This window comes from Pseudarthrobacter oxydans (genome assembly GCF_030812335.1).
Classification (GTDB): Bacteria; Actinomycetota; Actinomycetes; order Actinomycetales; family Micrococcaceae; genus Arthrobacter; species Arthrobacter oxydans_B.
In genome coordinates this window covers 1-57671 of record NZ_JAUSSN010000010.1, presented here as the reverse complement: position 1 = coordinate 57671, position 57671 = coordinate 1, and the positions used below count along the sequence as shown (strand labels likewise).

The following is a 57671-nucleotide window of genomic DNA, read 5'->3' as shown; positions in this document are numbered from 1 at the left end:
CGCCGGGCGGATCTGGGCCGGCTGCGCCCTGATCCTGCTGGCGGTGCTGGTGCTCCGGCCGGTGTGGGTTTTCCCGGCGACGTACCTGCCCCGCCTGATTCCGGCCGTGCGGCGGAATGACCCGGCGCCGCCGTGGCAATACGCGGCGATTGTCTCCTGGGCGGGGATGCGAGGAGTGGTCACCCTGGCGGCGGTGCTGGTGCTGCCCACAGACCTGGAGCACCGTTCGGTGCTGATCCTGGCCGCCCTGGTGGTGGTGGGCGGCACGCTGACGCTGCAGGGGTTCACTCTTCCGTGGCTGGTCCGGCTCCTGAAGGTGCAAGGCCCAGACCCGCGCGAAGACGCGCTGAACCAGGCTTCGCTGGTGCAGCTGGCCACGGTTGCGGGCGTGGCACGCCTGCAGGAGCTGCGGACAGAGAACGATCCGCCGGAGGTGGTGGCCATGCTGAAACGGCGCACCCAGGAGCGCGGGCTGGCTGCTTGGGAACGGCTCGGCCGCCCGTTGGCGGAAACGGCGACCCCCAGCGCGCGTTACGCCTGGCTGCGGCTGGCCATGCTGGAAGCGGAAAGGGCCAAAGTACTGGAACTGAGGCGAAGCGGCGAATACGCGCACGAGGTCATCAGTGGTGTGCTGGACCAGCTGGATGTTGAGGAATCCATGCTGGACATGGCGCTGGACGAGGTGGACACGTCCGGCGAGGGGGGCGGGGAAGGGATCGCGAGGCCGGGCGGGGTATGTGCCCACCTCGAGTCGGCCCGGTCTCCGGAGGTGCCCGGGGACCCCTTCTGCGCGAACTGCCGGAGGGAAGGCACGACGACGGTGCACCTGCGGATGTGCCTGGCGTGCGGCAAAGTGGGGTGCTGTGATTCCTCACCCGGAAGCCACGCCTCGAGGCACTTCGAAGCCACCGGGCACCCGGTCATGCGGAGCATCGAGCCGGGCGAAGACTGGCGCTGGTGCTATCAGGACGATCTGCTGGGATGACGGCAGGTGCTGGAGTCCGCGCAGACCGACGACTCCCGTGCCCGGACGGGGCAACGTCCCGCACTCCCAACGTCGATGCTTCCCATGGTTTTTCTCCGTGGCGCACAACTGCCCGGTTCAGAGCTCTCGGTAGTAGTACAGCATCGGGTCTGTCTGGTTGGGTTCGGTGTTGGTGAACCCGTGCGCTTCGTAGAAGCGGCGCGCATCGGTGTCCTCGCCATCGACGTTGATCTCCATGAGTGCACCGCCCCGGTCGCGTACCAGGTCGAGTGCCGCGTCCAGGAGTGCACTGCCGAGGCGGTGACCGCGCAGCTCCGGACGGACGTAGAGTTCGTCGAGGATCGCGACCGGCCCTCGATACCAGACGTTGGGCCGGAAACTCAGCACAGCAACACCGCTCGCCGGTTCGCCGATCAGCAGGACCACCACGTCATCCCCCGCCAGGAGCTGCGTCAACCGCGATTGAAGCTCGTGAACGTCCGGGGTCGGCGTCGAGAACTCGGTGTTGAAATCATGAAGCATTTGGGCAACGACGGCGGCCTCGGCCGTCGTGGCCCGCCGGGGCGTCAGGTCGCCCGCCGCATCATCGGAAGTCATGGTTTCCCCAAATCCGTCCGGATGGAAATGAGTTCGTAGACGACGACCGAGCCCGTAGCCGGACCTCGGCAGGTCAGCTGACCAGGCGGCGTCCGGCTGGACTGCAGTTCGACGTCGATATGCGCAGGGTGAGGCGCGCGGCCGGTGAGGTGGATCCGCCACTGGTCACCGTCACGCAAGGTCTCGGCGATCTGATAATCATGCCGGCCGGCGGGGCCGAATAGTTTGAGCGCGGCCGCGACGGCGGTCTGTTGTGGCGGGAAGAGGTCCGTATATCCGCGCAGATAATCTGCGCGGATACGGCCGGCGAGGTGGTCCTCGATCGTTGTGACAGCGGACTGGGCGTCGAGTCCGCCGTAGTACACGCCGTCGGGGGCAACGACGGCGTTGGCTGCGAATCTGTCCCCGCCGACGTGGCTGCACTCCCAGACCAGCTCAGGCCAGTGCTGACTCAGTGCACGTCCCACGGGCCGTCCCCACACGGCGCAGCAAGGGTCGTGCGGACCATGAGTGCAGACCAGGATGACTGGTGGAAGGCCTGGCTTTCCGGGGGAGGTAAGAGCGGTGGCAATTTCCGCGAGGTCCTTATCATGGCTCCATGTTCCCCATTGTTGAAGATAGGCACCGGACTTTTGATGGCTCAGTACGGCCCAACTGCTGGGGCCCTCGCGCCGGCGGCGGCCGGGCCGCTCCACCAGCAGCACCCGCGCGCGGGCGGTTTGCGCGGCCGAGAGAACCAAGGCTTTGGTCTCAGGGTCAACATCAAGGCCGTCGAAGCCGTTGGGCGGCCACCCTCCCCGGTACTCGATGAGGACCCAAACCAAGCCGTGCGAGGCTGTCCCTGCCATCGAGTCGCCGCGAAGCTGGGCGCGTTCTGCGCAGAAGAAACGTTCCGTGGCGGCCATGGCGGCGAGGTTACTGGTCAACGGGAACGAGAACCCCGGCGCGCATCAGTCTGTCGACGAGTTCGACGCCGAGATCGGTCGCGGTGTGAACAGCTCCGCCGAGCAGGCGCGTTACAGAGGGTAAATCTGTTTCGGGGAAGTCGAGCCAACCCACGCGAGTGATCAGGCGCGAGCCATCGAGCCGTGCGTCCAGTGCACCCCGAAGTTTCACCAGCGACCGGGGTCCGAGACCATCGACGGCCGCGAGCTGGGCCACCGGCCCCAGCGGTGCCGGGCGTCCCTGTCCCCGCGCGGCGCGGCGGAACACGGACGTGGGGTCACTCTCCGAGACGGCGGCGGCGAGACGCTCGCGGATGGTGGCGATTTCCCCATCCAGTCCGTCTACGCCCAGTGGCAGGGTGCGGCGCATCTCGGGGTCGTCGCAGAGCTTTGCCAGCGCGGTCTGCGCGAGGTGTTCGGCCAACGCGTAGCGGGTCCAGTTGTGGATGCCAAGCGTGAGGTGAATGGAGACTTTGCCCTGGGCTTCAGCGGCGTGCAACCAGCCACGCGGCAGGTAGAGGGCATCACCTGGCTCGAGCACAGTGTCGATGTAGGCCTTGTCCTTCGCGGCCTCGGCGACGGCGGAGCGACGGTCCGTCCAGGGCTGAGTGCGCAGCGGGTCGACAAGGACGGGCTCGTGGATGATCCAGCGCTTGGTCCCCTCGATCTGCAGCACGAAGACGTCGTGGACATCATAGTGATCATCGAATCCACGGTTCTGGGGCGGAGTGATGTACGCGTTGGCCTGCACCGGATGTCCCAGCTCGGTGCTGAGCCTGGTGCTGAAGTCCGAAATCGGCTCCCACGTGCGGTGCAGCGCTTGCAGGACCAGCGTGGCCCCGTCAGCGAATTGCCGCCAGAGCGCGGTGTCGTCGAGCTGGTCCGGGATACTGGCGCCCGCGCCGGCCGGGGAGGTGAAGGAAGAGTCGGGCAATGTGGAGCCGCCCTTGGCGACGCGCAGGAAGGGTGTGCGCAGTCCGCGGCGCGAGATCAGTTCGTCGACCGCCTCAGCTGAGAACAGATCAGAGAAGTTGCTAACACCGCGTGTGAGCAGCGCTGTGGACCCCCAGACGTCACTGGCGAACCTTTCACGGCCAATGTCAATCAGGCGCGTTTCCAGAACCCCGGTGCCATCAACGGCATCGGGGCCCTGAAAGTCGTTCCTAGAAGTGCTCAAACTTAGCTGCTTCGCTGCTCGGCACCGCCGTCAGCGCCGCCATCAGCACCGCCGTCAGCGCCGCCATCAGCACCGCCATCGGCACCGCCATCAGCCCCGCCATCGGCACCGCCATCGGCGCCACCATCGGCACCCCCGTCAGCGCCACCATCGGCACCGCCATCGGCGCCCCCGTCGGCACCGCCATCCTGGGCGCCGGGGATGCCGGCCGCACCACCGTCCGCCGGGCCTTCCTGGCTTGGTTCCTGCTCTGGATTAGTCGTCATGTTTCCTCCCGAGAATCGAATGGCATGATCAGACCCCTTTGTCGGCGCCTGATCCCAAACCGGGCGAGTTTTTCATGACACCGCCCGTGATCACCCTATCGAGATGGGTCAGCGCTGGGAACAGCCTCCGTTCGACCGGCGCAGGGTCCGGCCCGGATACGGGAGAGCCCGATCGGCACCCGTGTCAGCAAAGTCCAAACCCGGCGCGACCCGGTACGGTTCACACCGCCGTCGAGCGGGTGGTTAGGCTGGGTGGATGGCGACAGTTATTCTCGTGCGGCACGGCCGCACCACAGCCAATGCCACTGGACTGCTGGCCGGCCGGGCCGTTGGCGTCGGACTGGACCAGATCGGGCGCGACCAGGCGGCTCTGACCGGAGACCGGCTCGCGGCCGTGCCCGTAGTCGGGGTGGTGGCGAGCCCTCTTGAGCGTTGTCAGCAGACCGCCCAGCTCATCCTCGATCGCCAGGCGGGCACGCCGTACGCGCCGGTCGAGCTCGATCTCACCGAGTGCGATTACGGCCAGTGGCAGGGCCGCGCGCTCAGTGATCTCGCGACCGAGGATTTGTGGCCGGTTGTGCAGTCGCAACCGTCCGCCGTCGTCTTTCCCGGCGGTGAATCCATGGCCGGGATGCAGGCCCGGTCGGTGGCAGCGATTCGGCGCCACGATGCAGCCTTCGAAGCCGAGTACGGGCCAGGGGCCGTGTGGGTGGCGGTGAGTCACGGTGACATCATCAAGTCAATCCTCGCCGACGCGCTCGGCATGCACCTTGACCTGTTCCAGCGAATTAACGTGGGCCCCGCCTCCGTATCGATCGTGCGCTACGGCGCCAGTCGGCCGAGCGTCTACGCGACCAACACCGACGCGGGTGATCTGTCGTGGCTGTCGAACGGCATCCACTCTGGCGATGCGCCGGTGGGCGGCGGCGCAGGGCAAAAGGCGCCATGAACCTCATGTGCCTAAAATACTGACATGCCTACACGTGTTCATGAGTTTGCCTGGCCGGATCGGATCGTCGTTGGCACCATTGGCCTTCCGGGGGCGCGCACGTTTTACCTGCAGGTGCGCGCAGGGACGCAGATCGTCAGTATTGCCCTGGAGAAGCAGCAGTCGGCTCTGCTCGCGGAGAAGATCGATGAAATTCTCGACCAGCTCATCACCGTCGAGGGCAACCCCTTCAGCGTTCCCACGAGTACTCCCATTGAACTTGTCGACAATGACCAGCTCGAGGCCGTTCAGGAGCAGTTTCGCACCGGCGCCATGAGCTTAGGCTGGGACCCAACCACGGCCCAGGTCGTACTGGAGGCCCACCCCATCACCGAGGCCGATGCCGATGACAACGACGAATCGCTTGATGAGGACGGCGCTAACGAGCCGGAAATGCTGCTGGTGCGAATGCCGGTCGGCACCGCCCGCGCCTTCGCCAAGCGCACCCGGGAGATCGTGGGCGCCGGGCGTCCGACGTGCCCGCTCTGCGGTTACCCCATAGACGCTGACGGGCACATCTGCACCCTTCCCGAGGTCTGATGCCAGCGCCGGACCTGGCGACCGCCGAGCTGACACTCACCGGCCGCATCACAACGGCTTCAAACGCCACGTTTCTGGGCAGCATCGGCGACGTGGTGGTCGTCTACAAGCCGATAGCAGGCGAAAGTCCGCTGTGGGATTTTCCCCACGGCACCCTGGCTCACCGGGAGGTGGCCGCCTACCTGGTCTCGCAGGTCTTGGGCTGGGACGTCGTGCCGCAGACCTGGCTGCGCGATGGTCCGATGGGCGAAGGAATGGTGCAGCGCTGGCAGGAGCAAGACCCCGCCCAAAGTGCCGTGGACCTGGTCGCGACGGACCACATGCCGGAGACGGGCTGGAAACACGTTCTCAAGGGACGAGATGAGAACGGACGGATGGTCGCCCTCGTTCACGAAGACTCCCCAGCGCTCAGACGCATGGCGGTGTTCGACATAGTCGTCAACAACGCCGACCGCAAAGGCGACCACATTCTTGCCATGACGGACGGACACCGGCACGGCGTGGACCACGGGCTCACCTTTCACCGTGACCACAAGCTGCGCACGGTGCTGTGGGGATGGCTGGGAGACGCTCTGACCGCCGAGGAACGCGACGGCATCGATCGTGTCAGCGACGGACTGCACGGGGGGCTGGGCAGAAACCTGGCGGACTTGCTCAGCGCCGAAGAAATCGCATCGCTCGCCGCGCGCTGCGCCCGGTTGCGCTTGGCAGGGCGGTTTCCGGCTCCGAGCGGTGAGATGTCGGCGGTGCCCTGGCCGCTGTTCTAAGGGACTTACGGCTACGGGCTCCACAGGCTTCCACCTTCATGCGTAAACTCAACTTCATGGAACAAACCGGGACGCTTTTCGGATGGGCCTTTGGCGACGCCGCCCGCGCGGATGAACCCGGATACATGGACGAGCTCCGCCGCGAGGCTCTGAAGAACGCAACCCAGGACGCCGCCAGACGAGGTTTCAAGGTGCAAGACGGCGAGGAAAGCTATGCGGTCCTCCAGGCAGGAGAAACGCTGGTTGACGTCGAAAACGCCCCGGACCGGCTCGTTGTCCGGTGCACTGTCAAGCTCACGGGTCCGGGGTCGGAAAACGTTCACGCCGTGGGACCTATGAACGGCTAGAGCATCAGCGGTTAACGGGCACGAAGCTACCGACGCTGTCTCCAATGCCAAGGTGTTCGACCATAAAGAGCCTGCGGGTAGCGACGTTGGCCACCTCGAGACCTAACGTCACACAACGCGACGGCCTCCGCATCCGGATCAGCAACGCCCTACCCTTGACACGTGACTTTGACTAAGATCCGCACCGCCGCCGCGAGCTCCCTCGCCGCCGCCGGTCTCCTGCTTACCCTCGCCGGCTGTTCCACGCCTGCCGCCACCCAGCCAACCACCGCTGCCCCGGCGTCTACGGCAGCATCTTCATCCAGTGCCGCCTCCGAGCCCTGCGCCGGTGTGAAGGTCATCGTCGATTCGGGCTCCCTGAAGCAGGCCGCCGCTGATACCTCCGTTTGCGTGACCGTGGACGGGCCGTCGCCCGCTTCCAAGGTGCTCGACGAGGCAAAGGTGAAAACCGAAGGCACTGCCGAATATCCCAACGAACTGGTGTGCCGTGTGAACGGTGTGCCCGCCGCAGACCTCGACATCGCCCACAAGGGAGGCACGTACCGGGAAGAATGCAGCAAGATGCCCGCCGCCTTTGCCTACTGGGCGCTCTGGGTTAAGCCGGCCTCCGGTGACTGGGCGTACGCGCAGGAAGGCCTAGCCACCTTGCAGGTGAGCCCGGGCGAGAGCCTGGAACTGCTCTACACGGTCGACGGCGAACCGGCCGCCCCCGCGGCATGACCTTTCGACCCGCGCCGTTACGCGCGGCGGCGGTCCTCGCCGTCGTCTTCATCGCGGCGCGGGTCATCTACCGCATCCTCTTCAACGGGGCGGGCATCGGCGAACCGGTGCTGCTCGACCTGCCGGCGATCCGGCTGCCTGCCCCGTACGCCCACGTGGTCCTCCTCGGTCCCGTTACGGCGCCCGGGCTGTGGGCGGCTGTCCTGTCCGCCCTGCCGATTGCCGGGATGTTCCTCGCCTTCGGCCTGCTCAACGCCTGGGTGGACGTGGCCCGCGGCTTCGTGCACCTGGCCCGCGGCGGCCCCATGCAGGGCCTGGCCCGGACGCTTGTGGTGGCGTGGGCGGCGCTTCCGGCGCTTGCCGACGCCGTGACCTCCGTCCGCCTGGCGTTCCGGCTGCGGGGCGAACGCTTCGGACCCCGCGCCCTGGTGCCGGTGCTCGAGCGCACCCTTGAACACGCGGGCCGGGTCGCCGCGGCCCTGGAGCTGCGCGGCTTCGGGAGCCCGGCGACACACCAGCACGGCCAAGGCACCGAACCACCGGTCCTCGTCCGGGACGCACACTTCCGCATCGGCGACGCGCAGCTCCGCGTCACAGATTTCACGCCGCCGAGCGGGTCCATAACTGTCATAACCGGGCCAACGGGCTCCGGCAAATCCACCATCCTGCGGGGCATCGCCGGCCTCCTCTCCCACGTAGACGGTGGAGAAATTTCCGGCACCGTCCGCGTCGCCGGCACGGACCGTGCCACCACGCCGCCCCGCGACACCGCCCGCCTCGTCGGCGTCGTACTGCAGAATCCCCGCGCAGCATTCGCCAGCACCCGGGTCCGGGACGAAATCTCCCTCGCACTTGAGCTGCGCGGCATGGCATCCGGGACCGCCAAGGTCCGGGTGCTGGAGGTCGCGGAGCGTATCGGAGTGTCGGCGCTGCTGGACCGGAATGTCAGCACCCTCTCGGCGGGTGAGGCAACGCTCGTGGCCATCGCCGCCGCGGTGGTGGAGCATCCGGCACTGCTCCTGGTGGATGAGCCCCTGGCGGACCTCGACACAGCAGCTCGGCGGCACGTCATCGCTGTCCTCAACGATCTCGCCCGCGATGGCGGTGTCTGCGTCATCGTGGCGGAGCACCGGGCTGCGCAGCTCATACCGGTGGCCGATTCGTGGTGGACCATCGACGACGGCGCCCTGGTGCCGGGTGCCGCGCCATCCGCGCCTTCATCCCCTGCCTTTGCCCGTCCAACGACGGCGGAGCCAGCGAAGCGGGCGCCCGTGCTGACTGCGGCAAATCTCGCGGTGCACCGCAAGGGCAAGCCACTCGTGCGCGAGGCATCCCTGACCCTGCACCGCGGTGAGGTGGTGGCCCTCGTGGGTCCGAACGGCGCCGGAAAGTCGTCCCTCCTGGTGGCGCTCGCCCTCGGTGAAGGAACCGTCAACGGCCGCACGGTTGACGGCGGACGGGTCGCCCTCGTGCCGGACGCCTCGGACGACCTCTTCACGAGGGATACGGTGGCGGGAGAGCTCCGCGCAGCAGAGCGGCGCCAGGCTCGTGCTGCACGTCAGGCTCGCGCCGGGCGTCACCAGGACCGGCGCAATGACCAGATTCCCCCGAGGCCCGCGGCGGCACACCTGGCCCGCCTGCGGGGAGAGGTCCGCATTCCCATCGGGCACGAGCATCCTCGGGATCTCTCGGCAGGAGAACGCAGGATCCTTGCCATCGCGCTGCAGACCATGGACGACCCCCAGGTACTCCTGATCGATGAGCCCACCCGAGGACTCGATCCTGCTGCGCGCGCAGCAGTGTCGGCGGCGTTGCGGGCGGCAGCGGACTCCGGCGCGGCGGTCCTGATCGCCACGCATGACCTCGACTTTGCCCACGGACTCGGTGCCCGGATCCTCCCGATGCGTGACGGCGTCGCGCCTTCCTCCGCGGCGGCCCATACGCCGGAGTCAGAACTCCCTCCTGCCCGGCAGGCAAATGCCGGACCGAGGCCACGGCTCATCGAACAAACACACACCCAGAGCCCGGCAAGGCAGCGCCGCATCCGGATGCCGCGGAGCGTCGAGCTCGCAGTTCTCGCAGCGGCAAACGTGTTGGCCCTCGCAGCGTTCTGCTGGCCGCTGCTCGCCGCGGCCTTCCCGGAGGATGCCGCCGCGGCCCTCCCCTACGCCGCGCTGGCCATCGCGCCGCTCGCCGCCATCGCCGTCGTCGTGTCAATGGACGGCTCGGTCCGCTCCGCACACACGGTGGCGTTGCTCGGCGTTCTGGCCGCAGTGGGTTCCGCGGTGCGGGTGGCGAGCACCGGCGTCGGGGGCGTGGAGGCAGTGTTTATCCTGCTGATCCTGGCCGGCCGGGCCTTCGGTCCCCGTTTCGGCATGCTCCTCGGCGCCGCCACCATCGCCCTCTCAAGTGCCTTGTGGGGTGGCATCGGGCCGTGGACGCCGTTCCAGATCTTCGCCTGTGCGTGGGTGGGTGCGGGGGCCGGCCTGCTCCCCCGCGGGGTGCGGGGCAAGGCCGAGCTGTGGATGCTGGGCGGCTACGGCGTCCTGGCGTCCTACCTGTTCGGCCTGCTGACGAACCTGTGGTTCTGGCCCTTCGCGGTGGGCGCCGGCACCGGCATCTCTTACCTGCCCGGCGCGCCGCTGGCCACCAACCTCAGCAGCTTCCTGCTCTACTCGCTGGTGACTTCGACGGCGGGCTGGGACACCCTGCGTGCCGTCACCACGGTCATCGGAATCGCTGTGGTGGGGCGGGCCATCCTCGCCGCACTCCGGCGGGTAAAGCCGGTCTCCAGCGTAGGCGGGCAGGGTTTACAGGCCCAACCCGCCCAGTCCAGGGACCAACTTCGAATCGGGGTTTGAGGTTACCCGACACCCGGGCCTCATACCGTCCCTGATCCATCGACGGAACCTCTAGGCGCTACTCGCGAACTTCGATCTCGGGGGGGCTGCGACCCACCTTGGCCAACTGATGCCGCCGTCGAGCGCTGAAATCCGGTACTGCCTCACGGTTAGTACTTGACTCCTTCGCGGGAAAGGTGGCGGAATGCGGCGGTGGGCTAGGCCGTTTTCCTGGCGGCTGTGCAGCAGCCCGGCCGCGTGGGCCCGGGGCAGGCGGTAGTGAAGGTCATACTGGGAGGATCCCTAGGATTTTTTATAGTCTGGGACAGGAAATCACCCTACGCGAGGGTCAGTGAGAATGTGATCGAAGCAGTTGCTGCGGTAATCGGCCGGAACAATGTCACCATACTCGGCCGGGATGATGGGCCTGTGATGATATTCGCCCACGGTTTTGGCTGCGATCAGGCTATGTGGCGGAAGCTGCTGCCCTATTTCGTTGATGATTACCGGCTGGTGCTTTTTGATCATGTTGGTGCAGGGCACTCCGACATCAGCGCCTATGACTGGGAGAAATACGGGTCCCTAAATGGGTACGCGTCGGATCTGCTGGAGATTTGCGCCGCCCTTGAACTTCAGGACGTCATCCTGGTGGGCCACAGTGTCAGCACGATGATCGCCGTGATCGCCGCAGTGCAGGACCCCAACCGTTTCTCCCACCTGGTCCTGCTTGCTCCTTCGCCCCGACATACGGATGACCCGTACGACGGCTACGTGGGCGGGTTTTCACGGGAAGACATCGAGGGCCTGCTGGCAGCTCTGGACAGCAACTATTTCGCTTGGGCCGCGGCCGTGGCGCCCATGGTTATGGGCAATCCGCAGGAGCCGGAATTAGCGGAGGACCTGCGCGTCAGCTTCTGCCGGACAAATCCGACCATCGCACGGCACTTCGCCGGAGTAACTTTCTTTTCCGACACCCGCCCTGAACTGAAAAAGTTGCGCACCGGCTGCCTGATTCTGCAGTGCTCCGACGATCGGCTCGCCCCGCCGGAAGTGGGCGCCTACCTGCACAAGAATCTGGAACACAGCACCCTGGTGCAGCTTCAGGCCACCGGGCACTGCCCCCACGTCAGCGCTCCGGAGGAAACGGCCGGGGCGATTCTGGCCTACCTCGACAACCGCTCGTGACAGGCGCCGCCGGCACGGGTGTTCCAAAAGCCCTCGTTACCCGTGAATAACGGCCACGCCGTCGTCGTCGGCGGTGATGAGATCGCCTTGATTGACAACGACTCCCCCGCAGGCGATGGGGCCAGCGACCGCCCTGCCGCGTGTCATTCCGCCCAGGGCGTTTAAACCTGACGCGTGGCAGCATTACGTTCGCCCAGAATTTGGGCGTCAAGACATTGGCCGATTCAGACTGCAACTCACACCTTGAAGTACTTCGCCTCCGGGTGGTGGAACACGAACGCGTCGGTGGACTGCTCGGGGTGCAGCATCAGCTCATCGCTCAGGACCACGCCCATCCGCTCGGGCTTCAGCAGTTCGGTGACCTTGCGGCGGTCCTCCATGTCCGGGCACGCGGGGTATCCGAGCGAGAACCGCGCACCGCGGTAGTCGAGCTTGAACAGGCCGGCCTTGTCCTTCGGCTCCTCGGAAGCGAAGCCCAGCTCCGAGCGGATGCGGGCATGCCAGAATTCCGCGAGTGCTTCGGTGAGCTGCATGACCAGGCCGTTGAGTTCGTAGTAGTCGCGGTAGTGGTTGCCGGCGAAGAGCTCGGACGTCACCTCGTCTATCTTCGAGCCGGCGGTGACCAGCTGCACCGGAAGCACGTCGATCTGTCCCGATTCGCGCGAGCGGACGAAGTCGGCGAGGCACAGGTGCCGATCGCGGCGCTGGCGCGGGAAGTTGAAGCGCAGCCGCTCGGTGCCGATCGGGCCGCCTGAGCCGCCATCGGGGGCGAGCAGTCCCGCGGTGCCGAGGACGCCGTCGCGGTCCTCCCCGTGGTGCAGCACCACCACCTGTTCCCCCTCGGAGACCACCGGGAAGTAGCCGTACGCGACGGACGCGTCGAGCATTCCCTCGCCGAGGATGCGGTCCAGCCAGTACCGCAGGCGCGGCCGGCCCTCGCGTTCCACCAGTTCCTCATAGGAGGCGCCGTCCTCGCCGCGGCCGGGCTTGAGCCCCCACTGCCCCATGAAGGTGGCGCGTTCGTCGAGGAACGTGGCGTAGTCGTGGAGCGCGACGCCGCGCACAATGCGTGTGCCCCAGAACGGCGGCGACGGCACGTGGTTGTCGGAGGCGACGTCGGACCGGCCGGGCATCGCCTCCGGCTCGGTCACCGTGAACTTCGGGCCGCCTTTATGGATCCGCTTCTTCAGCGGCGGAAGGCCGACGGTGGCCGGGTCGGCGCCGCGGGCCACCTGCACCAGCGGTTCCATCAGTGCCAGGCCCTCGAAGGCGTCCTTGGCGTACCTGACGGTTCCTTCAAACTGCTCCGCCAGGTCCTGCTCCACGTAGGCGCGGGTCAGGGCTGCGCCGCCGAGGATGATGGGCCACTTTTTCGCGAGCCCGCGGGACTGCAGTTCGGCGAGGTTCTCCTTCATCACAACGGTGGACTTCACGAGCAGCCCGGACATGCCGATCACGTCCGCGTCGTGCTCCTCGGCCGCGGCCATGATCTCGGCGATCCCCTGCTTGATGCCGATGTTGATGACTTTGTAGCCGTTGTTGGTGAGGATGATGTCCACCAGGTTCTTGCCGATGTCGTGCACGTCGCCGCGCACCGTGGCGATCACCATGGTGCCCTTGCCCGAGGAATCCGATTTCTCCATGTGCGGCTCAAGCAAAGCCACCGCGGTCTTCATCACCTCGGCGGACTGCAGCACGAACGGCAGCTGCATCTCGCCGGCGCCGAAGCGCTCGCCCACCACCTTCATGCCCTCGAGCAGCTGGTCGTTGATGATGGCGAGCGGGGTCATGCCCTCGCTGCGCGCGAGGTCGAGGTCCTCTTCAAGGCCCTTGCCCTCGCCGTCGATGATGCGCCGGGCCAGGCGTTCGCCGGTGGGCAGCGCCGCAAGTTCCGCCGCGCGCTGGTCCTTCAGCGCTGCGGTGTCGACGCCGGCGAACAGGTCCAGCATGCTGTTCAGGGGGTCGTACGTAACGTTGCCGTCGGCGTCGTATTCGCGGCGGTCCCAGACCAGGTCCAGGGCCACCTTGCGCTGCTCCTCCGGCAATGACGCGAGCGGCACGATCTTGGCCGCGTCGATAATGCCGCTGGACAGGCCCGCCTGCACTGCCTCGTGCAGGAACACCGAGTTCAGGGCCATGCGCGCTGCCGGATTCAGGCCGAAGGACACATTCGAGACGCCGAGCGTGGTGTGGATGCCGGGGTACTTCGCGGTGATCTGGCGGATGGCCTCGATCGTTTCGATGCCGTCCCGGCGGGTTTCTTCCTGGCCGGTGGCGATGGGGAAGGTCAGGGCGTCGACGATGATGTCCTCCACGCGCATCCCCCATTCACCCACCAGGGAATCGATGAGGCGCGAGGCGATGGCCACCTTGCCCTCGGTGGTGCGTGCCTGGCCCTGTTCGTCGATGGTCAGGGCGATGACGGCGGTGCCGTGTTCCTTCACGAGCGGCATGATGCGCCCGAAGCGGCTGTCCGGGCCGTCGCCGTCCTCGTAGTTGACGGAGTTGATCACGGGGCGCCCGCCGATGTGTTCGAGCCCGGCCTGCAGCACCTGCGGTTCGGTGGAGTCGATGACGAGCGGGAGCGTGGAGGCCGAAGCGAACCGCGAGACGATCTCCTTCATGTCCGCCACGCCGTCGCGCCCCACGTAGTCAATGCAGACGTCGAGCAGGTGCGCGCCGACGCGGACCTGCGCGCGGGCGATGTCGACGCAATCGTCCCAGCGCTCCTCGAGCATCGCCTGGCGGAACGCCTTCGAACCGTTCGCGTTGGTCCGCTCGCCAATGGCGAGGTACGCCGACTCCTGGTCGAAATTCACATGATGGTAGAGGGAAGCGATGCCGGCTTCACGCTCGGTGGGAACGCGGCTGCCGTCGGCGCCCCTCCCGCCGCTGGTGACCGCGGCGCTGGCGCGCAAGGGCGCAAGACGCTCGACGACGGCGGCCATGTGCGCCGGCGTCGTACCGCAACAGCCGCCCACCAGGCCCAGGCCGAATTCGCGGACGAACTGCTCGTGCGCGGTGGCGAGTTGGCTGGGCGAGAGCGGGTAGTGCGCGCCGTTGGCACCAAGGACGGGGAGGCCGGCGTTGGGCATGCAGGCGATTGCCACCGAGGACTGCTTGGCCAGGTGGCGCAGGTGCTCGCTCATCTCATCCGGCCCGGTGGCGCAGTTCAGGCCGATGGCGTCGACGCCGAGCGGCTCGAGCGCGGTGAGCGCCGCGCCTATTTCGGAGCCCATAAGCATGGTTCCGGTGGTCTCGACGGTCACCTCGACGAAGATGGGGAGCCGGATACCACGGGCCACTATGGCCTGCTTACAGCCGTTGACCGCGGCTTTGGTCTGCAGGAGGTCCTGGCTGGTTTCGATGAGGAAGGCATCCGCTCCCCCGTCGATGAGGCCCCCGGCCTGCAGGGCGAAGGTCTGCTTGAGGTAGTCATAGCTGGTGTGCCCAAGGCTGGGGAGCTTAGTGCCCGGACCCATCGAGCCCAGGACCCAGCGCATCCGTCCGTCTGTTTTCTCTGCCGCCTCAGCTCGCTCGCGGGCGATCTCCGCGCCCTTCCGGGCGAGCTCTTCAATCCGGTCGTCGATGCCGTAGTCGGAGAGGTTTGACCAGTTCGCACCGAAGGTATTGGTTTCGACCGCGTCGACTCCCACAGCGAAGTACGCGTCGTGAATGTCCGCGAGGACATCGGGCCGCGTGGCGTTGAGGATCTCGTTGCAACCCTCCAGGCCCAGGAAATCGTCCTCGAGCGACAGTTCCCGGTCCTGCAGCATGGTGCCCATCGCCCCGTCGGCAATCACGACCCGATGGTTCACCGCATCCAGCAGTTCCTGCGAACGGACGGGGCGGGGGACGGAGTCAATATCGAGCGCAAAACGAGGCATCTAAACAGACTACGGGCGGGGCCCTGTGCGGTGCGCTGTGTGTCCATGTACTACGACGGCGGGTGGTCGCCGGCGGTGGGCCCTACGCGTCACTCATTGCCCGGGTCTTCAACTACTAGTCGAAGGAAGCGTCCCTAACCAAACAACGAGCCCAGACGTTGATGTCCGGGAACTCGACGCTCAGGTCATCGGCGAGCCTACCGATGACTCCGAGAGGCTAGTTGGCCGAGGCAACCACTGGGTTAGCCAAGCGCGCATCCCCGTTACTTGAATCGAGGATCCCTACGGTCATGGCGTTCCACGGAAACTTCACAGGGCCGTTGATGGCGGATATCAAGAAGTTCAGCTAGCTCCCCATTTCTTTTGGCTTGAACCTGCCGGTCTTTGGTTCAACAACGACGCCCGTTAACCGCGCTAACACCCTCATCGCTCGGCCTAAACCCCATGGAATGCACAATCAGCGGCCAACGTCCTTGACGCAGAGCTGACTGAAGCGTCAACCAATAAAGAGGACGACGGTTCTCAGATGTCGCCGCTCGAGCGGGTGCCTGTCGGCCAAAGTGCTATTCCTGCTGCGCCTCGATTTCCCACAAACATTCCCTAGGAACGCGCCAATACGCCGAGCGTGATTGAGACGCTCCCACCGACCAGTGTGACAGCTATGACCAGACGGAACAGTTCCGCTGACCACCCGCGTGAGGTAGTCCCCAACCGGGCCTCCAGCCAAGATGGCCGCGAAAGCTGCAACCCACTTTTGGGGCTGAAGATCGGCGGGGCTAGCGCATGAACAACGCCATGCTGTTCGCCTGGTCGCTCTCGAGGCCTCATGATCCAGTAATACAAGCGTGTCGCTTGGGCTGACTACTTGTCCGCAGATATGGTGTGTTTCGTCACTCGCGTGTTCAGGGTGATACACCGGGGGAAACGAGCGCTGCAACAGCAGCTGTGAGAACAAGCAATACAGAGCACCCCGCTGGAGTCGACGTCGTTGATAGAAGGGGTGGCTGTGGCCGACGAAGTAATTGAGCAGAAGAAGTTTCCCTACATGTCTTTGACTGCGTGGGCTAAACTGCGGCGGACTTACCAGAAAGTCGCCTGGCCATCGAAAGTCACAAACAACAGCCTCGCATCCGCACTCGACTGGTCGGAAAAGGCTGTGCAGAACATAATGCCCCAATTGCGCAACATCGGTCTCATCGATGTTGCGGGGGTGCCAACCGACCTCGCGCATGACTTTAGGTTCGAAGATTCATATCCTGCTGTATGCGAAAAGATCATCGCTGATACCTATCCTCTGGAGCTTAGAGAGGTATTCAGTGACCCGAATTCGGATCCCGTCAAGGTAGCGCAGTGGTTCATGCGCCACTCAAAATCCGGCGAAGCCTCAGCCAAGGCACAAGCAAAGTTTTATCTTAATCTTCTCGCTGCCGAACCCCTTAAAGACGAAGAAAAACCAAAGCCATCAGCCCCGCGAAAGCCCAGGGCCAAAGTAGCGCCCGGATCTGATGCTAAGCCAGCGAAGGCGAGCACAACTGCTATTGATTCACCGGTCCTAAGCCAGACAGAACATGCATCGACCGAGGCCCACCCAACACACGCACCCGCTAAACCTAGGCACCAGGATGGGCCGAGCTTGCACATCGACATGCAGGTTCATATTGATCCCGCCGCAACTCCGGAGCAAATCGACTCCATTTTTGCGAGCATGGCAAAGCACCTCTATGGACGGTAAAGACGCCTTCAAGAACGTGCTGCAGGCAGTTCAACTCATTCAGACAGATTTGTCGAACATGTCTGAACCGAAGATCACCACGACTCTTGAACCCATCACAGCGCCCCCCACTGTTTCTGAGGCTCCTTCTTTCGTACGCAACGTCCAACACGACGAAGGGGTCGAAGGTCGTGCCCGTTCAGAAAAAGAGCCATCGCTGACAACCACAGCCGTATCCAAATCCTTGAAAGTACTTGTGAGCTGGGCACACAAAGACGAAAGCTGGAACACGAAAGAGACTGCCGCTTGGGAAACCGAAGTAATGGACTTCGCCCTGGTGCTCCGCCATAACGGGATTGATGCCGACGTCGACCTGTTCTATTCGCATGACAAGTTGGCGGACTGGACCCGATTTGGTCAAAAGGCGGTAGAGGAATCAGAGTACGTCCTAGTTGCCATGACGAAGGCATGGGCCGAACGATGGAGCGGGACGAACAAGCCCAACGTTGGTGCCGGCGTGGCCGTTGAAGCAGACACACTCAAGGGCATCTTCAATACGAATCAGGATTCCCTGCAGAACAAGCTAAAGATTGTCGTCCTAGCCAGCAAGGGTGCGAGCGACATTCCACATGACATGGCTCGTTTTCAAAGGTTTCACGTTGACGTCAACAAGCCGGAAACATTCACTGATCTTCTCCGGACGCTGACAAACCAGCCCTACTACGTGAAACCTCCACTTGGCAACGTGCCAGTGCTCTCGCCCGCAGTCCGGAGAGCCCCGCGCCAGCTCGCAAGCGACGCCCTCTCCCCCTCCCGGGCCATGTCGCCTCGACTGGTGTCGCCACACGAACCACCTGCTGACCCGGAGAACCTCAAGCAGGAGTACGACTTCCTGTCCGCTGAGCTCAAGCTAGGTCATGCAGACACCACGAAGGTCCTTAAGAAGATGTCCAAAATACGGCAGCAGCTGCAGGAGCTGGAAGGATAGGCGAGCCACTCCGCAACGTGATTCCAGCGTCGTCTGCACCAGCACCTCGGTCCAGGCGTCCGGAGAGCTGCAGTTATGATTTTCGCAAGTTTAACCAATACTTCAGCGCCTTTCGAGGCTGCCGATAGGAACCCTAATGTTTCGTTTGCTTACATATCAAGATGGCAATCTCTCGTTCTCCCTGCCAGACGAACCTACGGACAAAACGACGTCTAAGCATCGATTCACCGTAATAATAGGCGCTAATGGAACTGGGAAAAGTCAGATCCTCAGAAGCATTGTAAGCCATTATCAAAAACAAATTGCGAACAAATATTTCAAGGATTCAAACGAAAAATTTTTCATTGATGGAACAACAGTCATCGGCGCCCCTTCAACGGTTCTCGCATTATCCAATATGGCCATTGATGTCTTTCCCTACAGCTTGAAGCGGGATCAAACGTACAGGTATTTAGGGCTCAAACAGAATAACAACAGCATGTCCACCGGGTCCCTTCGTGATTCGACCGTGGCGTCGATAATCCTATGCATGAGCGACCCGGAACGTACGGCAATGCTTGCCCCGACACTGGAAACCCTAGGCTTCAATAATTGTCAAGCCGCCTTTTCCAGGCCCTTGCCCGCGTCCGTTAGAAATAGAAAATTCGATAGAGCGTCAATTGTTCGAACGTTCCTTGGAAATCTGCCGCATCTGCGAAAAGATGAGAACCTTTCTCGTACCGCAGGTGAGTTGACGGCTAGACTCGACGAGTTCGGTGCCGCGTTGCCAGAAAATGCCGCGACTGGAGGTCCTCAACGAAACTACATACAAGAACTGTCGGAAATTTCAACTTCTTTTGGCATTGACCTGACTGATCTCAGTCGTTTGCTAAAAAGGGCAAGAATCGCAGATGTGGACGTACACCTATCGCGAGGCGATTCCTATTTCGGCTTGGATGATCTCAGTGCCGGTCAACTTCTCCTTCTGTCTACCTTCTCTCGATTGGCAGCAAACATAGGTCCGGACACTTTGATACTTATAGACGAGCCCGAGACCGGACTGCATCCGAATTGGCAATCTGCCTACATTCCGCTTCTTGAGGATACTGTTCCGGCCGCCTGGAGCTGCCATTTCTTTCTTGGGACGCACTCCCCCCATATAGTTTCAGATGGTTCTGACGTGCTCGTTCCAGGTGCCCAATGGGGTGAGTTTGTGGAATTCATGGACCCATTCAATGGCCGTGCAGTTGAAAATATTCTCTATAGAGTCTTCGGCGCGAAGGTCTCCGGAAACAGTCTTGTAGACGACGACCTGACGACTCTCATTGAATACCTCGCTTCCCCAGACTCTGAAGGCCTCGACTCGGAGGAAGTGCAAAGGGCCGTCTCTCGCCTGCGCAAAATTTCTGGACCGGACACTGAGGTCCTCAACTCTGTCCTCAACGATCTCCCCCAAGTCATGGGAGGACAACTTTGAGACAGCTCAAAAGACCCCCGCTTGAGCTCCGCGTTTCCCCTTCTGAGCTGAAAACAGATGAAGGAGAATGGCGCGGGTGGTCATCAGGGGCCACTGCAACCCTGGAGTTCAAGGAAGCGTTCTTAGAGTGGGCCGTGCAGAATCAGGCGGGCCGATGCGCTTACTGCACGCTGCCCGTGGGCACTGTCGCACATCGGCGAACACCATCCATCGATCATTTTGCCCCAAAGAGTCGAAAACTGGCCAAAGACGGATCTAGTTTAGGGTATCCCAGGTGGACTTTCGAACCATTGAACTTAGTAGTCGCTTGCTTCAGTTGCAATTCTTCAATGAAAGACGTCTTTAACCCGGTTCTTCAGCCGGCTAGGGATTCATATACGGCTTGCCGGTTCAGCGTAGTGCACCCATACTTAGACACCGTCAGTCAACACATCATCGGCGGGTATCATGCAAAAGGAATGAAACCAGCCCCAATAATTGGAATCACCGATGAGGGAAGGAGAACGATTGAGCATTTTGAACTTGCCAATGCGGGTCTTTTTCAAACTTGGTTTGCGGATTACAGAAATGAACGCCGGACAGCGATACTGAATCGCCTGCCAATTAGGCTCAGAGAACTATATCTTCGTATATCCAAGGAAGTTACGCCAAGCTGACTAGCAATCCGAACAAGAATTTGGTCTACCAAACGTCGACTCTTGACCAGGTCTCGGGCAACATTGGAGTTTGGCGGAGGGAGCCCCCGTCTAGGAATGCCGTGATCTGAGACCCCCTCAAACTTCCGCCACCGGCGCGGCGAACTGCGCCGCATACAGCGCCGCGTACGCGCCGCCGGCAGCCAACAATGAAGCGTGTGTCCCCTGCTCCACGATCTGGCCGGCATCCATCACTAGGATGAGGTCGGCGTCGCGGATGGTGGAGAGCCGGTGCGCGATCACAAAGCTCGTCCGGTCCGACCGCAGTGCGCTCATGGCCTTCTGCACCAGCACCTCGGTCCGGGTGTCCACGGAAGAAGTCGCCTCGTCCAGGATCAGCACGGACGGGCGGGCCAGGAACGCGCGGGCAATCGTCAGCAGCTGCTTCTCGCCAGCGGAGACGTTGGAGCCCTCGTCGTCGAGCACGGTGTCGTACCCCTCCGGCAGGGACCGGACGAACCGGTCCACGTACGTCGCCCGCGCCGCCTCCAGAATCTCGTCTTCAGTAGCGCCGGGCCGGCCGTAGGCGATGTTGTCCCGGATGGTCCCGCCGAACAGCCAGGTGTCCTGCAGCACCATGCCCATCCGCGAGCGCAGCTCATCCCTTGTCATCGCGGTGACGTCCACGCCGTCGAGCGTGATCCGCCCGGCGTCGAGCTCGTAGAAGCGCATCATCAGATTCACCAGCGTCGTCTTCCCGGCCCCGGTGGGCCCGACGATCGCCACGGTCTGACCCGGCTCGGCCACCAGGCTCAGGTCCGCGATCAGCGGCTTGTCCGGTGTGTACGCGAAGGAGACGTTCTCGAACACCAGCTTCCCGCGCGTCGCGGCGGGGGCCACCCCGGGGACGGGGTCCGGCGACTGTTCCTCGGTGTCCAGCAGCTCGAAGACCCGCTCGGCCGAGGCCACCCCGGACTGCAGCAGGTTCGCCATCGACCCGAGCTGGGCCAGCGGCTGGGTGAACTGCCGCGAGTACTGGATGAAGGCCTGCACGTCCCCCAGCTGCATCGCGCCGGCGGCCACCTGCAGCCCGCCCACCACGGCGATCCCCACGTAGACCAGGTTCCCGATGAACGTCATGGCCGGCATGATCAGGCCGGACACGAACTGCGCGCCGAAGCTGGCCTCATACAGCTCCGCGTTCTTCTGCCGGAACCGCTCCTCCACCTCCCGCTGCCGGCCGAACACCTTCACCAGCGCGTGGCCGGTGTACGTCTCCTCGATCTGCCCGTTCAGCTCCCCGGTGTGCTTCCACTGCGCCACAAACAGCTTCTGCGATCTCTTGGCGATCAGCGCCGTCGTCACCAGCGTCAGCGGCACGGTGACCAGCGCAATCAGCGCCAGCGTGGGCGAGAGGATGAACATCATCACCAGCACGCCCAGCACGGTCAGCAGCGAGGTGACCGCCTGGCTGATGGACTGCTGCAGACTCTGCGAGATATTGTCCACGTCGTTGGTGACCCGGCTGAGCAGCTCGCCGCGCTGGACCGTGTCGAAGTAGCGCAGCGGCAGCCGGTTGATCTTGGCCTCGATCCGCTCGCGCAGCCGGAACATCGTGCGCTGCACGACGCCGTTGAGGATATATGCCTGCATCCACATAAAGCCCGAGGCCAGCACGTACAGCACCAGCGCCCAGAGCAGCACGCTGGCCAGCGCCGCGAAGTCGATCCCCTCACCGGGGGTCAGCGTCATGGCGCTGAGCATGTCCGCCTGCTGGGTTTCGCCCGCGGCGCGCAGCTGGGCAATCAGCTGCTCCTGGCTCACCCCGGCCGGCAGCTGTTTGGACACGACGCCGGCGAAGATCAGGTTGGTGCCCTCCCCCAGCAGCCGCGGCCCGATCACGGAGAACGCCACACTCACCACGGCGAGCATCAGGACCAGCGCCAGCCAGAGCCGCTCCGGGCGCAGCTGGCCGAGCAGCCGCTTGGCGGAGGGGCCGAAGTTCATCGCCTTCTCCGCCGGCACGTTCATCCCGGCGAACGGTCCGCCGTGGCCGGGGCCGCCGCGCGGTCGGGGGATGCGTTCGACGGCGGGGGCGGCGCCGGGTGTCCCGGCTCCCCCGCCGTGCCCTGGCCCGCCGGTGGACGTCGCCGGCCCGGTGCGGTTGGTGGCGCTCATGCCGCCTCCTCCGCCGCGAGCTGGGAGTTCACGATCTCCTGGTACGTCTCCGAGGTCGCCAGCAGCTCCTCGTGCGTGCCGTGCGCGACGAGCCGGCCGCCGTCGAGCACCAGGATCTGGTCCGCGTCGATGATGCTGGAGACCCGCTGGGCGATGATCACCAGGGTGGCGCCAGCGGTGTGCTGCCGGAGCGCCTGCCGCAGCCGGGCGTCGGTGGCGGTGTCCAGGGAGGAGAACGAATCGTCAAAGATGTAGAGTTCGGGCCGTTTCACCAGAGCCCGGGCGATCGCGATCCGCTGCCGCTGCCCGCCGGAGACGTTGGTGCCGCCCTGCGAGATGGGCGCATCCAGCCCGCCCTCCATCTCCCGGACGAAGTCCTCGGCCTGCGCAATGGACAGCGCCTGCCAGAGTTCGTCCTCGGTGGCGTCGGGTTTGCCATAGAGCAGGTTGCTGCGCACCGTGCCGGAGAACAGGTACGGCTTCTGCGGGACCAGGCCGATGTGCCCCCAGAGCAGGTCCGGGTGAAGCTCGCGGACGTCCACGCCGTCGATCCGCACCGAGCCGGCGGTGGCGTCGAAGAGCCGCGGCATCAGGTTCACCAGGGTGGTCTTGCCGGAGCCGGTGGCGCCGATGATCGCCGTCGTCTGACCCGCCCGGGCGGTGAAGCTGATCCCGGACAAGACTGGCTGCTCGGCACCCGGGTAGGCGAACCCGACGTCGCGCATCTGAAGCTCGCCGCGGCCGGTGCGGCCGGAGAAGTCCAGCGGGTGCTCCGGCGGCCGCACGCTCGACTCGGTGCCCAGCACCTGCCCGATCCGGTCCGCGGAGACAGCCGCGCGCGGGATCATGATCGCCATGAACGTGGCCATCATGACGGACATCAGGATCTGCATGAGGTAGCTCAGGAACGCGATCATGGTGCCCACCTGCATGGAGCCGTCCTGGATCCGGAACGCGCCGAACCAGATCACGGCCACGGACGAAACGTTCAGCACCAGCATCACGGTGGGGAACGCGAGCGCCATCAGCCGGCCGGCGCGCAGTGCGGTGTCCGTGACGTCCTCGTTGGCCCGGGCGAAGCGGGCGGTCTCCACGTCCTCGCGGACGAAGGCGCGGACCACCCGGATGCCGGTGAGCTGTTCGCGCAGCACCCGGTTCACGGTGTCGATCCGGGTCTGCATGAGCCGGAACAGCGGCACCATCCGGGTGATGATCAGCCCCACCGCGCCGAGTAGCACCGGCACGCTGACCGCGATCAGCCAGGACAGCTGCACGTCCTGCCGGATCGCCATGATCACCCCGCCGATGCTGAGCATGGGCGCGGCCACCATCAGCGTGGCGGAGACCAGCACCAGCTGCTGGACCTGCTGGACGTCGTTGGTGGAGCGGGTGATCAGGCTCGGCGCGCCGAAGCGGGTGACCTCCTGTTCGGAGAAGGCCGCCACGCGGCCGAAGATCGCCCCGCGCACGTCCCGGCCCATCGCCATCGCCGCCTTCGCCCCGAAGTACACCGCGGCGATGGCGCAGGCGATCTGCAGCAGGGTCACCAGCAGCATCACCCCGCCGACGCGCAGGATGTAGTCCGTGTCGCCCTTCGCCACGCCCTGGTCGATGATGTCCGCGTTCAGGGTGGGCAGGTACAGCGAGGCGATGGACTGCGCCAGCTGGAAGACGACGACGGCGAGCAGCAGCCTGCGTTGCGGTGCCAGGTATTCAACGAGCAGTTTCCAGAGCATCCGTACTCCCAGCCGTGCGTTCCGCCGAGTGATCCGAAGGTCAGTTTACGTCCGGGGGCCGGGAGCGGAACGGGTTCCTCTGAGGGCGGACCCGCTGTGACTGCTGCGACGCTGCGCGCTTGCGGGCCGGTTTTGCCGGGGTGTGGATTTTGGCCGCTATTTGGCGGCGTTCCCTGACCGTCTGGCGTCACCTTCCGGGAGCACGAGACAGCCGCGGACGACCCACGCCATTCCGCGGGAACCGGAGCATTGCCGCAGCAACGGTCGTCGCCGTTCCTCGCCGCGGGCTGTATTAGGCTGGCCGGCATGGGGAATGGTTTTGGGGGTACGCCACGCGGCGCAGCGACGGCGGCAGCGGCAGCGGCAGCGGCAGCAGGAATCGGCTGGCTCATCAGCGCGGCATTGTTCGCGGCACTGAGCTGGTTCAGCGTCTTTCCGGTTTCGCTAACCCGGCTGGTGGTCCCGGAAACGGTGGCTGCTTCCAGCTGGCATGCGGTCGCACCTTGGCCGATCCTCATTCCCGCCCTCTCGGTTTTGACGCTGCTGGGCATGCTGCTGCTCCTGCTGCGCTTGCTGGTTTCCCGCCCGGCGGACCGCATCGACAACCGGACGGCCATGATGAGCGTCTGGCTGTGCGTGGTGCTCGCGTCCTTCTTCACCAGCGTGCTCTGGTCCGCCGGGAGCATCTCGGCGCAGTGGCCGCCACCTCGCATGGCGATGGTGTTCGACGGTGCGGGCCCCTCCCTGCTGGCCGCCGGCTACTGGGGCATTGTCTGGGGCTGGATTCCTGCCTTGGTCTGGATCCGTGTGGCGGCCGCCCGCAGCAGGAACGGCGACGACGGTGACAACGCCGTCTCGGGCGGCGGCCCGGATGGTCTGCACCTTCCGCGGACAGCAGCCACTGGCCCGCAGCGGCCACGGGCGCGGCTCGGGATCCTCCTCGCTGCCACGGCCGTCTGCGGCGTCCTGCTGGTGGCCGCCGCGCCGCTGTCCGGAGCGGCAACCCGCGCCGCCGCCAACGCTGCCCAGGTCCGGCCAGCGCCCTCGCCGTCGCCCACCGAGCAGCCGGTCGTCTACGGCTCGCCAACCGTGGGCCCGCTGCAGCAAACTCCGGATCCGAGCTGGTGCAGCAGCGAGCAGGTGGCGATTTCCCTCGGCGAACCGGACGCCGCCACCGGCCACCGCGGCATGCCCATCCGGCTCGTCAATTCCGGCACAGTTCCGTGCGTGCTCAACGCCTATCCCGACGTCGCTTTCGACGACACCGGCGGGTGGGCCATGGACATTCTGACGGTCCGCGGCGGCTCGTTTATGACCACGGACCCCGGCCCGCGCGCTATCACCGTCGCCCCGGGTGCCGCCGCCCAGGCGGCCCTGGGCTGGAACGCCATGGCCGGTGCCGGCGATACCAGGGTGGGTGCGATCCTGGTCGCGCCCTTTTCCGGCGCCGCCCGGACCCGTCTTCCGGCCGACCTGGACATGATCAGCGGCGGGTATGTGGCCGTGACCGGTTGGAGCCTGGTCCAGCCGACGGGGTAGGCCACAGCACTCAATTGGCCGATCCGGCTGTCAGTCTTTCTTGAGTTTCTCGGCGAGCATCACAATGATTCCGCTGGGACCGCGGAGGTAGGTGAGTTTGTATTCGTCGCGGTACGTCGCCACGCCGCGCAGCGGATGGCATCCGTGCTTGGCAGCTATCTCAAGGGCTTTGTCGATGTCGTCGACCGAGAAGGCCACGCGGTGCATGCCGATGTCGTTGGGACGAGTTGGGTTCGACTCGTTCGCTTGGGGGTGGATGTATTCGAAGAGCTCAAGCTGACCATGACCGTCCGGGGTCTGGAGCATCGCAATCTTGGCGTGGTTGCCGTCAAGTCCGACGGCGGTGTCGGTCCACTCGCCGCTGACCGTGTCACGGCCGACGACCGTGAGCCCGAGGTCGGTGAAGAAGGCGATTGTTGCTTCGAGGTCGCGAACGGCGATACCGACGTTCTCAAATTTGATGGCCATGCTTGAAGCTACCAAGGCGGACCGATTAGCTCCAGTGGCAAGCCGGGACTCGACTGAACAAGCCCCGGGACCCATGGGGAGCTGCGGCACGGCGCGCAGCCAATCGAGCACCTCGGCTACGCCGGCGCCTAGCCGTTCAGCACCACGTTCACCGGCGGTTCGCCCGCCAGCATGAGCTCGATCTGCCGCTGGACCAGCTTTCCCATCCGCGGGCGCATCGCCGAGCTCGCCCCGCCCACATGCGGGCTGATGATGACGCCGGGGGTCCGCCACAGGGGGTGGTCCTGCGGCAGCGGTTCGGGATCGGTGACGTCCAGGGCGGCGCGGATCCGGCCGGAGGCGGTGTGCCGGACCAGGGCGTCCGTGTCCGCGACCGGGCCGCGGGCCACGTTGACGACCAGGGCCCCGTCGGGCATGGCCGAGAGGAAGGCGTCGTCGATGAGGTGGCGGGTGGCGTCGCTGAGCGGGACGCCCACGATCACGATGTCGTGCTCCGGCAGCAGGGTGTGCAGCTCGTCGATGCCGTGGACGTGGCCGCGCGGGTCCGTCCGTTCCCGGCTGGCCACCTTGGTGACCGTGGTTTCGAAGGGCAGGAGGCGGTCCTCGATCGCCTTCCCCACGCCGCCGTAGCCGACGATCAGCACCCGCCGGTCCGCGAGGCTGGCGGTGGGCCGGGTCTCCCAGCGGCCCTCCTGCTGGTTCTGCAGCAGCCGCGGGAACTCGCGCTGGCTGGCCAGGATCAGGGCCAGGGTCAGTTCGGCGGTGGAGGTCTCGTGGACGCCGGCGGCGTTGGCGAACACCCGGCCCGCGGGCAGTGACTCCGCGACGCCGTCGTACCCGATCGACGTGCTCTGCACGAGCCCGGTGTCCACCGCTTCCAGGCCGCGCAGGGCCTCCGCGCTGCCCATGTAGGGCTGGACCACGATGTCGAGGCGCGGCCGGGGCGGCTCCCCGGTCAGGTCCCACTCCAGGACGGTGACGTCGGGGTGGGGATTGAGGTACTCGCGCAGGGTCGGGTCCGGCAGGCTCACGGTTATTTTCCTCGGCATAGCTGCCAGCCTAATGGTGCCAGGGCCCCCGGACGGTGCTTCCGCCGTGGGCCGTGTCACACAACCGGCCCCGGCCCGGACGGGAGTTTGCCCTCACCTTCGCGCCGCCCCGCGCGGCATTTGGACATGCCCATTCCCCGGGCATACATTGCAGGAAACCCCTCTCCCTTACTGACCTGGAAGGTCCTGCACCATGAACACCTCGGGACCCTCCCGTCCGGCCGCCAAGTCCCTCACTGCCCGGGCAAAGCTGCTCCTGGTCTGGGCGGCCACGGCCCTGCTGCTGGTGGGCATGGTGACCCTGGGTGCCGTCCGCACCGGGCCGGTTCCCGGGACGGACTTCGTCGCCGGCCCCGAGGACCTGTGGCAGGAACAGTGGGAGGAACAGCCCGCGGCCGCGGCCCCGCCGGCGGAAGCCCCGCAGGCCGCCGTCGACCTCGATGCCCTCGACGCCGAGGTGCGGCGGGTCCTGGCCGAAAACCCCGGCTACCGGATCGGCGTCGTCCTCGCGGACACCCACGGCGGGGAGCCGCGCGGCTACGGCGACGGGACCGAGTTTGTGGCCGCCAGCACCGCCAAGATCATCACGGCGGCCGCCTACTACCATCTGGTGGAGACCGGCGAGAAGTCACTGGACGTGCCGCTGGGGAGCTACGACGCCGCGTTCCAGATCCAGGCGATGGTCAACGCGAGCAGCAACGACGCCTGGCTGCTGCTGATGCAGGACATCGGCTACCCCCGGCTGATCGAGTACGCCGCATCGATCGGGATCAGCTACGACCCGGAGCAGAACCTGCTGACCCCGGCCGAGATGGCGGACCTGCTCAAACAGCTGTCCACGGGCAAGCTGATCAACGCGGAACACACGCAGGAACTGCTCGGCTACATGCAGAAGACGAACAACGAACGGCTCATTCCGGCCGCGGTCGGCCCGGGCATCACGGTGCAGCACAAGTACGGCGCGCTGGGGGGCTACCTCCACGACGCGGCGATCCTGAGCTCCGGCGACCGGTCCTACGCGCTGACCATCTACAGCTGGGGCGAGGACGGCGGGAGCGAGAAGCGCCTGGCCATGATCCATGATCTGACGGGTGTGGTGACGAAGGCGCTGCTGGAGTAGGGCGGCGGCGGGCGCGGGCGTTTGCGCGGAGGGCGTTAGCCCAGGCCGTTAACGTGCGGAGCCCCGCCGCACGGTGTGCAACGGGGCCCTGCATTCCAGCTGGAGAAACGGTTAGCGGCCGAAGAGCTTGGCGAAGAAGCCGGTCTTGGTGCTGACTTCACCCTCGTGACCCTTACAGCGGTCGGCGCTCTTGACGCCCCGCATGACCGAGTCAACGTGCTGGCCGCAGCCGGCCCAAGTGGTCTTACCGCACTTCTTGCATGCAACCTGTCGGCACATCTGGTTCTCCTTGTTGGTGGGTCTGTTGTCACCAATATACCCCATGGGGTATTTGACTCAAAATGAACGCTGCCAAAATCCTGTGGGAACACCCTGTCGCCTGCCGGCGTTGGTTCCGTACAGTGGCACCAGCGCTGCGCCGCTCCTGCACGAACTGACTTCCGAACCGTACCGAGAGGACCGCTGACATGGCTTACATCAAGGTTGGAACCGAGAACAGCACCGACATCGAGCTCTACTACGAGGACCACGGCAGCGGGCAGCCGGTGGTCCTGATCCACGGCTACCCGCTGGACGGATCCTCCTGGGAGAAGCAGACCACGGCCCTGCTGGGCGCCGGCTACCGGGTCATCACCTATGACCGCCGCGGCTTCGGCCAGTCCAGCAAGCCCACCGACGGCTACGACTACGACACCTTCGCCGCCGACCTCAACACCCTGCTCGCCGACCTGGACCTGAACGACGTCGTGCTGGCGGGCTTCTCGATGGGAACCGGCGAAGTGGGCCGGTACCTCGGCACGTACGGTTCGGCCCGGGTGGCGAAGGCCGTGTTCCTCAGCTCGCTGGAGCCCTACCTCCTGCAGGCAGAGGACAATCCTGACGGCGTCCCGCAGTCCGTGTTCGACGGCCTGATGGCAGCTGTCACCACCGACCGCTACGCCTACTTCACCGAGTTCTTCAAGAACTTCTACAACAGCGACACCTTCCTCGGCACGCCCCGGCTCAGCGAGGAGGTCATGCGGGCGGGCTGGAACCTGGCGACCTCGGGCGGGCCCACCGCCTCCGCAGCCGCGCAGCCCACCTGGCTCACGGACTTCCGCGCCGACATCCCCAAGATCGACGTCCCCACACTGATCGTCCACGGCACCGCGGACAGGATTCTGCCGATCGACGCCACGGGCCGGCTATTCACCAAGGCCCTGCCCAGCGCCGAGTATGTGGAGATCGACGGCGCCCCGCACGGCATGCTCTGGACCCATGCCGCCGAGGTCAACGAGGTGCTGCTAGGGTTCCTGGCGAAGCCGCAGGCGTAGCCTGAAGCGGCCCGTGGCGCTCGGGGCTCAATCCCGAGCGGGCTTGCGCAGTCCCTGTGAGCAGTCCGGGGCGCGGGCCTTAGCTAGCACCTGCCGTCCGGGGGCACTTTCACACGACGCACAGGGCCGGCGTCGTCCATTTGGACGCCGGCCCACTCCAAAGTGCCCCCGGACCGCCGGGGGGCCGCGGGTCCGCCCGCGAGTGCGCCTATTGATCGTGGGCCGCGAAAATGATCCGCATTCAGGGTTGTGCAGCTACCTACATAGTGACACTATCTATTCGTGGATGACATCGACTTTGATCAGGAGCTGACGCGTGCGGCGCTGCCGCAGGCAGTGCTCGCGGCGCTCAGCCACGGTGAAAGTCATGGCTATGCCATCGCCGAGGTCCTCCGGCAGCACGGCTTCACACGCATCAAGGGCGGAACACTTTACCCCCTGCTGAAGAGGCTGGAGGACCAGGGCCTCGTCGAGCACACCTGGCAGCACGACCAGGCAGGTCCGGGCCGCAAGCAGTTCACACTCACCGAGCAGGGCTGGCATGCACTGGAGCGCTCGGAGACAGCCTGGCGCAGGATGGGCCAGACTCTCACAAATATCCGGACGACCCGACAGGAACAGCCATGAGCTACGAGCGCAAACTGACTTTCAACCTGAGGCTGCGCGGGCTGTCCGAAGCCGAGATCGCCGAAGCACTGGATGAGGTGCGCTCACACGAAGCCGCTGCCGGGACTCCCGCGGAAGCCGAATTCGGCACGGCCGAGGAGTACGCGAGGCAGTTCCCCAAGAAGAAGAGACGGACACGGGGGAAGACGATCACAGCGATCGGAACAGTATTGGCTGTGTCCTATGTTCTCCTCGCGGTCATCCTGATTCTCCTCTTCAGAGTGGACATCCGCGACTTCGTCGGGCCGGTCACCCTCCTGCCGGCGCTCGTCCTAGTCCTGGTCAGTAACCTGGCGGGATTCCTGACTGACTACTTTCAGCCGGCGCAGCGCTCCAGAGCCCTCCTCTGAGGTCCCGTTCAGACCCCAGGCCCGGGACCAAAGTGCCCCGGACCGCCCGGGAAAATCCGCTGGTCAGCCCGGAAATGCGCCTCTTGATCATGGGCCTCAGCGGGCGGAGGATTAATGCACCGGGTCACTCATCCTACGAGCGGACGCCGGCTCGCCTCCCCGCCGATCACGGGCGAGCTAATTGAAATTGGAACGGAAGGCCGCCGCCTGATTACAGCGCCACCGCGGTGTGATGATGGCGGGCAGACGCCGTCCATAGCTACAGATTCGCATCATCAGGCAGAAGAACTAAGACAATGTCCATCACCAACTCACCAAGAAAGACCCGCTCCCGGGCGGCAAGGATCGCACTGATCCCGGCCGTCGCCCTGGGGCTCATCGGGGGACCTGTTGCAGCAGCCGGGCCGGCCGTCGCATCAACCTCCGAACGCGGTTGCACAGTCGATCCGCTCAAGCCCGTCAAGCACGACAACAAAGACACAAGCAAAGTCAGAGTGGACTTCCGGATCTATGTGGACTGCAATGGCAACAAGAAAGTGGAGATCCGCCAGCTGCGCTTCGAAGACGACCGCGGCCGGCATGACGATTTCCTGGGGAAGTCCACGTTCTGGAAGTCCTTCGATCGCCGTGACGACGCCGTTACGATTCACAGCTACGACCGCGTGCCGAACCTGGACCGCCGGGGCAGCGAGGAAGTCTACCAACTCGTTTCCTTCCGCGTCCGCAGCGGCAACAGCGATCATTGGTCTGACTGGACCCGCTGGGAAAAGAGCGACGTAGCCAGGCTCCACCGCTGATCGCCCAGCAGCCCACGCGTCTGCGTACCGAGAGCCAGGGGACCCGTCCCCTGGCTCTCCTTTTGCCCGAAATTCTGGCCTGATACCCGCCGCGGGGGTGCCGTCCGGCGTCGTCCTCTGCCGTCCGGGGGCACTTTGATACGAGGCTCCGTGCCGCCGTCGGCCAGTTCGACGACGGCGGGCCGCAAAGTGCCCCCGGAGCGCCGGGCGACCCCGACGCCGCCGGGCGACAGTGCTGCCGGGAGGGTAACTGGGCTGCTGTGGCGTGGGCTCTTCCATAGCTGCCCAAGCTAGCCGCGCGAGCTATGGAAGAGCTGTCACCGCACCGGGGCGGCTACGTCTGCTCGTCCCACATGCCGGTGTCCGCGGCGTCCTCCGGTTTGTCCTCCGCCTCCGGGTCACCCGACCCGACGTATGCGGCGGGCACCGTTCCCGCGGCCTGGGTCAGCTGTTCCTCGCGGATGTTGCCGGCCTGGCCGGGTTCGGCGTGCGGCTGGCGGACCTCGACGGCCTCTCGGGACTCGACGGCGTCCGGGTCGCCGGGGCCGCGCAGGCCGGCCGGATCGGTGCCGGGTTCATTGGGATCACTCACAACACTGCCTTTCATCCGCGGAATGGATCCTTCCCAGACTAACGTGGAGAGCGGATGGGCGGCCGGACCGCTCCGCCTGAAACCCCATGGCGCTCCGGAAGCTCTCCGCCGTCAACCGCCGACCCGGAAGTTGACACTGGCAGCCGGGTGCGGTTCACTTTTTGCATATGCTGAAATAACAGTTCCATGATGCGGAATGCATTGTCCGCATAGCCCTACACCGTGGATGCCAGCATCACAACGCGAGGACTTGCCTCATGCACCTTGATCAGTTCAACGCGGCCAGCCGCACGCAGGCCGCCGATGCCCTGCGGCCTTGCCTGGACATCCAGCGCTGGATCGACGATCTGGCCGACGCGCGGCCTTACTCCGCCCTCGAAGCACTTCTTGCGGCAGGCCGCGCCGCGGCCGACCCGTTCACCCCGGCCGAGATCGAAGCAGCACTCGCCCACCACCCGCGGATCGGCGAGCGGGCCCGGGGAAACAGCACTGAGGCCAGGCTCTCCCAGTCGGAGCAGGCCGGACTCGGCGAGGCCGACGCCGCGGTCGCGGAAGCCCTGGCGGAAGGCAACCGGGCCTACGAGGAGAAGTTCGGGCAGGTGTTCCTGATCCGCGCGGCCGGCCGCAGCCGGGAGGAGATCCTGGCCGCACTCAACATCAGGCTCGGCCACACCCCCGGAGAAGAACAGGCAATTATTGGCGAGCAGCTGCGGGAAATCGCGGTGCTCCGGCTCGAAGGACTGATGGAATAATGAGCATGTCTCACGTCACCACCCACGTACTCGACACCGGTTCCGGCAAGCCTGCGGCGGACGTCCCGGTCACCCTCCACATGCTCGACGGCGAACGCTGGGTCCAGATCGCCGAGGGCGCCACCGACGCGGACGGGCGCGTCAAACAACTCGGGCCGGACCGGCTGCCGACGGGGACCTACCGCTTGGCCTTCGATACGGGCAAGTACTTTGCCGCCAGCGGTACCGAAACGTTCTTCCCCGAAGTGACCCTCACCTTTGGGGTTGTGGAGTCAGAGGCGCACTACCACGTGCCGCTCTTGCTGAGCCCGTTCGCGTATTCCACCTACCGGGGCAGCTGAGCAGCCGGAACCTGCAGCACCTGCCTCGGCAGGAAAGGCCCCCGGCGGCGCTGCGGGCCTTTCCTGTGCGTCCGCCGCGGTGGTCCTCGGTCCTTTCACCCGATTGTGACTGCCGGACCCGCGGCGCCCCGCCGCCGATGTTGACGCGCCCGCACTGGCGTCGATAATCTCGAATTGCAAGAAAGTTTTCTCACAGAATGAAAACTTGAGCCGACCATTCAATGACGAAAAGAGGTTGGACGTGGCTGCAGGAGAAGAGACCTCCCATATCCTCAGCGGGTTGACTAACCAGCTGCCTGATCATGATCCGGAAGAGACCGCCGAATGGCTGGAGTCCCTGGACACGCTGATTCAGGAACAGGGCACCGAGCGTGCCCAGTACATAATGCGCAGCCTGCTCCAGCGGGCCGGCGCGCAGTCCGTGGGTGTTCCGATGGTCACGACCACGGACTACGTCAACACGATCCCGGTGGACCAGGAAGCGGAGTTCCCCGGGGACGAGGAGATCGAGCGGAAGTACCGGGCGTGGCTGCGGTGGAACGCCGCGGTCATGGTGCACCGGGCGCAGCGGGCCGATATCGGCGTCGGCGGGCACATCTCGACCTATGCCGGGGCCGCGACCCTCTACGAGGTCGGGTTCAACCACTTCTTCCGCGGCAAGGACCACCCCGGCGGCGGGGACCAGGTCTTCTTCCAGGGCCACGCCTCCCCCGGCATGTACGCCCGGGCCTTCATGGAGGGCCGGCTCTCCGAGGAGGACCTGGACGGGTTCCGGCAGGAGAAGTCCAAGGAAGGCCATGCCCTCTCCTCCTACCCGCACCCGCGGCTGATGCCGGAGTTCTGGGAGTTCCCCACGGTCTCGATGGGCATCGGGCCGATGAACGCGATCTACCAGGCCCAGTCCAACCGGTACCTGCAGAACCGCGGGATCAAGGACACCTCGGACCAGCAGGTCTGGGCGTTCCTGGGTGACGGGGAAATGGACGAGCCCGAGTCCCGCGGCCTGCTCCAGCTCGCCGCGAACGACAAGCTGGACAACCTGAACTTCGTGATCAACTGCAACCTCCAGCGCCTCGACGGCCCGGTGCGCGGCAACGGCAAGATCATGCAGGAACTCGAGGCGTTCTTCCGCGGCGCGGGCTGGAATGTCATTAAGGTCGTCTGGGGCCGGGAATGGGATGACCTGCTGGCCAAGGACGAGGACGGCTCGCTCGTGAAGATCATGAACGAAACCGTCGACGGGGACTACCAGACCTACAAGGCCGAGTCCGGCGCGTTCGTCCGCGAGCACTTCTTCGGACAGACCCCGCAGACCAAGGAAATGGTCCAGGACCTCACGGACGACCAGATCTGGAACCTCAAGCGCGGCGGCCACGACTACAACAAGGTCTACGCCGCGTACAAGGCCGCCACCGAGTTCAAGGGCAAACCCACCGTCATCCTGGCCCACACGGTCAAGGGCTACGGCCTGGGCACCCACTTCGAGGGCCGCAACGCCACGCACCAGATGAAGAAGCTCACCCTCGCGGACCTGAAGGCCTTCCGCGACCACCTGCGCATCCCCATCACCGACGACCAGCTCGAAACGGACCTCTACCGGCCCCCGTACTACCACCCCGGCATGGACTCCCCCGAGATCCAGTACCTCATGGAACGCCGCCGCGCCCTCGGCGGCTTCGTCCCCGAACGCCGGCCGGACCACGCGCCCATAGAACTCCCAGACCCGAAAACCTATGAGGTGTCCAAGCGCGGGTCCGGGAAACAGCGGGCCGCCACCACCATGACGTTCGTACGCCTGCTCAAGGACCTGCTCCGGGACAAGAAGTTCGGGCACCGCATTGTCCCGATCGTTCCGGATGAATCCCGCACCTTCGGCATGGACGCGTTCTTCCCCTCCGCGAAGATCTACAACCCGGACGGCCAGGGTTATCTCTCCGTGGACCGCGACCTGGTCCTCGCCTATAAGGAATCGGCCCAGGGCCAGCTGATCCACCCGGGCATCAACGAGGCCGGCGCGGTGGCGGCGTTCACCGCCGCGGGCACGTCCTACTCAACCCACGGCGAACCGCTGATCCCGATCTACGTCTTCTACTCGATGTTCGGCTTCCAGCGCACGGGCGATTCCTTCTGGGCCGCCGCGGACCAGATGACCCGCGGGTTCATCATCGGCGCCACCGCCGGCCGCACCACCCTGACCGGCGAGGGCCTGCAGCACGCCGACGGGCACTCGCCCATCCTGGCCTCGACCAACCCGGCCGTCCTGACCTACGATCCCGCGTTCGGGTACGAAATGGGCCACATCATCCGGGACGGCCTGGAACGGATGTACGGCGACGCCGCCGCGGGCAGCAAAAATGACCGGAACCTGATGTACTACCTCACGGTCTACAACGAGCCGACCTTCCAGCCCGCCGAACCCGAGAACCTCGATGTCAACGGTGTGCTGAAAGGCATCCACCGAGTGTCGGCGTCGGACCTGGAAGGGCCCAAGAGCCAGATCCTGGCCTCCGGCGTGTCCGTCCCGTGGGCCCTGGAGGCCCAGCGGCTCCTCGCCGAGGACTGGGGTGTCTCCGCCGACGTCTGGTCCGTGACGTCCTGGAATGAGCTGCGCCGCGACGGGCTCGCGGCCGAGGAAGAGGCGTTCCTCAACCCCGGCCAGCCGGCCCGCGTCCCGTTCGTGGCCCAGCAGCTTGCCGGCGCGACCGGTCCGATTGTGGCCGTCACCGACTACATGAAGGCTGTCCCGGACCAGATCCGCCAGTTCCTGCCGCACCAGTTCGCCTCGCTCGGCGCCGACGGCTTCGGCTTCTCCGACACCCGCGCCGCCGCCCGCCGCTTCTTCAAGAACGACACCCACTCGATTGTGGTGAAGACCCTGCAGCTGCTGGCCGCGCGCGGGGAGGTCGACGGCGGCGTGCCGGCCTACGCGATGGACCGCTACAAGCTCCTGGACGTCACCGCCGGGACCACCGGCGGAACCGGGGGCGAGGCCTGACCAGCGGCGTTAGGGTGGGCAGATGAGCGACAGCGGAGCACCGGGCCACAGCCGGGCAGCAGGCACGACGGCGGTGCTGCTGGCCGCCGGCGCCGGGACGCGGCTGGGGCTCGGGCCGAAAGCGCTGCTCCCGTCCCGCGGCCGCACGCTCGTGGAAGTGCTGGCCGACGTGCTGCTCGCGGGCGGCTGCCGGGAAGTCGTGGCGGTGCTCGGCGCGGATGCGGCAGCGGTCCGGGCCGGCACCGACCTGAGCCGGCACCGGGTCATCGACAACCCGGACTGGGCCGGCGGGATGGGCAGCTCCTTCCGGCTCGGCGTCACCGCGGCCGCCCCGGAGGACCACGTGCTCATCGCGCTGGTGGACCAGCCCGGGCTGACGGCTGCGGCCGTGGCCCGGCTGCTGGCATCCCACCGGCCCGGCCGGGTGACGGCGGCCGGCTACCGCTCTGCGGAGGGGAAGCTGCGGCGGGGACATCCGCTGCTCCTCGATGCCGGCCTCCGGGCGGAGGCTGCGGAAACGGCAGCGGGGGACGCCGGGGCACGCTTTTTCCTCCAGGCCCACCCGGAGCTGATCGACCTTGTGGACTGCAGCGACCTCTCCGGCGGCGAGGACCTCGACACCCCCGGCCAGCTGCACCTCCTCGACTAGGGTCCACCGCAGCCGGGCCCGCGGCGCCGCGCAACCACCACCACAACGCGGGGTCACCTACGGCCCAAGAAACGCCCCACCATGGGCCGGATCTGACCCCGCGTTGGTTTAGCGGGCGGGGACGAACAGCTCTTCCAGCCCCCGTTTGAATCCGGACCGGCCGCCGTGGGCGGGATGCCTGATTTTCGGCACCTCCAGACCGCTCCGCTGCAGGCTGCGGTGCGCCACGTTCCCCACGGCCACCACCGTTTCGATAGGAAAAATCTCGGTCAGTCCCTGCCAGAACGGGGTTCCCCGTGCCGCCTCGGCGGCCGCCGGGGTGCGGTTGGACAGCGGCTGCCCCGGCACGTGGGTATGCCACGGGCAGGCACTCCAGAGCAGGGGCAGGAATTCCAGCTCGGCCAGCACCTCCCACATCACCGTGGCCGTCGGCTCCGCCGCCACTGCCGCAGCTTCCGCCGGCAGCACGTAGCCCTTTCCGGGCCCGAACAGCCCAAACGCGTTGGCGGGACCCTCGAACATGGTGCGGTTGGTGAAGGGGACTCCGGTGATCCTCATGCCCCTGAAGCCGGGCGCTTCCCCGACCAGCAGCACCTTCGGGGAGCGGTCCTGCATTTCCCGCAGGTAGATCGCCAGGTTCCGGCGGCGCTGGGCATTTCCCGGCACGGTGTGGTCGAAGAAGTTGTTGCACCCCGGCCCTGTCGGCACGGCCGCGAGCCGGTCAACGAAGCCGTCGATGGAGGATGAAGTCATTCCGGGCCCGTTCCCTTGGCAGCTTGTCGGGTCATCAGACTATCCCGGCCGCTCCGCCGCCGGTACGGGCTTCCAGGCCGTTCTAGCATGGGGGCATGACGGACATGACCATCTTCACGGTGGGGCACTCCACGCACCCCATCGACGAATTCATCGGCCTCCTGACGGCCCACGGCGTCAGGATCGATGTGCGCACCGTCCCGAAGTCGCGGCACAACCCGCAGTTCAACGCGGACGCCCTCGCGGCCAGCGTGCGGGCGTCGGGGATCACCTACCGGCGGATGGATTCCCTCGGCGGCCTGCGGCATCCCCGCAAGGACAGCCCCAACGGCGCCTGGCGGAACGCGTCGTTCCGGGGGTACGCGGACTACATGCAGACCGAGGAATTTTCCACCGCCATCGGCCAGCTGCTGGAACGCGGGCGGACCAACAATCTGGCGGTCATGTGCGCGGAAGCCGTCCCGTGGCGCTGCCACCGCTCGCTGATCGGTGACGCGCTCCTGGTCCGCAATGTTGACGTGCTGGACATCATGTCGGAGAAGTCCGCCAAACCCCACACCCTGACCTCCTTCGCACGCGTGGACGGAGAACGGGTCTGGTATCCGGCGGACTAACCGGATATCCCGGCGCCGGCTGCTACCAGCGCGGGTGGATCGATTCGCGGAAGTACTTGTCGTAGATTTCCCGGACGCCGACGTCGAACGTGGCGTCGATCCCGCTGACCCCGGCCGCTTCGGCGTTGGAGCGGGCCTGGTCCACGTTCCGCGCGCCGGGGATTACGGTGCTGACGCCGTCCTGCGCCGCGATCCAGGCGATGGCCGCCTGGGCGGTGCTCACGCCGTCGGGCACCAGTTCCTCGAACTCGGCCACCGCCTTCAGGCCCTGCCCGAAGTCCACACCGGAGAAGGTCTCCCCGACGTCGAACGCGGAACCGGTGCGGTTGTAGTTCCGGTGGTCATCCGCCGCGAAGGACGTGTCCGAGGTGTATTTGCCCGAGAGCAGCCCCGAGGCGAGCGGCACGCGGGCGATGATGCCAACGCCGGCCGCCTCCGCCGCGGGCAGCACCTCGTCCAGCGGCTTGAGCCGGAAGGCATTGAGGATGATCTGCACGGTGGCCGTGCCCTCGTGCCGGATGGCCTCGAGGGCCTCGTCGGTCCGCTCCACGCTGACGCCGTAGTTCCGGATGGCACCCTCGGCGACCAGGGTGTCCAGCGCGTCGTAGACCTCGGCGTTGCTGTACACGGCGGTGGGCGGGCAGTGCAGCTGGACCAGGTCCAGCTGCTCCATGCCCAGGTTCCGCCGGGACCGGTCCGTCCACTCCCGGAAGTTGGCGAGGTTGTAGTTCTCGGGCAGCTGCTCCGCCCGGCGGCCCATCTTGGTGGCCACCGTGATGTCCAGGCCCGGGTTGTCGGCCAGGAATTTGCCGATGGCCTGCTCGCTGCGGCCGTCGCCGTACACGTCCGCGGTGTCGAAGAACGTGACCCCGGCTTCCGCAGAGGCGGCCAGGATCGCCTGCGCCTGCGCGGGGTCCACGTTCCCCCAGTCCGCGCCAAGCTGCCAGGTCCCCAGTCCAACAATCGAGACGTTCCGTCCGGTCTTGCCCAAGATTCGCTTTTCCATCATCCGACTATAGGCCGTCGGCACTCTCCAAACGCGTTGCCAGCCCCGCTTCCTTCAGGCCGAGGTAGATTTTGTCCCGGGCGATCGGCAGCTCCGCGAACCTGACCCCAGTGGCGTTCCGGATGGCGTTGGCCAGCGCCGGCGCCACGGGGTTGAACGGGCTCTCGCTCATGGATTTTGCGCCCAGCGGGCCCAGCTTGTCGGTCGTGTCGGCGAAGTACACCTCGCTGCGCGGCACGTCGGCGAACGACGGGATGTGGTACTGCCGGAGGATGTCCGTGGTGACCCGCCCGGCGCCGTCCACCCTGACCTCCTCGTACAGCGCGGCGCCGAGGGCCTGCGCGATGCCGCCCTCGATCTGCCCGCGGCACTGCCGCGGGTTGACCACGACGCCGGCGTCGGCGGCCTGGACGCTCTGCAGGATCCGCAGCTCCCCGGTCCCGGTGTTCACGGCCACCCGGAACCCGTGGACATTGAACGCCACCGACCGCGGCGTCCCGCCCCAGTGCCCCTCGCCGGAGAGTTCGACACCGGCCGCTGCGGCGGCGTCGAATAGTTCCGTCAGCGGCACCCGGGTTCCCCCGCAGAGGACCGCGTCCCCCTCCAGCACGCACCCGGAGGCCTGGACCTGCCGGAGGCCGGCGGCGAAGGCGCGGATCCGCACCGCCAGTTCCTCGGCCGCGGCGAGGGTGGCCTTCCCGGCCACGACCGTCCCGGCCGAGCCGAAGGCGCCGGAATCGTGGTCGACCAGGTCGGTGTCCGACTGCCGGACCGTGATCCGGCCCGCGGTGGTGGACAGGGCGGTGGCGGCGAGCTGGGCGTGCACGGTCGTGGTGCCGTTGCCGAACTCCGCGGTCCCCACGTCCACCTGATAGCTCCCGTCAGGCAGCAGCCGGATCCGGGAGTGCGCGAAGTGGCCCCGCGGCGGGACGGTGTCGATCATGGACAGCGCCGAGCCCTCCCCGGTGACCCAGTCCGGGCCGAGGTCCTCGAGCCCGGCCTCCCGGTAGCGTTCCCGGCCGCGGTCCAGGGCGTCCTGCACCAGCCGGGTGCACTGGTCCAGCCCGTAGCTGCCGTAGAGGACGTCCTCTTCCGGGTCGGGGTGGGTGGAGAGCATGTCGTCGCCCTCGCGGACCATGTTGCGGCGGCGGAACTCCATCGGGTCCATGCCGATCCCGGCGGCGAGCTCGTCGACCGCGGATTCGATCGCGAAGGCCGTCTGGCTCAGCCCGTAGCCGCGGAACGCGCCGGAGGGCACGGTGTTGGTGTACACCGCCTGCGCGTCGACCTTCTTGTTGGCGCAGTTGTACACGGCCAGGGATTCGCCGCAGCCGTGGAACATCACGCCCACCGAATGGTTGCCGTAGGCGCCGGCGTTGGTCAGCACGTCCAGCTGCAGGGCGGTCAGTTTCCCCCCGGCGCTGGCGGCGGCCTTGAGCCGGATGGTGAACGGGTGCCGGGTGGTGGCTGCCGTGAACTGCTCGGTGCGGGTGAACTCGAGCTGCACCGGGCGCTGCAGTTTCAGCGCGGCGAGCGCCACGATGTCCTCGGTGAGGACCTCCTGCTTGCCGCCGAAGCCGCCGCCGACCCGCCCCGCGACCACCCGGATCCGGTCCTCCGGCAGGCCGAAGACCCGGCCCAGGGTGCGCCGGACCAGGAACGGCACCTGGCTGGACGTGCGGACCTGGAGCCGGCCGTCGTCGTCGACCGAGGCGATGGCGGCGTGGGTCTCCAGCGCGGTGTGCTGCACCCGCTGGGTCCGGTAGGTCTGCTCGTGGACGAAGTCCGCCGCGGCGAAGGCCGCCGCGACGTCGCCCAGTTCGGAGTGCAGCTCGGCGACGACGTTCCGCTCCGGCCGCCCGATGCGGGCCGTGGCGGCGTCCTTATCCCCGTGGACCAGCGGGGCGCCGGGGAGCAGCGCCTCCTGCGGGGTAAACACCGCGTCCAGCACCTGGTACTCCACCTTCAGCGCCCGGACGCCGGCTTCCGCCGCGGCCACGGTCTCGGCGACGACGGCGGCGATCCGCTGCCCGACGAACCGGACCACGTCATCGAGCACCCGCGTGTCGTCCGGATCGTCGGTGTACAGCTCGTGCTGCGCGGTGGAAAACAGCTGCGCGGGCGCGTCCTCGTGGGTGAGGACCGCCTCGACGCCGGGGATCCGCAGCGCGTCCGTGGCGTCGATGGACAGCACGCGGGCGTGGGCGTGCGGCGAGCGCAGGAGCTTCACGTGCAGCAGCCCCGGAAGCTCCGACGCCGGCACGTCCAGGGTGTAGCGCGCGGTGCCGGTGACGACCGCCCGGCCGGCGGGGGCCGGGACGTCGTCGCCGAGCTGGCCCGGATGCGGCTCGGGCTGGCTCTCGCCGGCGGTCCCGGATCCGGGTCCCGCGGGGTGGCTCGATGCGCCGTGCGCGGCCTCGCCGCAGACGGCGTCGCCGATGGCCCGGTAGCCGGTGCAGCGGCACAGGTTCCCCTTGAGGTTCCGCGGCAGGTCGGCCTTCTGTTCGTCGTCGAAGGTGGCCGCCGTCATCACCATGCCGGCGGTGCAGAACCCGCACTGGAAGCCCTGCCGTTCCAGGAACTGCTGCTGCATCGGGTGCAGGGCGTCGGAGGACGCAGTCCCGGTCGTGGCGCCCGCGCCACCGGCATCCGACGCTGTCCCGGTCGTGGCGCCCGCGCCGGACGCAGTCCCGGCCGTCTCGGGCCCCTCGAAGGGTCCGCAGGTGCGGGCGAGCCCCTCGATGGTGGTGACGGCGCGGCCCTCGGCGCGGACGGCCGGGTAGATGCAGCTGTGCACGGGGGTGCCGTCCACGTGGACCGTGCAGGCGCCGCAGTCGCCGCCGTCGCAGCCCTTTTTGACGCCGAAGTTGCCCTGCTCGCGCAGGAACGTCCGCAGGCACTGCCCGGGACGGGGTTCGGCCTGCGCCGGGGTCCCGTTGATCTCGATAGCCATGCTCAGGCCCTTTCCTGCTGCGGCGAAACTGTGTGCTGTGAAGAAACTGTGTGCGGTGAAGGGGGCGCGTCGCCCTGCGGCGGCCAGAAGTCCCCGGAGACGCGGGCAGGCGGAACCCCGGCCGGGCCCGCCAGTTCTGCCCGGATTTCCTCGGCCAGCCGGTAGGTCATGTCCTTCCGCCAGGCCGGCAGGCCGTGGATGTCGTCGTGGTAGAGCCCGTCCGGGATGGCGGCGTCGAGCGCTTCGGCCAGGGCCGCCGGCGTCGGGGCGCCGGGAGGCGCCGCGAGGCGCAGCTGCACGGGGCGCTTGGTCGCGGCGGTGACCGTGAGGACCAGGCTGCCGTCGGCGTCGAGCCTGCCGATCAGCAGCACCCCCGACCGTCCCAGGTTGCTCAGCGACAGCCGGCGGAACGCCACCCGGGAGGCAAGGGCCGACGCCGGGAGGTGGACACTGCGGAGCAGCTCGCCGGGTGCCAGGCAGTTGCGTCCATCCCCGGTCACGAACTCCGCCACCGGGACGGTGCGGCTGGACCCGCCCGGGCCAAGCACCGTGGCCACGCCGCCCAGGGCCGCGCAGAGCGAGATCATGGGCCCGGCCGGCAGGGAGGTGCAGAGGTTGCCGCCCACGGTGGACATGTTCCAGACCTTGAAGGACGCCACGAAGGAATCGCAGCACGGCCCGATCAGCTCCAGCGCGGGCCAGGTGCCCGCGTGCGTCCGGCCCGCTTCGCCGGCGGGCAGCGCGTAGAGTTCCGCGATCGTGCAGGTGGCCGCGAGTTCGATTCCGGCGTCGGACACCGTGACAGCTGGCCAGCCGGTGGAGCCGAGGTCCAGGAGCCGCCGGAGCGGTTCCTGGCCGAACGCGAAGCTGCCGTAGGAAAACAGCACGGTGCCGCCGGCCAGCCAGGCGTCGCCGGCCTGCCAGTCGGCCGGATCCGCGGTGCGGACCACGGCCTCGATGGTGTTCATGTCCATGGCATCTCCTGGTGTTGCGGGCTGTTGACGAAGTGGTGGATCGGTCCGCTCCCGTGTTTCAGGGACAGCCCGGGGGCGGAGCGGCTCCGGCCGGCGACCAGCTCCGCGGTGATGGAGACGGCCACCTCGGCCGGGGTGACGGCGCCCAGGTCCAGTCCGATCGGGGAATGCAGCCGCTCGGCCTCCTCGGGCGCCACCCCGGCGGCGAGCAGCGATGCCATCCGCTGGGCGTGGCTCCGCCGCGATCCCATGGCCCCGATGTAGGCCAGCTCGAGGCCGAGCGCGGCCTGCAGCAGCGGGAGGTCGAACTTGGGGTCGTGCGTGAGGACGCAGACCACGGTCCGGGCGTCGAGCCGGCCGGCCGCGGCTTCGGCGGCCAGGTACCGGTGCGGCCAGTCCGTGACCACCTGGTCCGCCGCCGCGAACCTGTCCTGCCCCGCGAACGCCGGCCGGGCGTCGCACAGGGTGACGTGGTAGCCGAGCAGCCGGGCGGCCGGCACCAGGGCCGCGCCGAAATCGTTGGCCCCGAACACCAGCATCCGGGCCGGCGGCAGTCTGCTCTCCACCAGTAGGGTGATGGGCTCGGTGGCGGGCCCCGCCGCGGCGTCGCCGTGGCAGCCGGATTCCGCTGCCAGCCGCACCACCCCGGTGGTCCCGTTTCTCAGCAGGGGCTCGAGCTGCGCGGCGGCCGCCTGCAGCAGGGAGCGGGCCCCGCCGTCGACTGCCAGCAGGGCGGCCACCGCGTCGGACTCTGCCACCCGGTAGCTGGCCGGATCCGGGATGACCACGGCGCCGGCGGTGCGCGGATACCCGGCACCTTCCGGGCCGTGCGCATCGATCCGGCGTATGAGCGCCAGGCCCGCTGCGGGATCGTGGGCGTCCAGGGCGGTCAGGCCCTCCGGCCGGAGGCCCCCGAGAGTGTCCGCCAGCAGTTCGATGTGGACGTCCAGCTCGCCCCCGCAGGTGAGCCCGACGGCGAAGGCGTCCTCGTTGCTGTAGCCGAAGAACTCGCGGCGCGTGCCGCCGTCGGCCATCACTTCCAGGGCCGCCGCGACGACGGCGCCCTCAACGCAGCCGCCGGAGAGGCTGCCGAGGACATCGCCAGCCTCGGAGACCAGCATGGAGGTTCCCACCGGGCGCGGCACGGAACCGCCGGTCCCCACCACCGTGGCCACGGCGCAGCGCCGGCCGGATGTGGCAGGCCACCATTCGCCCAGTGACGGCATCAGATCCAACATGGCTGCACTCTCTTTTCCTGTGCGGCGATAGTGTGCATATTCTCGTTCCAATCGGTGTCCGGGGACAGCACCGCCGCGGCGGCGTGGCCCGGAAGCGCTGCGCTTCCGGATTTTCGCGCCGGGGATCCCCGGTGCGGCGGTCCGAAAGCGCAGCGCAAGTCCGGATGTCAGGCGCCCAGCAGCGCGTTGATGGGGCCGCGGGCGAAGTAGACCAGGAATCCGGCCGTCACCACCCACATGAGCGGATGGATCTTCTTGGCCTTCCCGGACGCTGCCCCGATGATGGCCCACGAGATAAAGCCGACGCCGATGCCGTTGGCGATCGAGTAGCTCAGCGGCATCGTGACGATGGTCAGGAACGCCGGCAGGGCCACCGCGAACTTGGTGAACTTGATCTCGCGGATCTGGGCCATCATCATGGCGCCCACCACCACCAGGGCGGCGGCGGCCACTTCCAGCGGAACCACGCTGGTGAGCGGCGTCAGGAACATGGAGCCAAGGAACAGGACACCGGTGACCACGGAGGCCAGCCCGGTCCGGGCGCCTTCGCCGATGCCCGCGGCGGAATCGATGTAGACGGTGTTCGAGGACCCCGAGGTCGCGCCGCCGGCAACGGCACCGATGCCTTCAACGATGAAGGCCGACTTCAGCCGCGGGAACGTGCCGTCCTTGTGGGCGACACCGGCGCTCTTGGCGAGTCCGGTCATGGTGCCCATGGCATCGAAGAAGTTGGTGAAGACCAGCGTGAAGACCAGCATGGTGGCGGCAAGCCCGCCGATCCGGCCGAAGGCACCGAACATGTCGAACTGTCCCACGAGGCCCAGGTCGGGCGCCGACACGAGCTGGCCGGAGAGCACCGGGGTGTTCAGGTGCCAGCCGCCGGGGTTCGTGGCGCTGCCGGGACCGATGCGCAGGACCGCCTCGACGATGGCCGCGAGCACCGTGGTGGCGACGATCCCGATCAGCAGTCCGCCCTGGACCTTGCGGGCCACGAGGATGCCCATGACGAGGAGTCCGACGATGAAGACGAGGGTGGGTACTGAGGTGATGGAGCCGTTGTCGCCCAGCTGCACCGGGGGCCCGGCTGTCGTCGCCCGGACGAAGCCCGAGTCGACGAAGCCGATGAACGCGATGAACAGGCCGATGCCGACGGTGATGGCTGCCTTCAGTTCCTTGGGGACGGCCCGGAAGATGGCCGTCCGGGCGCCGGTGACGCCGAAGAGGACGATCAGGATGCCGTTGATGACCACCAGGCCCATGGCCTCGGGCCACGTGACCTCGTTGATCACCGAGACCGCGAGGAAGGAGTTGATGCCCAGTCCCGCGGCCAGGCCGAACGGCAGATTGGCTACGAGCCCGAACAGAATGGTCATCACACCGGCGGTGAGTCCGGTGACGGCGCCGACCTGCGCGGCGGACAGCCAGCCGCCGGCCACGTCGGTGGGTGCGTTGCCGGCGCTGAAGCCGCCCAGGATCAGCGGATTCAGGATCACAATGTAGGCCATGGTGAAGAACGTGACCAGGCCCCCGCGGAACTCGCGGGCAAGCGTCGAACCGCGCTCGGTGATGTGGAAGAAGCGGTCCAGGAAAGCGTTCGACGCCGGCGGCCGGGTGTTGCGGTTCTGGCGCTTGGTCTGGGCTGCGGTCTTGGGGGCCGGCGTTGTTGCCGGCTGCGGGCCTTCGTGGGACTGATCGAGGATTGTCATGTCAGTCGCCGGCCCTAGTAGTCAATCCTGGAGCCGAGCGTGTTCCAGGTGTTGAACGGTTCCAGCACTGCAGGGGCCTGGGGATCACCCAGGTCCAGCTTGGACACCGGCATGAGGGCATCCCGGTTCTCGTTCTCGAAGTACTCGTAGAAGACGGCGTCGTCGAAGCCGACGGAGGCGGCGTCGTGCCGGTCTGCCGCGAAGACGACGCGCTCCACCCGCGCCCACAGCGCGGAGGCCAGGCACATCGGGCAGGGCTCGCAGCTCGTGTAGAGGGTGGCTCCCCGCAGGTCGAACGTGCCCAGTTCGCTGCAGGCCCGCCGGATGGCCGTGACTTCGGCGTGGGCGGTGGGATCGTTGGTGGCGGTGACGCGGTTGACGCCGTCGAACGCTTGACCGCCCGCGGTGACGATGACGGCGCCGAACGGCCCGCCGCTGTTCAGGACGTTGGCCGTGGCCAGCTGGATGGATCTGGCCAGAAAATGTTCGGCCGTGACGGTGCTGCTCATGATGCGACTCCCTTTGCTGGGAAGCCGGTATACCGAGGTGAGACGGAAGGGCCAGATGCGACGGTTACCAGACTTCAGCATGTGCTTGTGAAGGTTAAGTTGCGCCTGGTAGATAGCTTCCCCGGAGTCCGGGTGCCCGCCTTTGGCAAGATCGAGATTAGCACCGGAACGTGAGCTGCGCCATAGATTTCTGGAAACTTAATTTCAGGATGTGAAATTCATGTTTCCGGGGTGTCACCGCCCCGTGTCACATTGCGCGCCGTTGACGTCCGGCCTCCCGCGGCCCTACGCTGGTCCCCAGCCGGCGCCTCTCCGCCGGCCACCTGGATCAGCAGACAGGGCATCACTGAGCTGGAATTGCACGCATCTCGGCAACCACCAGACAAGGATCCCCCATGACCCTCCCCCGCCCTTCAGGCACGCCCCGTCCCGTTCCCGGCACGCGGCTCTGGATCAAGAACCCGCTCGGCGCCTTCACGGCCAACAGCCTCGACGCCTCCGGCGGATTGGTGGTGAGCGGAGGCGTCATCGTCGAAGTACTGGCCGCCGGGCAGCTGCCCGCGGCGCCCTGCCAGGAAACGTTCGACGCCGGCAGCCACGTGCTGCTGCCGGGGCTCATCAACACGCACCACCACTTCTACCAGACCCTCACGCGGGCCTGGGCTCCGGTGGCCAACGCGCCGCTCTTCCCCTGGCTGCAGAACCTGTACCCGGTGTGGGCGCGCCTCACCCCCCGCGACCTGGAACTGGCCACCACGGTTGCCCTCGCGGAACTGCTGCTCTCCGGCTGCACCACGGCCGCGGACCATCACTACCTGTTCCCGGACGGTCTGGAGGACGCCATCGACATCGAGGTCCGGGCGGTGCGCGAGCTCGGGATGCGCGCCACCCTCACTCGGGGCTCCATGAGCCTCGGAACGGACGACGGCGGCCTGCCGCCGCAGTCCACGGTGCAGTCACCGGACGTGATCCTGGCCGACAGCGAACGGCTCATCGGCGAGTACCACCAGCGCGGCGACGGCGCCACCCTCCAGATTGCCCTGGCGCCGTGCTCGCCGTTTTCGGTCACCCGGGAGATCATGGCGGAGAGCGCGGCCCTGGCGGAGCGGCACGATGTCCGGCTGCACACCCACCTCGCCGAGACCCTAGACGAGGAGGACTTCTGCCGGGAGATGTTCGGCCTGCGGACCGTGGACTACCTGGACAGCGTGGGCTGGCTGGGCGACCGGACCTGGCTGGGCCACGGCATCCACTTCACCGACGGCGAGATTGCCGCCCTCGGGGCCGCCGGCACCGCCGTCGCGCACTGCCCCACCTCCAACATGCGGCTGGCCTCCGGCACGGCCAGGGTGCTGGAATTGGAGGACGCGGGCGTCCCGGTGGGCCTGGGAGTGGACGGTTCGGCGTCGAACGATGCGTCCAACATGATCCTGGAGGCGCGGCAGGCCTTGTACCTGCAGCGGCTGCGCTACGGCGCGCAGGTCCCGGTGGAACGGGCGCTGGGCTGGGCGACGCGGGGCTCCGCCGCCGTCCTGGGCCGGCCGGACCTGGGCCAGCTGGCCCCCGGGATGCAGGCCGACCTGGCCCTGTTCAAACTCGACGAACTGCGCTTCTCCGGAAGCCACGACCCCGTCGCTGCCCTGCTGCTGTGCGCGGCCGACCGGGCGGACCGCGTCATGGTGGGCGGGCAGTGGCGCGTGGTGGACGGCAACATTCCCGGGCTGGACGTCGCCGGGCTCATTGCGGAGCACTCGGCTGCGGCGCGGAAGCTGGTGGCCGGGTAGCCCTGGCCGCGCGCAGCCTGTTGATCCAGCGCGAGACCCGGCCGGGCCGGTGCCCCCGGTCCGCCGGGAAGTGGAAGTCCGGATCGGTGCCGCCGCGGGGGAGGTAGATCTCGGCGGGCGGTGCCGGGGGCTCCGCGGCCGTGGCGGCTGGCTGGTGCTGCTGCATTTTGTTGCTCCTTGTTCTGGGCTTGTTTTCTCGAAGTCTATTTTCACTATACGAAACTTAGTTCTTGCTATATGGAAACGATAGGACCGGGGCCCGGTGCGGTCAAGGGCTTGCGACCGCCGTCACTCAGCGCCGCCGGTCACAATCGCAAATTTCAGATTGTGATGTACACCACGGCCGGACTGGGCTAGCCTTGAAGGTAATTCGTGGCGTAGGTCACGTAACCTGGGAGCAGCAGGCAGGGTTGTAATGAGCTGGCGTCAACTGACGTCGGCTCTTTTTTATGGGTCGGCGGAGAAAGAAACGAACGCGAAATGCGTCCGAAATTTCTATGTGGGAGTTTGATTCCACATACCGGAAGTTGGGAACCCCTCCATGAACAACAAGATCGTCCTCGGACAGAACCAGTACGGTAAGGCCGAAGTCCGCGTCGTGAAGATCACCCGCGACACGGAGCGCCACGAGATCGAAGACCTCAACGTCACCTCGCAGCTCCGCGGCGACTTCGCCGCGGCCCACCTGGAAGGCGACAACAGCCACGTGGTGGCCACGGACACGCAGAAGAACACCATCTACGCCTTCGCCCGGGAGGGCATCGGCTCCCCGGAGGCCTTCCTGCTCCGGCTCGGCGACCACTTCACCTCGAGCTTCGACTGGGTGACCGGCGGCCGCTGGGAGGCAGAGTCCTACAGCTGGGACCGCATCCAGGCCCACGGCGCGGCCCACGACCACTCCTTCGTGCGCAACGGCCAGGAAGTCCGGACCGCCGTGCTGGTCCGCGACGGCGCCGACCGGCATCTGATCTCGGGGCTCAAGGACCTGACGGTCCTCAAGTCCACGCAGTCGGGCTTCGTCGGCTACCCGCGGGACAAGTACACCACCCTGCCGGAGACCACTGACCGGATCCTCGCGACGGATGTTTCCGCCCGCTGGCGCTACAACCCCGGCACGGACTTCGGCTCCCTCGACTTCAACAAGAGCTACGAGGACGTCAAGGCCCTCCTGCTGGAGGGCTTCACCGAAAAGTACTCCCACGCCCTGCAGCAGACCCTGTTCGACATGGGCACCAAGGTCCTCGAGGCACACAGCGAGATCGACGAGATCAAGTTCTCAATGCCCAACAAGCACCACTTCCTGGTGGACCTCTCGCCGTTTGGCCTCGACAACCCCAACGAGGTGTTCTTCGCCGCCGACCGGCCGTACGGCCTGATCGAGGCAACGGTCCAGCGCGAGGACGCAGCACCGGCCGACGCCGCGTGGTCCGGTATCGCCGGCTTCTGCTAAGGAGCTTCGGCCCCGCCGGCCCGGAAGGCCGGCTTCGCGACCTGTTCCGGGGCCAGCACCCGTGCCGGCCCCGGAACAGGCAGCCAGAAAAGCGAGCAGCACCCCATAAGCCACATCTGTTAGCCAGACACCGTTAGCCAGACAAAGACGTCTGCCATGAACCAAGAAAGTCTGCCATGAACATGAAAAAGAAGCCGTCAGCGGTTAAGTCCCGCCCCGGCCGCACACCGTCCGACCGGCCCGAAGACGAACGGCTTCCGATCGGAAGCACCTTCGCCTACGGCCTCCAGCATGTCCTGACGATGTACGGCGGCATCATCGCGCCGCCGCTGATCATCGGCGCGGCCGCCGGAATGCCGTCGCAGGAAATCGGCCTCCTGATTGCGGCCTGCCTCTTTGTGGGCGGCCTGGCCACCATCCTCCAGACCATCGGCATCCCGTTCTTCGGTTCCCGGCTTCCGCTGGTCCAGGGCGTCTCGTTCGCGGGCGTTTCCACGATGGTGGCGATCGTCGACGAGGGCGGCGGAATCCAGTCCGTGTTCGGCTCGGTGATTGCCGCCTCCCTGATCGGCCTGCTCATCACGCCGCTGTTCTCCAAGATCATCCGCTTCTTCCCGCCGGTGGTCACCGGAACGGTCATTACCGTGATCGGGCTGACCCTGATGCCGGTGGCCGCGAACTGGGCCATGGGCGGCAACAAGGCGGCGCCCAACTACGGCTCCATGGCCAACATCGGGCTGGCGGCGGCCACCATGGCCATCGTGCTGCTGCTGAGCAAGGTCGGCAGCGCCACCATCTCGCGGCTGTCCATCCTCCTGGCCATGGTGCTGGGCACGGTCATCGCCTTCATCGCCGGAATGACCGACTTCTCCAAGGTCGGCCAGGGCGACGTGGTCGCGTTCCCCACCCCGTTCGCCTTCGGGCCGCCCACGTTCCACGTGGCGGCAATCATCTCGATGCTGATCGTGATCCTGGTGACCCTGACGGAGACGTCCGCGGACATCATCGCCGTCGGCGAGATCGTGGGCACCAAGGTGGACTCCAAGCGCATCGGCGACGGGCTGCGGGCGGACATGCTCTCCAGCGCCATCTCGCCGCTGTTCAACTCCTTCACCCAAAGCGCGTTCGCCCAGAACGTGGGACTGGTCGCCATCACGGGCGTCAAGAGCCGCTTCGTGGTCAGCGCCGGCGGCGCCATCCTGGTGATCCTGGGCCTGCTTCCGGTCCTGGGCCGGGTGGTGGCCGCGGTGCCGACCCCGGTGCTGGGCGGCGCCGGCGTCGTGCTGTTCGGCACGGTGGCGGCCAGCGGCATCCGGACCCTGGCCAAGGTGGAGTACAAGAACAACATGAACCTGATCATCGTGGCCGCCTCGATCGGCTTCGGCATGATCCCGATTGCCGCCCCCTCCTTCTACGACCAGTTCCCGTCCTGGTTCGCCACGATCTTCCACTCCGGCATCAGCTCGGCCGCGGTGATGGCCATCCTGCTGAACCTGCTGTTCAACCACTTCAAGGCGGGCAACTCGGAGAACCAGTCGGTGTTTGTGGCCGGCACCGAACGGATCGTGCGGGAACAGGACCTCAAGTGCCTGGCCGACGGCGACCGCTTCGAAGGCGGCAAACTGATCGACTGCGACGGCAAGGAAGTTGCGGTCGAGTCGGCGTCGAAATCCGAGCACTGACCGACGGCGGCACCACTGAGATGGCAAGTGCGGCCCCGCTCCCGGAAGGGAAAGGGGCCGCACTGTGGCCTCGCCGGCTGCGGCGCCGGCTGTGGTACCGCCGGGGTTCAGCTCTTGTTGAGGTCCTGGGAAATCGCCCGGGCCGCCTCACGCAGCAGCGGCACCGCCCGGTCCGCAAAGGACTTGTCCACCCGGGAAACGGGGCCGGAGACCGAAATAGCCGCGGGGGTCGGCGCGTTGGGGATGGCGATGGCGAAGCAGCGGACACCGATCTCCTGCTCCTCCTCGTCGATGGAGTAGCCGCGGTCCCGGATCAGCTTCAGGTCCGCGAACAGGGCCTCGACGTCGCCGATGCTCTTCGGCGTGGGGGTGGGCATGCCCTTCCGGGCGACGATGCCGCGCACCGTCTCGTCGTCGAGCTGGGCCAGGATCGCCTTGCCCATGCCGGTCGCGTGCATGTAGCCGCGGCGGCCCACCTCGGTGATCATCCGCATGGAGTGCAGGGACGGGACCTGGGCCACGTACATGACCATGTCCGAATCCAGCACCGCCATGTTGGCGGTTTCCCCGAGCCGCTCCACGAGCGACTGGAGCTGCGGCCGGGCGAGCGCGCCGAGCTGCTTGTTCGCCGCCTCGCCCAGGCGGATCAGGCGCGGGCCCAGGGCATAGCGGCGGTTCGGCAGCTGCCGGATGTATCCCAGGGTGACCAGCGTGCGGAGCAGCCGGTGGATCGTGGGCAGCGGCAGGTCGGTGGAGGACGAGAGTTCACTGAGGGTGACGTCCCCGCCGGCATCAGTGATCAGCTCCAGAAGTTCGAAAACGCGCTCAACGGACTGCACGCCTCCGGGGGCTTTTTCCGCCATAACTTGGGTCTCCTGAGGGATCGGCTTGCGACAACTTTTATCCGCATCGTGAAAAAGTGCTTAGTAGACCCAAGATACAGCACGTCCGGCGCGCCGTCGAAGCGGCGTCCACGCCGCGTCTACGCCGCGTCCCTGCGGCGGTGACACACCGGAAATGCCACCCCGCGGGGCTTGTATTTCCACAGGGTAGATAATAATATCCATAATACGAAATAGTTAAGATCAGCGAACGCCCGCCCGCGGGCCGACCAGGAGGAAATTCAATGGCGAATCCGAGCCCCGGAAATTCGATCACCCTGCGCGTGGAGGCGCCGTCCAGCTTCACGGCCACCAGCGAACTGGCCGCCGCCGTCGGTGCCGCCGGCGCCGCGATCACCGCCCTGGACGTCACCGAATCCCACCACGAGACCCTCGTCGTCGACGTCACCTGCAACACCACGGATGACGACCACGCCGCCCGCGTCAAGGACGCGCTAAACGCGCTCGACGGCGTCACCGTCCGCAACGTCTCGGACCGCACCTTCCTGATGCACCTCGGCGGCAAGCTCGAGGTCGTCCCGAAAGTCGCGCTGCGCAACCGCGACGATCTCTCCCGCGCCTACACTCCCGGCGTCGCGCGTGTCTGCATGGCCATCGCGGAGAACCCCGAGGCCGCCCGGAACCTGACCATCAAACGCAACACCATCGCCGTCGTCACCGACGGCTCCGCCGTCCTGGGCCTGGGCAACATCGGCCCCGCCGCCGCGCTGCCGGTGATGGAAGGCAAGGCGGCGCTGTTCAAGCAGTTCGCCAACGTCGACGCCTGGCCGGTCTGCCTGGACACGCAGGACACCGAGGAAATCATCAAGATCGTCAAGGCGCTCGCTCCGGTCTACGGCGGCGTCAACCTCGAGGACATCGCCGCGCCGCGCTGCTTCGAGATCGAAACCCGGCTCCGCGAGGAACTCGACATCCCGGTCTTCCATGACGACCAGCACGGCACCGCCATCGTCACCCTCGCGGCCCTGACCAACGCCCTGCGCGTGGTGGGCAAAAAGCTCCCCGACGTCCGGATCGTCGTGTCCGGCGTCGGGGCGGCCGGCTCCGCCATCATCCAGCTGCTCAAGGCCCAGGGGGCGCGGAACATCATCGCCGCAGGCCGCTCGGGCGCCATCCACTTCGGCGAACAGTACAGCGACGAGCACCGCACCTGGATCGCCGAGAACACCAACGAACAGGGATTCTCCGGCACCCTGCACGAAGCCCTCAAGGGAGCCGACGTCTTCATCGGCGTCAGCGCACCGCACGTGATCGGCGAAGAGCAGGTGGCATCCATGGCCAGGGACGCTATTGTGTTCGCCATGGCCAACCCCACGCCGGAAATCGATCCGGTCATCGCGTCGCGGCACGCCGCCGTGGTGGCGACCGGCCGCAGCGATTTCCCCAACCAGATCAACAACGTCCTGGCCTTCCCCGGGTTCTTCCGCGGTCTGCTGGATGCCGGGGCGGCGGACATCACCCCCGAGATGCTCGTGGCCGCCGCCGCGGCGATCGCGAACCGGGTGGCTGACGATGAGCTCAATGCCAGCTACATCATTCCCAGCGTCTTCGACCCCCACGTGGCCGCCGACGTCGCCGCCGCCGTTGCCGGAGCGGCCCATGCTTCGGCCCACGCCGCCGCGCACGCCCGCGCCTGAACCGCATTTGCAGCCCTGATTCACCGAACAGGAAGGACCACAATGGCTCTCACCATTTCAGCCCACCGCCCCGTTCACCGCGCGGAGGAGATCCTCACCCCCGAGGCCCTGGCCTTCATCGAGGAACTGCACCAGCGCTTCGCCGCCACCCGCGGGGATCTGCTCAAGGCCCGCGCGGTCAAACGCGAGGAGGTGGCCCGCACCGGCCGGCTCGATTTCCTTCCGGAGACCCGCGACATCCGCGAGGGCGACTGGACCGTAGCCCCCGCCCCGGCGGCCCTGCAGGACCGCCGGGTGGAAATGACCGGCCCGGCCGCACCGGCCAAAATGGCCATCAACGCCCTGAACTCCGGCGCCAAGGTCTGGCTCGCCGACCTCGAGGACGCCAGCACCCCCACCTGGTCCAACGTGATCGAATCGATCCTCAACCTCCGCGACGCCGCGGCGGGCACCCTGGCCTACACCTCCCCGGAAGGGAAGGAGTACAAGCTGCGGACCGACGCCCCGCTGGCCGTCGTCATCGCCCGTCCGCGCGGCTGGCACATGAGCGAGCGCCACCTGCTGATCGGCGGCGAGCACACCGTGGGCGCCCTGGTGGACTTCGGCCTGCACTTCTTCCACACCGCCCGGCAGCTGCTGGAGAACGGCCAGGGCCCCTACTACTACCTGCCCAAAATGGAGAGCCACCTCGAGGCCCGCCTCTGGAACGAGATCTTCGTCTTTGCGCAGGACTACCTCGGCATTCCGCAGGGCACCATCCGCGCCACCGTCCTGATCGAGACCATCCCGGCGGCCTTCGAGATGGACGAGATCCTCTACGAACTCCGCGACCACGCCTCCGGCCTGAACGCCGGGCGCTGGGACTACCTGTTCAGCATCATCAAGTATTTCCGCGACGCCGGCCCGCGCTTTGTGCTGCCGGACCGCGCCACCGTGGCCATGACCGCGCCGTTCATGCGCGCCTACACCGAGCTGCTGGTCAAGACCTGCCACCACCGCGGCGCCTTCGCGATGGGCGGCATGGCGGCCGTCATTCCCAACCGCCGCGAGCCCGAGGTGACGGCCCAGGCCTTCGAGAAGGTCCGGGCGGACAAGACCCGCGAGGCGAACGACGGCTTTGACGGTTCCTGGGTGGCCCACCCGGACCTGGTCCCGGTCTGCCGCGACGTCTTCGACGCCGTGCTGGGCGAGCGGCCGAACCAGCTGGACAAGCAGCGCCCGGAAGTTTCGGTCACCGCCGACCAGCTGCTGGACATCGCCTCCGCGGACGGCACGGTCACCGAGGCGGGCCTGCGCCTGAACCTCTACGTCGCCGTCGCCTACACCGCGGTGTGGATCTCGGGCAACGGCGCCGTCGCCATCCACAACCTGATGGAGGACGCCGCGACGGCGGAGATCTCCCGCTCTCAGGTCTGGCAGCAGATCCGCAACCAGGTGGTCCTCGCCGACACCGGCCGGACCGTGACCCGCGAGCTGGTGGCCGGAATCCTGGCCGAGGAAACCGAGAAGCTCCGCGGCGAGGTGGGCGAGGACGCCTTCGCGAAGCACTACCTGCCCGCGAGCCAGCTCATCGGCGACATCTGCCTCTCCGAGGACTACACGGACTTCCTCACCACACCGGCCTACGAACTGGTGGGCTGAGCCATGGCCCTATCTCCCTCCGGGCCGCGCTCCGGGCCTCCCTCCGGGGCACTCTCCGGCACCGACCTGGGCCGGATCGATGCCCTGCTGGCGGCGACGGATGAGCTGCTGGAACGGAACTACCCGGGCGACGACGGCACCCGCCAGCCGGTCCACACCGTCTACATCCCGGCCGACCGCTTCACCCCCGGGTTCGCCGCCGGCTGGGGTGCCCAGGCGCTGGCCGCGGCCGAAGCCCACGGCGGCCTGGAACGGCTCGGAACCCTGCTCGGCCAGGAGCCCGGACTGGCCGCCGCCGTCGCAGCCCGCGTGGCCGCGAAACTCGGCAGCGAACCGATCGAGGACCTCCGGCTGGACTTCGAGGACGGCTACGGGGACCGCGGTGACGACGCCGAGGACGCCGACGCCGTCGCTGCCGCCGCCGCCGTGGCCGCCGCGGTGGCGGACGGCACCGCCCCGCCGTTCATCGGGATCCGGTTCAAATGCTTCGAGGCGCCCACCCGCGCCCGCGGGCTGCGCACCCTGGACCTGTTCGTCTCCGGCCTGGCCGCCGCCGGCGAGCTCCCGGACGGGCTCATCCTCACCCTGCCCAAGGTCACCACCGTGGCCCAGGTGCAGGCAATGGACTACGCCGTGTCCCGGCTGGAGGAAGCCCACTCGCTGCCCGCCGGCCGGCTGCGGTTCGAAGTCCAGGTGGAAACGCCGCAGCTGATCCTGGGCCCCGACGGCACCTCCCCCGTGGCGCAGCTGCCGCACGCCGTCCCCGGCCGGATCAGCGCCCTGCACTACGGCACCTACGACTACTCGGCCTCGCTGCAGATCTCCGCGGAATACCAGTCGATGGAACACCCGGTGGCGGACCTCGCCAAAGAGGTCATGCAGCTGGCCGTCGCCGGAACCGGCATCCGGCTCTCCGACGGGTCCACCAACGTCATCCCCGTCGGCGACGGGGTGCAGGACGCCTGGCGGCTCCACGGCCGGCTGGTCCGCCGCTCGCTGGAACGCGGCTACTACCAGGGCTGGGACCTCCACCCCGCCCAGCTGCCGAGCCGCTTCGCCGCCACCTACGCGTTCTACCGGCAGGGCCTGCCCGCCGCGGCCGCGCGGCTCCGCAACTATGCGGAGCGCACCGAGGGCGGCGTAATGGACGAGCCCGCCACGGCCAGGGCCCTCGCGGCCTTCGTGCTGCGCGGTATCCAGTGCGGTGCCGCCGGCGCCGAGGAAGTCCGCGGGCTGACCGGCATCGGGCTGCCCCAGCTGACCGTCCTGGCCCACCCCCGGCTGGCACAGCCGGCCGCCGCCCCCAACCACTGACCCTTACACAAAGGAGTGCACCCATGAGCAACTACTTTTCCCCCGAAGGCGGCCTGCCGCCGCAGACCCAGCTCCTCACCGACCGCGCCGTGGTCAAAGAGGCCTACACGGTCATCCCCAAAGGGGTGCTGCGCGACATCGTCACGTCCAACCTCCCCGGCTGGACGAGGACCCGCGCCTGGATCATCGCCCGGCCCATCGCCGGCTTCGCCACGACCTTCTCGCAGCTGATCGTGGAAGTGGCGCCGGGCGGCGGCAGCGACAAGCCCGAGGCGGAGGCCGGCGTCGAAGGCGTCATCTTCCTGACCAAGGGCGAACTGACGCTGACGCTCGACGGCGAGATCCACCACCTGGAGTCCGGCGGCTACGCCTATCTCGCCGCGGGTTCGGACTGGAAGGTCACCAACGACGGCGCCTCGGACGCCGCCAGCTTCCAGTGGATCCGCAAGGCCTATGAGCCGCTGGCCGGCTTCACCGCGAAGTCCTTTGTGACCCGCGACCAGGACGTCGAGCCGCGGCCCATGCCGGGCACCAACGGTGCCTGGGCGACCACGCGTTTCGTGGATCCGGACGATCTGGCCCATGACATGCACGTCAACATCGTCACGTTCCAGCCCGGCGGCTCCATCCCGTTCGCCGAAACCCACGTGATGGAACACGGACTCTTTGTCCTCGAGGGCAAAGCCGTCTACCGGCTCAACGACGACTGGGTGGAGGTCGAGGCCGGCGACTTCATGTGGCTCCGTGCCTTCTGCCCGCAGGCCTGCTACGCCGGCGGGCCGGGCCCGTTCCGCTACCTGCTCTACAAGGACGTCAACCGCCAGATCCGCCTCACCTAGGTGTATTGCCCACGGACGTTGGTGACAGGCGGCGTGGTTCGGTGACAAAAAGAAGACCTCCGGGTGGAGTGGGGCTTGTCTAGAGTCCAGT

At 66.9% G+C, this 57671-nt stretch carries 48 protein-coding genes and 1 pseudogene (1 of these 49 running past the window's edge); 29 read left to right on the top strand and 20 right to left on the bottom strand.

From position 1 onward, the window contains the following. Positions 1-985 carry the 3' portion of a Na+/H+ antiporter gene (locus J2W14_RS16425; protein WP_307464477.1) on the top strand. The gene continues 890 nt to the left of window position 1, outside the view, so 985 of the gene's 1875 nt are visible here — the last part of the coding sequence; its start codon lies off the left edge, out of view; it ends in the stop codon at positions 983-985. Between the two features lie 117 nt (positions 986-1102). Here J2W14_RS16425 and J2W14_RS16420 read toward each other — a convergent pair whose 3' ends face one another. From J2W14_RS16420 to J2W14_RS16405, 4 genes are read right to left on the bottom strand one after another with little or no spacing between them, the layout of a single operon-like run. Next, positions 1103-1582, bottom strand: coding sequence for a GNAT family N-acetyltransferase (locus tag J2W14_RS16420; RefSeq protein ID WP_307464476.1), 480 nt, complete (start codon positions 1580-1582; stop codon positions 1103-1105). After that, the gene (locus J2W14_RS16415) at positions 1579-2487 is read right to left on the bottom strand and encodes a sucrase ferredoxin (protein WP_307464475.1); all 909 of its coding nucleotides are present in this window, start codon (positions 2485-2487) and stop codon (positions 1579-1581) included. The genes J2W14_RS16420 and J2W14_RS16415 overlap by 4 nt, the downstream gene beginning before the upstream one ends. 10 nt (positions 2488-2497) lie before the next feature. Continuing rightward, positions 2498-3703 (bottom strand): cupin domain-containing protein, encoded by a 1206-nt coding sequence (locus J2W14_RS16410; RefSeq protein ID WP_307464473.1) that lies wholly within the window; start codon positions 3701-3703, stop codon positions 2498-2500. Next, on the bottom strand, positions 3690-3866 hold the full coding sequence (locus J2W14_RS16405; RefSeq protein ID WP_307464471.1) for a hypothetical protein: 177 nt from the start codon (positions 3864-3866) through the stop codon (positions 3690-3692). The genes J2W14_RS16410 and J2W14_RS16405 overlap by 14 nt, the downstream gene beginning before the upstream one ends. Before the next feature lie 359 nt (positions 3867-4225). On the opposite strand from J2W14_RS16405, the gene J2W14_RS16400 reads away from it, so the two are divergent. The 7 genes from J2W14_RS16400 (at position 4226) to J2W14_RS16370 (ending at position 11356) form a co-directional block, all read left to right on the top strand. After that, on the top strand, positions 4226-4918 hold the full coding sequence (locus J2W14_RS16400; RefSeq protein WP_307464470.1) for a histidine phosphatase family protein: 693 nt from the start codon (positions 4226-4228) through the stop codon (positions 4916-4918). 24 nt (positions 4919-4942) lie between these two features. Beyond that, a complete protein-coding gene (locus J2W14_RS16395) occupies positions 4943-5497 on the top strand; it encodes a DUF3090 domain-containing protein (protein ID WP_307464467.1) in 555 nt (184 codons plus the stop codon). Next, complete coding sequence (locus J2W14_RS16390) at positions 5497-6264, top strand: SCO1664 family protein (RefSeq protein WP_307464465.1); 768 nt, start codon at positions 5497-5499, stop codon at positions 6262-6264. Before J2W14_RS16395 ends, J2W14_RS16390 begins: the two co-directional genes overlap by 1 nt. A 56-nt stretch (positions 6265-6320) precedes the next feature. Then, positions 6321-6611: a hypothetical protein gene (locus J2W14_RS16385; RefSeq protein ID WP_307464463.1), complete on the top strand. Its 291-nt coding sequence runs from the start codon at positions 6321-6323 to the stop codon at positions 6609-6611. A 162-nt stretch (positions 6612-6773) separates the two neighbouring features. Beyond that, positions 6774-7331 (top strand): hypothetical protein, encoded by a 558-nt coding sequence (locus J2W14_RS16380; RefSeq protein WP_307464461.1) that lies wholly within the window; start codon positions 6774-6776, stop codon positions 7329-7331. After that, positions 7328-10192 (top strand): ATP-binding cassette domain-containing protein, encoded by a 2865-nt coding sequence (locus J2W14_RS16375; RefSeq protein ID WP_307464459.1) that lies wholly within the window; start codon positions 7328-7330, stop codon positions 10190-10192. The genes J2W14_RS16380 and J2W14_RS16375 overlap by 4 nt, the downstream gene beginning before the upstream one ends. A gap of 339 nt (positions 10193-10531) precedes the next feature. After that, positions 10532-11356: an alpha/beta fold hydrolase gene (locus J2W14_RS16370; RefSeq protein ID WP_307464457.1), complete on the top strand. Its 825-nt coding sequence runs from the start codon at positions 10532-10534 to the stop codon at positions 11354-11356. Between the two features lie 36 nt (positions 11357-11392). On the opposite strand, the pseudogene J2W14_RS21255 reads toward J2W14_RS16370, so the two are convergent. Together J2W14_RS21255 and metH are read right to left on the bottom strand one after the other, a co-directional pair. Beyond that, positions 11393-11518, bottom strand: a pseudogene (locus J2W14_RS21255) (hypothetical protein); the annotation flags it as partial. A 74-nt stretch (positions 11519-11592) separates the two neighbouring features. After that, complete coding sequence (gene metH, locus J2W14_RS16365) at positions 11593-15243, bottom strand: methionine synthase (RefSeq protein ID WP_307464455.1); 3651 nt, start codon at positions 15241-15243, stop codon at positions 11593-11595. Positions 15244-16249: 1006 nt separating this feature from the next. Between metH and J2W14_RS16360 the strand changes: the two genes are divergently transcribed. The 3 genes from J2W14_RS16360 (at position 16250) to J2W14_RS16350 (ending at position 19398) form a co-directional block, all read left to right on the top strand. Continuing rightward, a complete protein-coding gene (locus J2W14_RS16360) occupies positions 16250-16975 on the top strand; it encodes a DUF5343 domain-containing protein (protein ID WP_307464453.1) in 726 nt (241 codons plus the stop codon). After that, positions 16965-17942, top strand: a complete 978-nt coding sequence (locus J2W14_RS16355) for a hypothetical protein (RefSeq protein ID WP_307464451.1) — start codon at positions 16965-16967, stop codon at positions 17940-17942. The genes J2W14_RS16360 and J2W14_RS16355 overlap by 11 nt, the downstream gene beginning before the upstream one ends. Positions 17943-18078: 136 nt before the next feature. Then, positions 18079-19398, top strand: a complete 1320-nt coding sequence (locus J2W14_RS16350; protein ID WP_307464449.1) for an ATP-binding protein — start codon at positions 18079-18081, stop codon at positions 19396-19398. Positions 19399-20171: 773 nt separating this feature from the next. On the opposite strand, the gene J2W14_RS16345 is transcribed toward J2W14_RS16350, so the two are convergent. Then, a complete protein-coding gene (locus J2W14_RS16345; protein ID WP_307464447.1) occupies positions 20172-22211 on the bottom strand; it encodes an ABC transporter ATP-binding protein in 2040 nt (679 codons plus the stop codon). Beyond that, positions 22208-23947, bottom strand: coding sequence for an ABC transporter ATP-binding protein (locus J2W14_RS16340; RefSeq protein ID WP_307464445.1), 1740 nt, complete (start codon positions 23945-23947; stop codon positions 22208-22210). The genes J2W14_RS16345 and J2W14_RS16340 overlap by 4 nt, the downstream gene beginning before the upstream one ends. Before the next feature lie 306 nt (positions 23948-24253). Between J2W14_RS16340 and J2W14_RS16335 the strand changes: the two genes are divergently transcribed. Then, positions 24254-25486: a DUF4232 domain-containing protein gene (locus J2W14_RS16335; protein WP_307464443.1), complete on the top strand. Its 1233-nt coding sequence runs from the start codon at positions 24254-24256 to the stop codon at positions 25484-25486. Positions 25487-25516: 30 nt separating this feature from the next. Here J2W14_RS16335 and J2W14_RS16330 read toward each other — a convergent pair whose 3' ends face one another. Together J2W14_RS16330 and J2W14_RS16325 are read right to left on the bottom strand one after the other, a co-directional pair. Next, complete coding sequence (locus tag J2W14_RS16330; RefSeq protein ID WP_307464442.1) at positions 25517-25954, bottom strand: VOC family protein; 438 nt, start codon at positions 25952-25954, stop codon at positions 25517-25519. A gap of 128 nt (positions 25955-26082) precedes the next feature. Continuing rightward, complete coding sequence (locus J2W14_RS16325; protein WP_307464440.1) at positions 26083-27003, bottom strand: 2-hydroxyacid dehydrogenase; 921 nt, start codon at positions 27001-27003, stop codon at positions 26083-26085. 193 nt (positions 27004-27196) lie between these two features. Here J2W14_RS16325 and J2W14_RS16320 point away from each other — a divergent pair, with 193 nt between their 5' ends. Then, on the top strand, positions 27197-28123 hold the full coding sequence (locus J2W14_RS16320; RefSeq protein ID WP_307464438.1) for a serine hydrolase: 927 nt from the start codon (positions 27197-27199) through the stop codon (positions 28121-28123). Positions 28124-28234: 111 nt separating this feature from the next. Here the strand turns inward: J2W14_RS16320 and J2W14_RS16315 are convergent, their stop codons facing one another. Continuing rightward, positions 28235-28402, bottom strand: a complete 168-nt coding sequence (locus tag J2W14_RS16315; protein ID WP_307464437.1) for a hypothetical protein — start codon at positions 28400-28402, stop codon at positions 28235-28237. A 188-nt stretch (positions 28403-28590) separates the two neighbouring features. On the opposite strand from J2W14_RS16315, the gene J2W14_RS16310 reads away from it, so the two are divergent. The 4 genes from J2W14_RS16310 (at position 28591) to J2W14_RS16295 (ending at position 31249) form a co-directional block, all read left to right on the top strand. After that, a complete protein-coding gene (locus J2W14_RS16310) occupies positions 28591-29436 on the top strand; it encodes an alpha/beta fold hydrolase (RefSeq protein WP_307464434.1) in 846 nt (281 codons plus the stop codon). Positions 29437-29718: 282 nt separating this feature from the next. After that, the gene (locus J2W14_RS16305) at positions 29719-30063 is read left to right on the top strand and encodes a PadR family transcriptional regulator (RefSeq protein ID WP_307464432.1); all 345 of its coding nucleotides are present in this window, start codon (positions 29719-29721) and stop codon (positions 30061-30063) included. Then, positions 30060-30452 carry a hypothetical protein gene (locus tag J2W14_RS16300; RefSeq protein WP_307464430.1) on the top strand — a complete coding sequence of 131 codons (393 nt, stop codon included), beginning with the start codon at positions 30060-30062 and terminating at the stop codon, positions 30450-30452. The genes J2W14_RS16305 and J2W14_RS16300 overlap by 4 nt, the downstream gene beginning before the upstream one ends. A 296-nt stretch (positions 30453-30748) precedes the next feature. Continuing rightward, on the top strand, positions 30749-31249 hold the full coding sequence (locus J2W14_RS16295; RefSeq protein ID WP_307464429.1) for a hypothetical protein: 501 nt from the start codon (positions 30749-30751) through the stop codon (positions 31247-31249). Between the two features lie 334 nt (positions 31250-31583). On the opposite strand, the gene J2W14_RS16290 is transcribed toward J2W14_RS16295, so the two are convergent. Continuing rightward, positions 31584-31841: a hypothetical protein gene (locus tag J2W14_RS16290; protein ID WP_307464427.1), complete on the bottom strand. Its 258-nt coding sequence runs from the start codon at positions 31839-31841 to the stop codon at positions 31584-31586. A gap of 257 nt (positions 31842-32098) precedes the next feature. On the opposite strand from J2W14_RS16290, the gene uraD reads away from it, so the two are divergent. The 4 genes from uraD to nboR all read left to right on the top strand — a co-directional run bounded on the left by uraD (position 32099) and on the right by nboR (position 36578). Then, positions 32099-32593 (top strand): 2-oxo-4-hydroxy-4-carboxy-5-ureidoimidazoline decarboxylase, encoded by a 495-nt coding sequence (gene uraD, locus J2W14_RS16285; protein ID WP_307464425.1) that lies wholly within the window; start codon positions 32099-32101, stop codon positions 32591-32593. Continuing rightward, positions 32593-32934 carry a hydroxyisourate hydrolase gene (gene uraH / locus J2W14_RS16280; protein WP_307464422.1) on the top strand — a complete coding sequence of 114 codons (342 nt, stop codon included), beginning with the start codon at positions 32593-32595 and terminating at the stop codon, positions 32932-32934. Before uraD ends, uraH begins: the two co-directional genes overlap by 1 nt. A 241-nt stretch (positions 32935-33175) precedes the next feature. Continuing rightward, on the top strand, positions 33176-35929 hold the full coding sequence (gene aceE, locus J2W14_RS16275) for a pyruvate dehydrogenase (acetyl-transferring), homodimeric type (RefSeq protein ID WP_307464421.1): 2754 nt from the start codon (positions 33176-33178) through the stop codon (positions 35927-35929). Positions 35930-35951: 22 nt separating this feature from the next. After that, a complete protein-coding gene (gene nboR, locus J2W14_RS16270; protein ID WP_307464419.1) occupies positions 35952-36578 on the top strand; it encodes a nicotine blue oxidoreductase in 627 nt (208 codons plus the stop codon). 108 nt (positions 36579-36686) lie between these two features. On the opposite strand, the gene J2W14_RS16265 is transcribed toward nboR, so the two are convergent. Then, a complete protein-coding gene (locus tag J2W14_RS16265) occupies positions 36687-37331 on the bottom strand; it encodes a uracil-DNA glycosylase (RefSeq protein WP_307464417.1) in 645 nt (214 codons plus the stop codon). A 95-nt stretch (positions 37332-37426) separates the two neighbouring features. Here J2W14_RS16265 and J2W14_RS16260 point away from each other — a divergent pair, with 95 nt between their 5' ends. Further along, the gene (locus J2W14_RS16260; protein ID WP_307464416.1) at positions 37427-37945 is read left to right on the top strand and encodes a DUF488 domain-containing protein; all 519 of its coding nucleotides are present in this window, start codon (positions 37427-37429) and stop codon (positions 37943-37945) included. 22 nt (positions 37946-37967) lie between these two features. On the opposite strand, the gene J2W14_RS16255 is transcribed toward J2W14_RS16260, so the two are convergent. The 6 genes from J2W14_RS16255 to J2W14_RS16230 form a co-directional block, all read right to left on the bottom strand. Further along, a complete protein-coding gene (locus J2W14_RS16255) occupies positions 37968-38951 on the bottom strand; it encodes an aldo/keto reductase (protein WP_307464414.1) in 984 nt (327 codons plus the stop codon). Positions 38952-38958: 7 nt separating this feature from the next. Further along, positions 38959-41904 (bottom strand): molybdopterin-dependent oxidoreductase, encoded by a 2946-nt coding sequence (locus tag J2W14_RS16250; protein ID WP_307464412.1) that lies wholly within the window; start codon positions 41902-41904, stop codon positions 38959-38961. 2 nt (positions 41905-41906) lie between these two features. Continuing rightward, positions 41907-42878: an FAD binding domain-containing protein gene (locus J2W14_RS16245; RefSeq protein ID WP_307464410.1), complete on the bottom strand. Its 972-nt coding sequence runs from the start codon at positions 42876-42878 to the stop codon at positions 41907-41909. Beyond that, complete coding sequence (locus J2W14_RS16240; protein ID WP_307464408.1) at positions 42869-44116, bottom strand: XdhC family protein; 1248 nt, start codon at positions 44114-44116, stop codon at positions 42869-42871. The genes J2W14_RS16245 and J2W14_RS16240 overlap by 10 nt, the downstream gene beginning before the upstream one ends. 167 nt (positions 44117-44283) lie before the next feature. Continuing rightward, positions 44284-45822 (bottom strand): NCS2 family permease, encoded by a 1539-nt coding sequence (locus tag J2W14_RS16235; protein ID WP_307464406.1) that lies wholly within the window; start codon positions 45820-45822, stop codon positions 44284-44286. A gap of 14 nt (positions 45823-45836) precedes the next feature. After that, entirely contained in the window at positions 45837-46331 is a 495-nt protein-coding gene (locus J2W14_RS16230; RefSeq protein WP_307464405.1) for a nucleoside deaminase, read from the bottom strand. A gap of 395 nt (positions 46332-46726) precedes the next feature. On the opposite strand from J2W14_RS16230, the gene J2W14_RS16225 reads away from it, so the two are divergent. The 3 genes from J2W14_RS16225 (at position 46727) to J2W14_RS16215 (ending at position 51247) form a co-directional block, all read left to right on the top strand. Beyond that, complete coding sequence (locus J2W14_RS16225) at positions 46727-48115, top strand: 8-oxoguanine deaminase (RefSeq protein WP_307464403.1); 1389 nt, start codon at positions 46727-46729, stop codon at positions 48113-48115. A 541-nt stretch (positions 48116-48656) separates the two neighbouring features. Then, a complete protein-coding gene (gene pucL, locus J2W14_RS16220) occupies positions 48657-49565 on the top strand; it encodes a factor-independent urate hydroxylase (protein WP_307464401.1) in 909 nt (302 codons plus the stop codon). 176 nt (positions 49566-49741) lie between these two features. After that, positions 49742-51247: a nucleobase:cation symporter-2 family protein gene (locus J2W14_RS16215; RefSeq protein WP_307464400.1), complete on the top strand. Its 1506-nt coding sequence runs from the start codon at positions 49742-49744 to the stop codon at positions 51245-51247. A 107-nt stretch (positions 51248-51354) separates the two neighbouring features. Here the strand turns inward: J2W14_RS16215 and J2W14_RS16210 are convergent, their stop codons facing one another. Next, entirely contained in the window at positions 51355-52110 is a 756-nt protein-coding gene (locus J2W14_RS16210) for an IclR family transcriptional regulator (protein ID WP_307464398.1), read from the bottom strand. Between the two features lie 263 nt (positions 52111-52373). On the opposite strand from J2W14_RS16210, the gene J2W14_RS16205 reads away from it, so the two are divergent. The 4 genes from J2W14_RS16205 to J2W14_RS16190 are packed head-to-tail and all read left to right on the top strand — an operon-like array spanning position 52374 to position 57580. Then, complete coding sequence (locus tag J2W14_RS16205; protein ID WP_307464396.1) at positions 52374-53786, top strand: NAD-dependent malic enzyme; 1413 nt, start codon at positions 52374-52376, stop codon at positions 53784-53786. A gap of 42 nt (positions 53787-53828) precedes the next feature. Further along, positions 53829-55427 carry a malate synthase A gene (gene aceB, locus J2W14_RS16200; RefSeq protein ID WP_307464393.1) on the top strand — a complete coding sequence of 533 codons (1599 nt, stop codon included), beginning with the start codon at positions 53829-53831 and terminating at the stop codon, positions 55425-55427. Positions 55428-55430: 3 nt separating this feature from the next. After that, a complete protein-coding gene (locus tag J2W14_RS16195; protein ID WP_307464391.1) occupies positions 55431-56741 on the top strand; it encodes a DUF6986 family protein in 1311 nt (436 codons plus the stop codon). 23 nt (positions 56742-56764) lie between these two features. Next, entirely contained in the window at positions 56765-57580 is an 816-nt protein-coding gene (locus J2W14_RS16190; RefSeq protein ID WP_307464388.1) for a bifunctional allantoicase/(S)-ureidoglycine aminohydrolase, read from the top strand. The last annotated feature ends 91 nt before the right edge of the window (positions 57581-57671 follow it).

Bases quoted from the DNA above. Each gene is read 5' to 3' on its own strand.
- J2W14_RS16420 (WP_307464476.1), bottom strand. From the start codon at position 1,582: ATGACTTCCGATGATGCGGCGGGCGACCTGACGCCCCGGCGGGCCACG.
- J2W14_RS16235 (WP_307464406.1), bottom strand. From the start codon at position 45,822: ATGACAATCCTCGATCAGTCCCACGAAGGCCCGCAGCCGGCAACAACG.
- uraD (WP_307464425.1), top strand. From the start codon at position 32,099: ATGCACCTTGATCAGTTCAACGCGGCCAGCCGCACGCAGGCCGCCGAT.
- J2W14_RS16375 (WP_307464459.1), top strand. From the start codon at position 7,328: ATGACCTTTCGACCCGCGCCGTTACGCGCGGCGGCGGTCCTCGCCGTC.
- J2W14_RS16385 (WP_307464463.1), top strand. From the start codon at position 6,321: ATGGAACAAACCGGGACGCTTTTCGGATGGGCCTTTGGCGACGCCGCC.
- J2W14_RS16395 (WP_307464467.1), top strand. From the start codon at position 4,943: ATGCCTACACGTGTTCATGAGTTTGCCTGGCCGGATCGGATCGTCGTT.
- J2W14_RS16315 (WP_307464437.1), bottom strand. From the start codon at position 28,402: ATGTGCCGACAGGTTGCATGCAAGAAGTGCGGTAAGACCACTTGGGCC.
- J2W14_RS16355 (WP_307464451.1), top strand. From the start codon at position 16,965: ATGGACGGTAAAGACGCCTTCAAGAACGTGCTGCAGGCAGTTCAACTC.
- J2W14_RS16400 (WP_307464470.1), top strand. From the start codon at position 4,226: ATGGCGACAGTTATTCTCGTGCGGCACGGCCGCACCACAGCCAATGCC.
- J2W14_RS16245 (WP_307464410.1), bottom strand. From the start codon at position 42,878: ATGGACATGAACACCATCGAGGCCGTGGTCCGCACCGCGGATCCGGCC.
- J2W14_RS16260 (WP_307464416.1), top strand. From the start codon at position 37,427: ATGACGGACATGACCATCTTCACGGTGGGGCACTCCACGCACCCCATC.
- J2W14_RS16195 (WP_307464391.1), top strand. From the start codon at position 55,431: ATGGCCCTATCTCCCTCCGGGCCGCGCTCCGGGCCTCCCTCCGGGGCA.
- aceB (WP_307464393.1), top strand. From the start codon at position 53,829: ATGGCTCTCACCATTTCAGCCCACCGCCCCGTTCACCGCGCGGAGGAG.
- J2W14_RS16320 (WP_307464438.1), top strand. From the start codon at position 27,197: ATGAACACCTCGGGACCCTCCCGTCCGGCCGCCAAGTCCCTCACTGCC.
- J2W14_RS16295 (WP_307464429.1), top strand. From the start codon at position 30,749: ATGTCCATCACCAACTCACCAAGAAAGACCCGCTCCCGGGCGGCAAGG.
- J2W14_RS16240 (WP_307464408.1), bottom strand. From the start codon at position 44,116: ATGTTGGATCTGATGCCGTCACTGGGCGAATGGTGGCCTGCCACATCC.
- J2W14_RS16340 (WP_307464445.1), bottom strand. From the start codon at position 23,947: ATGCTCTGGAAACTGCTCGTTGAATACCTGGCACCGCAACGCAGGCTG.
- J2W14_RS16350 (WP_307464449.1), top strand. From the start codon at position 18,079: ATGTTTCGTTTGCTTACATATCAAGATGGCAATCTCTCGTTCTCCCTG.
- J2W14_RS16300 (WP_307464430.1), top strand. From the start codon at position 30,060: ATGAGCTACGAGCGCAAACTGACTTTCAACCTGAGGCTGCGCGGGCTG.
- J2W14_RS16330 (WP_307464442.1), bottom strand. From the start codon at position 25,954: ATGGCCATCAAATTTGAGAACGTCGGTATCGCCGTTCGCGACCTCGAA.
- J2W14_RS16335 (WP_307464443.1), top strand. From the start codon at position 24,254: ATGGGGAATGGTTTTGGGGGTACGCCACGCGGCGCAGCGACGGCGGCA.
- J2W14_RS16405 (WP_307464471.1), bottom strand. From the start codon at position 3,866: ATGGCGGTGCCGATGGTGGCGCTGACGGGGGTGCCGATGGTGGCGCCG.
- J2W14_RS16205 (WP_307464396.1), top strand. From the start codon at position 52,374: ATGGCGAATCCGAGCCCCGGAAATTCGATCACCCTGCGCGTGGAGGCG.
- J2W14_RS16225 (WP_307464403.1), top strand. From the start codon at position 46,727: ATGACCCTCCCCCGCCCTTCAGGCACGCCCCGTCCCGTTCCCGGCACG.
- J2W14_RS16345 (WP_307464447.1), bottom strand. From the start codon at position 22,211: ATGAGCGCCACCAACCGCACCGGGCCGGCGACGTCCACCGGCGGGCCA.
- J2W14_RS16210 (WP_307464398.1), bottom strand. From the start codon at position 52,110: ATGGCGGAAAAAGCCCCCGGAGGCGTGCAGTCCGTTGAGCGCGTTTTC.
- J2W14_RS16190 (WP_307464388.1), top strand. From the start codon at position 56,765: ATGAGCAACTACTTTTCCCCCGAAGGCGGCCTGCCGCCGCAGACCCAG.
- J2W14_RS16230 (WP_307464405.1), bottom strand. From the start codon at position 46,331: ATGAGCAGCACCGTCACGGCCGAACATTTTCTGGCCAGATCCATCCAG.
- uraH (WP_307464422.1), top strand. From the start codon at position 32,593: ATGAGCATGTCTCACGTCACCACCCACGTACTCGACACCGGTTCCGGC.
- pucL (WP_307464401.1), top strand. From the start codon at position 48,657: ATGAACAACAAGATCGTCCTCGGACAGAACCAGTACGGTAAGGCCGAA.
- nboR (WP_307464419.1), top strand. From the start codon at position 35,952: ATGAGCGACAGCGGAGCACCGGGCCACAGCCGGGCAGCAGGCACGACG.
- J2W14_RS16215 (WP_307464400.1), top strand. From the start codon at position 49,742: ATGAACATGAAAAAGAAGCCGTCAGCGGTTAAGTCCCGCCCCGGCCGC.
- J2W14_RS16310 (WP_307464434.1), top strand. From the start codon at position 28,591: ATGGCTTACATCAAGGTTGGAACCGAGAACAGCACCGACATCGAGCTC.
- J2W14_RS16265 (WP_307464417.1), bottom strand. From the start codon at position 37,331: ATGACTTCATCCTCCATCGACGGCTTCGTTGACCGGCTCGCGGCCGTG.
- J2W14_RS16325 (WP_307464440.1), bottom strand. From the start codon at position 27,003: ATGCCGAGGAAAATAACCGTGAGCCTGCCGGACCCGACCCTGCGCGAG.
- J2W14_RS16415 (WP_307464475.1), bottom strand. From the start codon at position 2,487: ATGGCCGCCACGGAACGTTTCTTCTGCGCAGAACGCGCCCAGCTTCGC.
- J2W14_RS16255 (WP_307464414.1), bottom strand. From the start codon at position 38,951: ATGGAAAAGCGAATCTTGGGCAAGACCGGACGGAACGTCTCGATTGTT.
- J2W14_RS16390 (WP_307464465.1), top strand. From the start codon at position 5,497: ATGCCAGCGCCGGACCTGGCGACCGCCGAGCTGACACTCACCGGCCGC.
- J2W14_RS16250 (WP_307464412.1), bottom strand. From the start codon at position 41,904: ATGGCTATCGAGATCAACGGGACCCCGGCGCAGGCCGAACCCCGTCCC.
- metH (WP_307464455.1), bottom strand. From the start codon at position 15,243: ATGCCTCGTTTTGCGCTCGATATTGACTCCGTCCCCCGCCCCGTCCGT.